This is a genomic window from Stenotrophomonas ginsengisoli, assembly GCF_001431485.1.
Classification (GTDB): Bacteria; Pseudomonadota; Gammaproteobacteria; order Xanthomonadales; family Xanthomonadaceae; genus Stenotrophomonas; species Stenotrophomonas ginsengisoli.
This window is the reverse complement of record NZ_LDJM01000006.1, coordinates 57,349-108,543: the sequence shown is the minus strand read 5'-3', so window position 1 is coordinate 108,543 and position 51,195 is coordinate 57,349. Positions and strand designations below refer to the sequence as shown.

Annotated in this window: 57 protein-coding genes and 1 tRNA gene (1 of these 58 only partly in view); 28 read left to right on the top strand and 30 right to left on the bottom strand. The window is 66.1% G+C overall.

Features of this window, described 5'->3' with window-relative positions; translation table 11 throughout:
• Positions 1-609: 609 nt before the first annotated feature.
• Entirely contained in the window at positions 610-927 is a 318-nt protein-coding gene (locus ABB30_RS02040; RefSeq protein ID WP_057636646.1) for a ComEA family DNA-binding protein, read from the bottom strand.
• A 199-nt stretch (positions 928-1,126) separates the two neighbouring features.
• Here ABB30_RS02040 and ABB30_RS02035 point away from each other — a divergent pair, with 199 nt between their 5' ends.
• The 3 genes from ABB30_RS02035 to murU all read left to right on the top strand — a co-directional run bounded on the left by ABB30_RS02035 (position 1,127) and on the right by murU (position 4,460).
• Positions 1,127-2,620, top strand: coding sequence for a M20 family metallopeptidase (locus ABB30_RS02035; RefSeq protein WP_057636634.1), 1,494 nt, complete (start codon positions 1,127-1,129; stop codon positions 2,618-2,620).
• A gap of 131 nt (positions 2,621-2,751) precedes the next feature.
• Positions 2,752-3,762: an aminoglycoside phosphotransferase family protein gene (locus ABB30_RS02030; RefSeq protein ID WP_057636633.1), complete on the top strand. Its 1,011-nt coding sequence runs from the start codon at positions 2,752-2,754 to the stop codon at positions 3,760-3,762.
• Positions 3,759-4,460 (top strand): N-acetylmuramate alpha-1-phosphate uridylyltransferase MurU, encoded by a 702-nt coding sequence (gene murU / locus ABB30_RS02025; protein ID WP_057636632.1) that lies wholly within the window; start codon positions 3,759-3,761, stop codon positions 4,458-4,460. Before ABB30_RS02030 ends, murU begins: the two co-directional genes overlap by 4 nt.
• Before the next feature lie 51 nt (positions 4,461-4,511).
• Here murU and hda read toward each other — a convergent pair whose 3' ends face one another.
• The 3 genes from hda to ABB30_RS02010 are packed head-to-tail and all read right to left on the bottom strand — an operon-like array spanning position 4,512 to position 7,503.
• On the bottom strand, positions 4,512-5,216 hold the full coding sequence (gene hda, locus ABB30_RS02020; RefSeq protein WP_057636631.1) for a DnaA regulatory inactivator Hda: 705 nt from the start codon (positions 5,214-5,216) through the stop codon (positions 4,512-4,514).
• On the bottom strand, positions 5,213-6,388 hold the full coding sequence (locus tag ABB30_RS02015; protein WP_057636630.1) for an AI-2E family transporter: 1,176 nt from the start codon (positions 6,386-6,388) through the stop codon (positions 5,213-5,215). Before ABB30_RS02015 ends, hda begins: the two co-directional genes overlap by 4 nt.
• Positions 6,385-7,503, bottom strand: coding sequence for a DUF2066 domain-containing protein (locus ABB30_RS02010; protein WP_057636645.1), 1,119 nt, complete (start codon positions 7,501-7,503; stop codon positions 6,385-6,387). Before ABB30_RS02010 ends, ABB30_RS02015 begins: the two co-directional genes overlap by 4 nt.
• A 145-nt stretch (positions 7,504-7,648) precedes the next feature.
• Between ABB30_RS02010 and purM the strand changes: the two genes are divergently transcribed.
• Genes purM through ABB30_RS01985 form a run of 5 tightly spaced genes read left to right on the top strand, consistent with a single transcriptional unit; the run spans position 7,649 to position 11,268 of the window.
• Positions 7,649-8,677 (top strand): phosphoribosylformylglycinamidine cyclo-ligase, encoded by a 1,029-nt coding sequence (gene purM, locus ABB30_RS02005; RefSeq protein WP_245626398.1) that lies wholly within the window; start codon positions 7,649-7,651, stop codon positions 8,675-8,677.
• On the top strand, positions 8,646-9,101 hold the full coding sequence (locus tag ABB30_RS02000) for a hypothetical protein (RefSeq protein WP_211263432.1): 456 nt from the start codon (positions 8,646-8,648) through the stop codon (positions 9,099-9,101). The genes purM and ABB30_RS02000 overlap by 32 nt, the downstream gene beginning before the upstream one ends.
• A 4-nt stretch (positions 9,102-9,105) precedes the next feature.
• Complete coding sequence (purN, locus tag ABB30_RS01995) at positions 9,106-9,759, top strand: phosphoribosylglycinamide formyltransferase (RefSeq protein WP_057636629.1); 654 nt, start codon at positions 9,106-9,108, stop codon at positions 9,757-9,759.
• 34 nt (positions 9,760-9,793) lie between these two features.
• Positions 9,794-10,588: a DUF3108 domain-containing protein gene (locus ABB30_RS01990; protein ID WP_057636628.1), complete on the top strand. Its 795-nt coding sequence runs from the start codon at positions 9,794-9,796 to the stop codon at positions 10,586-10,588.
• Positions 10,585-11,268 carry a DUF3108 domain-containing protein gene (locus ABB30_RS01985; RefSeq protein ID WP_057636627.1) on the top strand — a complete coding sequence of 228 codons (684 nt, stop codon included), beginning with the start codon at positions 10,585-10,587 and terminating at the stop codon, positions 11,266-11,268. Before ABB30_RS01990 ends, ABB30_RS01985 begins: the two co-directional genes overlap by 4 nt.
• An 86-nt stretch (positions 11,269-11,354) precedes the next feature.
• Here ABB30_RS01985 and ABB30_RS01980 read toward each other — a convergent pair whose 3' ends face one another.
• The 3 genes from ABB30_RS01980 to ABB30_RS01970 are packed head-to-tail and all read right to left on the bottom strand — an operon-like array spanning position 11,355 to position 13,196.
• The gene (locus tag ABB30_RS01980) at positions 11,355-11,657 is read right to left on the bottom strand and encodes a hypothetical protein (protein ID WP_057636626.1); all 303 of its coding nucleotides are present in this window, start codon (positions 11,655-11,657) and stop codon (positions 11,355-11,357) included.
• The gene (murA, locus tag ABB30_RS01975) at positions 11,657-12,931 is read right to left on the bottom strand and encodes a UDP-N-acetylglucosamine 1-carboxyvinyltransferase (RefSeq protein WP_057636625.1); all 1,275 of its coding nucleotides are present in this window, start codon (positions 12,929-12,931) and stop codon (positions 11,657-11,659) included. Before murA ends, ABB30_RS01980 begins: the two co-directional genes overlap by 1 nt.
• 34 nt (positions 12,932-12,965) lie before the next feature.
• Positions 12,966-13,196 carry a BolA family protein gene (locus ABB30_RS01970; protein ID WP_057636624.1) on the bottom strand — a complete coding sequence of 77 codons (231 nt, stop codon included), beginning with the start codon at positions 13,194-13,196 and terminating at the stop codon, positions 12,966-12,968.
• 52 nt (positions 13,197-13,248) lie between these two features.
• Here ABB30_RS01970 and ABB30_RS01965 point away from each other — a divergent pair, with 52 nt between their 5' ends.
• From ABB30_RS01965 to ABB30_RS01900, 14 genes are all read left to right on the top strand, one after another.
• Positions 13,249-14,250, top strand: coding sequence for a KpsF/GutQ family sugar-phosphate isomerase (locus ABB30_RS01965; protein WP_057636623.1), 1,002 nt, complete (start codon positions 13,249-13,251; stop codon positions 14,248-14,250).
• 38 nt (positions 14,251-14,288) lie between these two features.
• Positions 14,289-14,837 carry a KdsC family phosphatase gene (locus ABB30_RS01960; protein ID WP_057636622.1) on the top strand — a complete coding sequence of 183 codons (549 nt, stop codon included), beginning with the start codon at positions 14,289-14,291 and terminating at the stop codon, positions 14,835-14,837.
• Positions 14,834-15,409: an LPS export ABC transporter periplasmic protein LptC gene (lptC, locus tag ABB30_RS01955; protein ID WP_057636621.1), complete on the top strand. Its 576-nt coding sequence runs from the start codon at positions 14,834-14,836 to the stop codon at positions 15,407-15,409. Before ABB30_RS01960 ends, lptC begins: the two co-directional genes overlap by 4 nt.
• The gene (gene lptA, locus ABB30_RS01950) at positions 15,387-15,896 is read left to right on the top strand and encodes a lipopolysaccharide transport periplasmic protein LptA (RefSeq protein WP_057636620.1); all 510 of its coding nucleotides are present in this window, start codon (positions 15,387-15,389) and stop codon (positions 15,894-15,896) included. The genes lptC and lptA overlap by 23 nt, the downstream gene beginning before the upstream one ends.
• Positions 15,896-16,615, top strand: a complete 720-nt coding sequence (lptB, locus tag ABB30_RS01945; protein ID WP_057636619.1) for an LPS export ABC transporter ATP-binding protein — start codon at positions 15,896-15,898, stop codon at positions 16,613-16,615. Before lptA ends, lptB begins: the two co-directional genes overlap by 1 nt.
• A 36-nt stretch (positions 16,616-16,651) precedes the next feature.
• On the top strand, positions 16,652-18,100 hold the full coding sequence (locus tag ABB30_RS01940) for an RNA polymerase factor sigma-54 (protein ID WP_057636617.1): 1,449 nt from the start codon (positions 16,652-16,654) through the stop codon (positions 18,098-18,100).
• A 58-nt stretch (positions 18,101-18,158) separates the two neighbouring features.
• Positions 18,159-18,476, top strand: coding sequence for a ribosome hibernation-promoting factor, HPF/YfiA family (hpf, locus tag ABB30_RS01935; RefSeq protein WP_057636615.1), 318 nt, complete (start codon positions 18,159-18,161; stop codon positions 18,474-18,476).
• Between the two features lie 94 nt (positions 18,477-18,570).
• Entirely contained in the window at positions 18,571-19,521 is a 951-nt protein-coding gene (hprK, locus tag ABB30_RS01930) for an HPr(Ser) kinase/phosphatase (RefSeq protein ID WP_057636613.1), read from the top strand.
• Positions 19,518-20,390 carry an RNase adapter RapZ gene (gene rapZ / locus ABB30_RS01925; protein ID WP_057636610.1) on the top strand — a complete coding sequence of 291 codons (873 nt, stop codon included), beginning with the start codon at positions 19,518-19,520 and terminating at the stop codon, positions 20,388-20,390. Before hprK ends, rapZ begins: the two co-directional genes overlap by 4 nt.
• Before the next feature lie 77 nt (positions 20,391-20,467).
• On the top strand, positions 20,468-20,866 hold the full coding sequence (locus ABB30_RS01920) for a PTS sugar transporter subunit IIA (RefSeq protein ID WP_057636608.1): 399 nt from the start codon (positions 20,468-20,470) through the stop codon (positions 20,864-20,866).
• Positions 20,859-21,128: an HPr family phosphocarrier protein gene (locus ABB30_RS01915; protein WP_057636606.1), complete on the top strand. Its 270-nt coding sequence runs from the start codon at positions 20,859-20,861 to the stop codon at positions 21,126-21,128. Before ABB30_RS01920 ends, ABB30_RS01915 begins: the two co-directional genes overlap by 8 nt.
• A 52-nt stretch (positions 21,129-21,180) precedes the next feature.
• Positions 21,181-22,908: a phosphoenolpyruvate--protein phosphotransferase gene (gene ptsP, locus ABB30_RS01910; protein ID WP_057636604.1), complete on the top strand. Its 1,728-nt coding sequence runs from the start codon at positions 21,181-21,183 to the stop codon at positions 22,906-22,908.
• Positions 22,909-23,020: 112 nt separating this feature from the next.
• A complete protein-coding gene (mgtE, locus tag ABB30_RS01905; protein ID WP_057636602.1) occupies positions 23,021-24,382 on the top strand; it encodes a magnesium transporter in 1,362 nt (453 codons plus the stop codon).
• Between the two features lie 4 nt (positions 24,383-24,386).
• A complete protein-coding gene (locus ABB30_RS01900; RefSeq protein ID WP_057636600.1) occupies positions 24,387-24,653 on the top strand; it encodes a hypothetical protein in 267 nt (88 codons plus the stop codon).
• Between the two features lie 52 nt (positions 24,654-24,705).
• Here the strand turns inward: ABB30_RS01900 and ABB30_RS01895 are convergent, their stop codons facing one another.
• Genes ABB30_RS01895 through ABB30_RS01885 form a run of 3 tightly spaced genes read right to left on the bottom strand, consistent with a single transcriptional unit; the run spans position 24,706 to position 26,704 of the window.
• Entirely contained in the window at positions 24,706-25,656 is a 951-nt protein-coding gene (locus tag ABB30_RS01895) for an aspartate carbamoyltransferase catalytic subunit (protein ID WP_057636598.1), read from the bottom strand.
• A gap of 17 nt (positions 25,657-25,673) precedes the next feature.
• On the bottom strand, positions 25,674-26,132 hold the full coding sequence (gene ruvX, locus ABB30_RS01890; protein WP_057636596.1) for a Holliday junction resolvase RuvX: 459 nt from the start codon (positions 26,130-26,132) through the stop codon (positions 25,674-25,676).
• A 5-nt stretch (positions 26,133-26,137) separates the two neighbouring features.
• Entirely contained in the window at positions 26,138-26,704 is a 567-nt protein-coding gene (locus ABB30_RS01885) for a YqgE/AlgH family protein (RefSeq protein WP_057636595.1), read from the bottom strand.
• Between the two features lie 56 nt (positions 26,705-26,760).
• Between ABB30_RS01885 and ABB30_RS01880 the strand changes: the two genes are divergently transcribed.
• Positions 26,761-27,333 carry a DNA-3-methyladenine glycosylase I gene (locus tag ABB30_RS01880; RefSeq protein WP_057636642.1) on the top strand — a complete coding sequence of 191 codons (573 nt, stop codon included), beginning with the start codon at positions 26,761-26,763 and terminating at the stop codon, positions 27,331-27,333.
• Here the strand turns inward: ABB30_RS01880 and ABB30_RS01875 are convergent.
• From ABB30_RS01875 to ABB30_RS01865, 3 genes are all read right to left on the bottom strand, one after another.
• Entirely contained in the window at positions 27,296-27,967 is a 672-nt protein-coding gene (locus ABB30_RS01875) for a YitT family protein (protein ID WP_057636593.1), read from the bottom strand. The genes ABB30_RS01880 and ABB30_RS01875 overlap by 38 nt on opposite strands.
• A 124-nt stretch (positions 27,968-28,091) precedes the next feature.
• Positions 28,092-29,222 (bottom strand): PilT/PilU family type 4a pilus ATPase, encoded by a 1,131-nt coding sequence (locus ABB30_RS01870; protein WP_057636591.1) that lies wholly within the window; start codon positions 29,220-29,222, stop codon positions 28,092-28,094.
• Positions 29,223-29,296: 74 nt separating this feature from the next.
• The gene (locus tag ABB30_RS01865; RefSeq protein ID WP_057636589.1) at positions 29,297-30,334 is read right to left on the bottom strand and encodes a type IV pilus twitching motility protein PilT; all 1,038 of its coding nucleotides are present in this window, start codon (positions 30,332-30,334) and stop codon (positions 29,297-29,299) included.
• Positions 30,335-30,422: 88 nt separating this feature from the next.
• On the opposite strand from ABB30_RS01865, the gene ABB30_RS01860 reads away from it, so the two are divergent.
• From ABB30_RS01860 to ABB30_RS01845, 4 genes are all read left to right on the top strand, one after another.
• Complete coding sequence (locus ABB30_RS01860; RefSeq protein WP_057636587.1) at positions 30,423-31,118, top strand: YggS family pyridoxal phosphate-dependent enzyme; 696 nt, start codon at positions 30,423-30,425, stop codon at positions 31,116-31,118.
• Between the two features lie 23 nt (positions 31,119-31,141).
• Positions 31,142-31,960 carry a pyrroline-5-carboxylate reductase gene (gene proC, locus ABB30_RS01855; RefSeq protein WP_057636585.1) on the top strand — a complete coding sequence of 273 codons (819 nt, stop codon included), beginning with the start codon at positions 31,142-31,144 and terminating at the stop codon, positions 31,958-31,960.
• Between the two features lie 268 nt (positions 31,961-32,228).
• Positions 32,229-33,641 (top strand): phosphatase domain-containing putative toxin, encoded by a 1,413-nt coding sequence (locus ABB30_RS01850; RefSeq protein WP_057636583.1) that lies wholly within the window; start codon positions 32,229-32,231, stop codon positions 33,639-33,641.
• Positions 33,642-33,670: 29 nt separating this feature from the next.
• Entirely contained in the window at positions 33,671-34,078 is a 408-nt protein-coding gene (locus ABB30_RS01845) for a hypothetical protein (RefSeq protein ID WP_057636581.1), read from the top strand.
• Positions 34,079-34,144: 66 nt separating this feature from the next.
• Here the strand turns inward: ABB30_RS01845 and ABB30_RS01840 are convergent, their stop codons facing one another.
• The 14 genes from ABB30_RS01840 to ABB30_RS01775 form a co-directional block, all read right to left on the bottom strand.
• Entirely contained in the window at positions 34,145-36,148 is a 2,004-nt protein-coding gene (locus tag ABB30_RS01840) for an esterase/lipase family protein (protein ID WP_057636580.1), read from the bottom strand.
• On the bottom strand, positions 36,141-37,121 hold the full coding sequence (locus tag ABB30_RS01835) for an Lnb N-terminal periplasmic domain-containing protein (RefSeq protein ID WP_057636578.1): 981 nt from the start codon (positions 37,119-37,121) through the stop codon (positions 36,141-36,143). Before ABB30_RS01835 ends, ABB30_RS01840 begins: the two co-directional genes overlap by 8 nt.
• 223 nt (positions 37,122-37,344) lie before the next feature.
• Positions 37,345-37,419, bottom strand: a tRNA-Val gene (locus ABB30_RS01830).
• 65 nt (positions 37,420-37,484) lie between these two features.
• A complete protein-coding gene (locus ABB30_RS01825) occupies positions 37,485-37,838 on the bottom strand; it encodes a PilZ domain-containing protein (RefSeq protein ID WP_057636576.1) in 354 nt (117 codons plus the stop codon).
• Positions 37,835-38,794 carry a DNA polymerase III subunit delta' gene (locus ABB30_RS01820; protein ID WP_211263435.1) on the bottom strand — a complete coding sequence of 320 codons (960 nt, stop codon included), beginning with the start codon at positions 38,792-38,794 and terminating at the stop codon, positions 37,835-37,837. Before ABB30_RS01820 ends, ABB30_RS01825 begins: the two co-directional genes overlap by 4 nt.
• The gene (gene tmk, locus ABB30_RS01815) at positions 38,791-39,453 is read right to left on the bottom strand and encodes a dTMP kinase (RefSeq protein ID WP_057636572.1); all 663 of its coding nucleotides are present in this window, start codon (positions 39,451-39,453) and stop codon (positions 38,791-38,793) included. Before tmk ends, ABB30_RS01820 begins: the two co-directional genes overlap by 4 nt.
• Entirely contained in the window at positions 39,450-40,511 is a 1,062-nt protein-coding gene (mltG, locus tag ABB30_RS01810) for an endolytic transglycosylase MltG (protein WP_057636570.1), read from the bottom strand. The genes tmk and mltG overlap by 4 nt, the downstream gene beginning before the upstream one ends.
• 116 nt (positions 40,512-40,627) lie before the next feature.
• Positions 40,628-41,860 carry a beta-ketoacyl-ACP synthase II gene (fabF, locus tag ABB30_RS01805; RefSeq protein WP_057636569.1) on the bottom strand — a complete coding sequence of 411 codons (1,233 nt, stop codon included), beginning with the start codon at positions 41,858-41,860 and terminating at the stop codon, positions 40,628-40,630.
• 127 nt (positions 41,861-41,987) lie between these two features.
• Positions 41,988-42,227, bottom strand: coding sequence for an acyl carrier protein (acpP, locus tag ABB30_RS01800; RefSeq protein ID WP_057636567.1), 240 nt, complete (start codon positions 42,225-42,227; stop codon positions 41,988-41,990).
• Positions 42,228-42,374: 147 nt separating this feature from the next.
• Entirely contained in the window at positions 42,375-43,118 is a 744-nt protein-coding gene (fabG, locus tag ABB30_RS01795; protein ID WP_057636565.1) for a 3-oxoacyl-ACP reductase FabG, read from the bottom strand.
• A gap of 57 nt (positions 43,119-43,175) precedes the next feature.
• Positions 43,176-44,123 (bottom strand): ACP S-malonyltransferase, encoded by a 948-nt coding sequence (gene fabD, locus ABB30_RS01790; RefSeq protein ID WP_057636563.1) that lies wholly within the window; start codon positions 44,121-44,123, stop codon positions 43,176-43,178.
• Between the two features lie 148 nt (positions 44,124-44,271).
• Positions 44,272-45,249 carry a beta-ketoacyl-ACP synthase III gene (locus tag ABB30_RS01785; RefSeq protein ID WP_057636561.1) on the bottom strand — a complete coding sequence of 326 codons (978 nt, stop codon included), beginning with the start codon at positions 45,247-45,249 and terminating at the stop codon, positions 44,272-44,274.
• Positions 45,250-45,344: 95 nt separating this feature from the next.
• Positions 45,345-45,539 carry a 50S ribosomal protein L32 gene (rpmF, locus tag ABB30_RS01780; protein WP_057636560.1) on the bottom strand — a complete coding sequence of 65 codons (195 nt, stop codon included), beginning with the start codon at positions 45,537-45,539 and terminating at the stop codon, positions 45,345-45,347.
• Between the two features lie 106 nt (positions 45,540-45,645).
• Positions 45,646-46,155 (bottom strand): YceD family protein, encoded by a 510-nt coding sequence (locus ABB30_RS01775; protein WP_057636558.1) that lies wholly within the window; start codon positions 46,153-46,155, stop codon positions 45,646-45,648.
• Between the two features lie 124 nt (positions 46,156-46,279).
• On the opposite strand from ABB30_RS01775, the gene ABB30_RS01770 reads away from it, so the two are divergent.
• Complete coding sequence (locus ABB30_RS01770) at positions 46,280-46,852, top strand: Maf family protein (protein ID WP_057636555.1); 573 nt, start codon at positions 46,280-46,282, stop codon at positions 46,850-46,852.
• Here ABB30_RS01770 and ABB30_RS01765 read toward each other — a convergent pair.
• The 3 genes in view from ABB30_RS01765 to ABB30_RS01755 are tightly spaced (at most 51 nt apart) and all read right to left on the bottom strand, a layout consistent with a single transcriptional unit that may run on beyond the window.
• Positions 46,814-48,685 carry a hypothetical protein gene (locus ABB30_RS01765; protein ID WP_083489621.1) on the bottom strand — a complete coding sequence of 624 codons (1,872 nt, stop codon included), beginning with the start codon at positions 48,683-48,685 and terminating at the stop codon, positions 46,814-46,816. The two genes, ABB30_RS01770 and ABB30_RS01765, sit on opposite strands and share 39 nt — an antisense overlap.
• Positions 48,682-49,653, bottom strand: a complete 972-nt coding sequence (locus tag ABB30_RS01760; RefSeq protein ID WP_057636552.1) for a glycosyltransferase family 2 protein — start codon at positions 49,651-49,653, stop codon at positions 48,682-48,684. Before ABB30_RS01760 ends, ABB30_RS01765 begins: the two co-directional genes overlap by 4 nt.
• A gap of 51 nt (positions 49,654-49,704) precedes the next feature.
• A protein-coding gene (locus tag ABB30_RS01755) for an ArnT family glycosyltransferase (protein WP_057636550.1) crosses the window boundary here: on the bottom strand, positions 49,705-51,195 show its 3' portion. 363 nt of this gene lie beyond the right edge of the window; 1,491 of the gene's 1,854 nt are visible here — the last part of the coding sequence; the start codon falls outside the window, past its right edge; the stop codon is at positions 49,705-49,707.

Below are 51,195 nucleotides of genomic sequence, written 5' to 3'. Positions count from 1 at the left end.
TGAGAGGATTTGGGCTTGTTGGCTTGGGCTTGTTGGCTTGGGCTTGTTGGCTTGGGCTTGTTGGCTTGGGCTTGTTGGCTTGGGCTTGTTGGCTTGGGCTTGTTGGCTTGGGCTTGTTGGCCTGGGCTTGTTGGCTTGGGCTTGGGCTTCGCACTGGCCCAGTGGCCACGTTTGCCAAAACTTACTGTCAGGCCCGTGCAGCCGGCTTGTTGCCGGGCGTGGCACAGGGCCACATGGCCACAGGCGACCGGGTGCGATCAACGTGAGGCTGCAGCATGCTGGCCGGCAAGGGCTGCCGGCCTGGCGCGTCATTGCGACGCAACGCGGTGCGGGATGATGCAATGCAACGGGCGTATCGGTGTCGGCCCCACCTTCACCGATACGCCCGTCACTGCTGCCATCAGCTGGACAGGTGCCATCCCCATGCCACCTGCCCAGCCGCTTGCCTGGCAGCAAGACCGCTGAAAAAAATCGCCCGGCCGCACGTCACTGTGCGCCACCGGGCGATATCACATCCCTGTCGGCATCCGTGCCCGATCCATTTGGAATCCTTCCCCAACCGGCATCACCGGCCGCATCCTGCGGCAGACAACACCTGCTTTGTCGTGCTCAGCGTCGCGGCACCTGCCCGGCCGTCCTGGCCGGTGGCTGGTCTGCGGCCCCCACCGTGATCAGCTCACGATTGATTTCCACAGTCCGCAAACCGATTCCCCGTACCTGCGCCAGTTCCTCTGGGCTGCGGAACGGACCATTGGCTTGCCGGTAGTCCACGATCGCTTGTGCCTTGGCGGCACCGACGTTGACCAACACGCGATCCAGCGTGGCGGCGTCGGCGCTGTTGATGTCGACCTTTTCCGTGGCCGACGCCCAACCTGCCAGAACCATGCTCAACACCAGCGACTTCCAGGTCACGGCGATCCATTTCATGGTTGTACTCCTTGTGTCTTTGCGTTGATGGACCGGCTCCTTGCCGGTGAGTCCACCTTCCCGCGACACCGGTGGCCATCCTATCGTCAGCCGCGCGTTCATAAAGCCAGCCGAACGCCCGACATCACGTAGGAAAACTCTGACAGGGTGCAGGCGTACAATGGTCACATCCGCAATCAACATACCCGGAGCAGCACCCATGGACAGCGCCAAGCTCAGCCAGTTCATCAGCGACAAGTGGGACAACGAGATCGTCCCGCAGCTGATTGAATACATCGCCATTCCCAACAAGTCGCCGATGTTCGATGCCAACTGGGTCGAAAACGGCTACATGGCCAAGGCGGTGACGCTGATGGAGACCTGGGCCCGCGCCCAGGACATCCCGGGCCTGCAGGTGGAAGTGGTGCAGCTGGAAGGCCGCACCCCGCTGCTGCTGCTGGAAATCCCCGCCTCCGGCCCGGAAACCGGCGAAGACACCGTGCTGCTGTACGGCCACTTGGACAAGCAGCCTGAAATGACCGGCTGGGATGAAGACCTGGGCCCGTGGAAGCCGGTGCTGCGTGGTGACAAGCTGTACGGCCGCGGTGGTGCCGATGACGGCTATGCCATGTACGGCTCGCTGACCGCCGTGCTGGCCCTGCACGAGCAGGGCCTGCCGCACGCCCGCTGCGTGGTGCTGATCGAGGCCTGCGAGGAATCCGGTTCCTACGACCTGCCGGCCTATGTCGACCACCTGGCCGACCGCATCGGCCAGCCCTCGCTGGTGGTGTGCCTGGATTCGGGCTGCGCCAACTACGAACAGCTGTGGTGCACCACCTCGCTGCGCGGCCTGACCGGTGGCAACTTCACCGTCAAGGTGCTGGAGGAAGGCGTGCATTCCGGCGATGCCTCCGGTGTGATCCCGTCCTCCTTCCGCCTGCTGCGCCAGCTGCTCTCGCGCATCGAGGACCAGGACACCGGCCGCATCCTGATCGACGGCCTGCACGTGGAAATCCCGGCCGAGCGTCTGGCCCAGGCCCAGCGCGCTGCCGAAGTGGTCGATACCGCGATCTTCAAGAAGTTCCCGATGGTCGACGGCCTGACCCCGATGAGCGAGGTCCTGACCGAGCTGGTGCTCAACCGCACCTGGCGCCCGGCCCTTTCGGTGACCGGCATCGGCGGCATGCCGCCGCTGGAATCGGCCGGCAACGTGCTGCGCCCGGAAACCTCGGTCAAGTTGTCGCTGCGCCTGCCGCCGACCGCCAATGGCAAGGCCTGCGGCGAGCTGCTCAAGGCCGAACTGCTGCGCGACCCGCCCAACGGCGCCCACGTGTCGCTGGATCTGGAGAAGGCGTCCACCGGCTGGAACGCACCGGCCATGTCGCCGTGGCTGACCGAGGCCATCAATGCCGCCTCGCAGGCCTTCTTCGACAAGCCGGCCATGTACATGGGTGAAGGTGGCTCGATTCCGTTCATGGGCATGCTGGGCGAGAAGTTCCCCGGCGCGCAGTTCATGATCACCGGCGTGCTCGGCCCGCACTCCAACGCGCATGGCCCGAACGAGTTCCTGCACATCCCGATGGGCAAGCGCGTCACTGCCTGCGTCTCCCACGTGCTGCTGCAGCACTATGCCGCCAGCGTGCGCGGCGAGACCCGCGGTTGCGGCGTGCATGCCGACTCGGGCACCCGCCACGGCAACTTCGGCTGCTGCTGACCGTAGCCTGCGCGGCAACTGACAAGGGCGGCCTGCGGGCCGCCCTTGTTGCATGAGCACGCCCCCTCGCCTTCACCGGCGCGGCCATTTACCCTGTCCCATCGGCAGCCGGTTGCTGCCCCAGGTACGACATGAACAACCCTCCCGACACCCGCACCACGCTGCGCCTGGACTGGCTGCGCGAAGTGCTCGGCAACCCGCTCGTCGGGCTGGAACGCGCCTCCACCGACGCCGGCATGCGCAGCTACTGGCGCACTACCGGCCTGGTGCCCAGCCGCATCGTGATGGACGCGCCCCCGGGGCTGGAGGATGTCGGCCGCTGGCTGGCCATTGGTGACCGTCTGGCTGCTGCCGGGGTACGTGTGCCGCAGGTACTGGCACGCAACCTCGGCGACGGCTTCCTGCTGCTGGAGGACCTCGGCGGCCCCACCCTGGCCCAGAGCCTGGACATTGACAGTGTCGATGCCGGCATGGACGCCGCGTTGAGCCAGTTGCTGATCCTGCAGCAGATGCCCGACACCGACGGCCTGGCCCGTTTTGACCAGGCCCTGCTGCTGCGCGATTCCGGCCTGTTCGAGGACTGGTTCATCCAGCGCCATCTGGGCCTGGACCTGGGCTGTGGCGATGTCGAGCGCCTGCAGCTGGGCCTGCGCCGGCTGATGGACAACGCCCTGGGCCAGGCCCAGGTGCCGGTGCACCGCGACTTCATGCTGCGCAACCTGATGCCGGTGGCCGATGGCCCGGCCGTGCTCGATTTCCAGGACCTGGTGATCGGCCCGGTGGCCTATGACGTGGCCAGCCTGATGCGTGATGCCTTCATCAGCTGGCCCGAGGAAAAAGTGTCCCAGTGGGTGGCGATCTACCATGCCCGCGCCCTGGCCAGCGGCATCGAGGTGCCGGCCGATCTGGCCAGCTTCGCCCGCGATGTGGATTTCATCGGCGTGCAGCGCCACCTGAAGATCCTGGGCATCTTCTGCCGCCTGCACTACCGCGACGGCAAGTCGCGCTACATCGCCGACCTGCCGCGCTTCATCGCCTACCTGGACAACGTGCTGCCACGGCATGCCGCCCTGGCACCGCTGGCCGAGCTGTTCGAGCACACCCTCAAGCCGGCCCTGGCCGCCCGTGGGGAGGTCGCATGAAGGCCTTGATCTTCGCCGCCGGCCTGGGCGAGCGCATGCGCCCGCTGACCGAGCACACCCCCAAGCCCCTGCTGGAAGCCGCCGGCAAGCCCTTGATCGTCTGGCATCTGCAACGGCTGGCCGCGCTGGGCGTGAGCGATGTGGTGATCAACACCTCGTGGCTGGCGCAGTGCTTTGAACCGGCACTGGGCGATGGCAGCAACTGGGGCCTGCGCCTGCATTACCTCTACGAGGGTACCACCCCGCTGGAAACCGGCGGCGGCATGCTCAACGCCCTGCCCCTGCTTGGCGATGCGCCATTTCTGGCCATCAACGGCGACATCTGGTGCGATTTTGACCTGGCCAGCCTGCCCCGCGAACCGCAGGGCCAGGCCCACCTGGTACTGGTGGACAACCCCGCCCACCATCCGGGCGGGGATTTCCGTCTCGATGAGCAGGGCCGGATGCACGACAGCCCCGCCCTGACCTTCTCCGGCATCGGTGTCTACCGGCCGCAGCTCCTGCAGGGCTGGCAGGCGGTGGTCGGTGATGCTGCCGGGGTGGAATGCACCCCGCCGCGCTTCAAGCTTGCCCCTTTGCTGCGTGCGGCCATGCGCGCCGGCCAGGTCAGCGGCGTGCACCACACCGGCCAGTGGACCGATGTCGGCACCCCGCAACGTCTGGCCGAACTGGACGCACAACTGCGTCAACCGGCCTGAAGCAAAGAGCCGGCACAAGCCGGCTCTGTCATCCCGGGCAAGCGGCGTCACTCAGGGGCTGTCGCCCTCGCCGAGCACACTGCGCAGGAAGGGCACGGTCAGCCTGCGCTTGGCCGCCAGTGATTCGCGATCCAGGCGGTCAAGTACGCTCACCAGCGAACCCATGTCACGCCCGCAGCGGGCCAGCAACCATTCCAGGGCCGGGCCGTCGAGCACCATCCCGCGCCGCTCCGCACGGGCCTTGAGCACGGCCACCCGGTCAATTTCGTCCAGGGTATACAGGCTGATGCGCCCACACTGGCCCAGCCGCGAGCGCAGGTCCGGCAACACCAGGCCAAGCATCTCCGGCATCGCCTTGGCGGTATAGAGCAGGGTTGCCCCGGCCGCACGCGCACGGTTGTGGAAGTCGAACAGGGCGATTTCGTCATCACGGTTGCCGGCGATCGCATCCACCCCGTCCAGAGCGATCACATCATGCTGCTCCAGCCCTTCCAGGGCGTCGCGCACGCGGCCCCGCGCCGCAGCCAGCGGCAGGTACATCGCGCGCCGCCCGGCCTGCTCGGCCGCTGCGCACACAGCCAGGGTCAGATGGGTCTTGCCGGTGCCGGCCGCGCCGGCCACGTACAGCCAGTCCGCATGCGCGCCAACGGCCAGCGCACGCAATTGCGCCAGCGCAGCCGGCGGCGCGGCAAGGAAGGTTTCCAGACGCTGGTCCGGCGGATAACGCAGGCTCAGCGTCAATTGCTGGCTGGTCACGGGCGCTTGCTTTTCTCGTCGGCCATCGGCGTGAGGCGATGGATCTGGTCGGTTACCCCGGCCGGCATGATCACCGCTGCGTTGCCGGCATACAGCTCACTGCTGCGGTAACGCTCCTGGGCATAACGCAGCAGCACATTGGCCACCGCCGCCACCGGCAGGGCCAGCAGCATGCCCAGAAAACCGAACAGCTGGCCACCGGCCATCACCGCAAAGATCACCGCCACCGGGTGCAGGCCGATCTTGTCTCCGACGATGCGCGGGGTCAGCACGTAGCTTTCCAGCAGCTGGCCCACGGTGAACACCACCGCCACGCCAGCCAGCAATTTGACATCCACGCCCTGGGCCTGGACCAGGGCTGCCAGTACGGCCAGGATCACCCCGGTGGTTGCGCCCAGATAGGGAATGAAGCTGATCAGGCCGGCCACCATGCCGATCAGCAGGCCCAGCTTGAGCCCGACCAGGGCCATACCGGTGGCGTAGATCGCGCCCAGGGCCACCATCACCACGAACTGGCCGCGCACGAATGCGCCGAGCACCTCGTTGGATTCGGAGGCCAGCTTGGCTGCCGTGGCGATATGGTCACGCGGAATCAGCGAGGCCACCCGCTCGACCATCCGGTCCCAGTCGCGCAGGAAGTAATAAGCCACGATCGGGGTCAGGAACAGGTTCACCACCATCGTCACCAGGGCAAAGCTGGATCGGCTCAGGTAACCAAACACCGTTGCCGCCGCGCCACCAGCGGCCTGCCAGTGGCTGCGCGCCCAGTCGATCAGGCGCTGCGGGTCCATCCATTCGGCCGCGCGGAAGCCGAAACGTGCCTCCAGCGCCGGCACGGCCTTTTCCAGCAGCCAGGTCTGCATGCCGGGCAGGGCTGCAACCAGGGTCTGCACCTGGCTCTGCAGCATCGGCACCAGGATGAGCAGGGCCAGGGCGATGAGCATGATCATCAGCACGAAGACCAGCAGCACCGCGGTATTGCGCGAGCGCCCCGCCGCTTCCAGGCGGTCCACCAGTGGATCACCCAGCCAGGCCAGCATGATCGCGGCCACGAACGGGGTCAGGATCGGTGCCAGCAGCCAGATCACCCAGATCAGGGCCAGGGTGGCCGCGGCGTACTTGATGTGGCGCAGGAAACGGGCAATCTCATCCAACGCGGGCAAGGGGGTCATTTGACGCGGTACTCCGCTGGGCCACTAAGCACCTGCGCGGGAGCATCGCCCTGGGCCGGTGCAGGCAGTGCCGCCACCGGTGCCAGTGCCGCATCGCTGCCGAGCAGGCGGTTGAAGCCCGCCAGGCCGGTGGACAGATCCAGATCCAGCTCGATGCGGTCACCGCTGGCGCGCACCGGGCGCAGCGACTTGAGCATCGGATGGGCCTGCAGGCTGGCCGACACACGCAGCCAGTCATCGGCCGAATTGACCCCGTGCACGATCACCCGGTGCACGCCCGGCGTGCCGCTGGGCAGGGCCTTGGCATAGCGGCGGACCAGCGCATCGGCGGCACCGTCGGCACCGGAAACCATGGCCCGGCGGGCATCGGTCTCGTTGGCGCTCCAGCGATTGAGCACGCGGCCGTTGTCCACGAAAGCCCAGTCTGCCACCCAGCCGCCACCGGTGCCCCGGTGGAGCTTGCCGATCAGCTGCATCGGCGGGGCATAACGGGCCGAAGCCCGCGCCACCGCGGCAGTATCCATGCGCCAGATCGCCCCGACCAGGGCCTGCTCGGCGGCACCGCCGGCCGGCAGTCCGAGGCGGTAGCCACGCTCGATGGCCTTGTCCAGCACCGGACGGGCGGCATTGGTCTGCTGCAGGCCGACCAGGCGCGGGCCACTGCCATCATCGATGGCCAGCCACAGCACCGGCTTGGGACGCGGCTGCGCCCACACCGGCAGGCCCAGCGCCGAGGCCAGGCCTTCGACCTTGTCACCGTCGAAGCGGGCCACCAGCATCATCCGGTAACTGGGCGCGCCGCTGACCGAGGTGCCACGGTCCTGGCGGTAGTCATAGGACCGCACGTACTGGTCGGCCTCGCGCAGCATCTGGCCCACGCCGGGGCGCGAGGTCACCTGACGGTCGCCGGACATCTTGGCCAGCACCTGGCCCAGCGCGCGCGCCAGGGCCCCGGCACGATCACTGTCGGCCTGGCTGTTGACCGGCACTTCGGCCTCGTAAACCCCTTGCGCACCGGCGACATCACCTTCGGTACGCATGCCCGACTGCGCCAGCAGCGGCGCACTGCCAAGGGCCAGGATTGCTGTGAACACGAACGCCAGGATAGGACGCATCATCAATTCCGCTTCATTCTTGGGTCGGTAGGAGTGAATTGTGGCCTGAAGGCGGCCAGCTCGCCAATGGAAGCCTGCTAAAATTGACGGATTGTTCTCTGACCGTGTGGCCGCCGTGACCAGTCCGACTTCGAGCAACTCTCCCCTGACCTACCGTGACGCCGGTGTCGACATCGACGCAGGCAATGAACTGGTGGAGCGTATCAAACCGCTGGTCAAGCGCAGCTTCCGGCCGGAAGTGATGGGAGGGCTGGGCGGCTTCGGCGCCCTGTTCAACCTGTCCGGCAAGTACCGTGAGCCGGTGCTGGTCTCCGGCACCGACGGTGTCGGCACCAAGCTCAAGCTGGCCCAGCAGCTGGGCCGCCACGACACCATCGGTATCGACCTGGTGGCCATGTGCGTCAACGACGTGCTGGTGCAGGGTGCCGAACCGCTGTTCTTCCTGGACTATTTCGCCACCGGCAAGCTGGACATCGACACGGCCGCGGCTGTGGTCGGCGGCATTGCCGAGGGCTGCGTGCAGTCCGGTTGTGCGCTGATCGGTGGCGAGACGGCCGAGATGCCGGACATGTATGCCCCGGGCGAATACGACCTGGCCGGTTTCACCGTTGCGGCGGTGGAAAAGGACGAGCTGCTGGACGGCTCCGGCGTGGCCGAAGGTGACGTGCTGATCGGCATTGCCTCCTCCGGCCCGCACTCCAACGGTTATTCGCTGATCCGCAAGATCTACGAGCGCGCCGGTTCACCGACCGACGTGGTGCTGGAAGACGGCACCGCCCTGGTCGACGCGCTGATGGCCCCCACCCGCCTGTACGTCAAGCCGGTGCTGTCGCTGCTGGCCTCCAACCGCGCCGACATCCACGGCATGGCCCACATCACCGGTGGCGGCCTGACCGAAAACATCATCCGCGTGGTGCCCGACGGTCTGGGCCTGTCCATTGATGCGGCCAGCATCGTGCTGCCGCCGGTATTTGCCTGGCTGCAGCGGACCGGCAACGTGGCCGATGCGGAAATGTGGCGCACCTTCAACTGCGGCATCGGCTTTGTGCTGATCGTCCCGGCGCCGCGTGCCGGCGCGGTGGAATCGGCCATCGACGCCCTGGGCCTGGCCCACCGCCAGATCGGCCGCGTGGTGGCCGCCAATGGCAGCAGCGAGCGCGTGCACATTGGCTGAGCCGCTGGCCCCGCAGCTGCCGCCCGCCGCGGCCACCGATCCACAGCAGGACAACGCCTTGCGCCTGCTGTCGATCGGCCACTACGTGCTGGCCGGCATCACCGCCCTGTTCGCGCTGTTCCCGGTGATCCACCTGCTGATCGGCGTGGGCATGCTGGCCGGCCTGCTCGATGGCGGGCAGGCGGCTGACCGCCTGTTCGGGCTGCTGTTCATTGTCATTGCCCTGGTGATGATCACCCTGGGGCTGGCGCTGGCCGCCGCCCTGGCCTGGAGCGGGCGCAACCTGGCCCGCCGGCAACGCCACACGGCCTGTGTGGTGGTGGCCGCCCTGGCCTGCATGATGATGCCGCTGGGCACGGTGCTGGGCATTTTCTCGATTGTGGTGCTGATGCGCCCGGGCGTGAAGGACGCCTTCGTTTCCTGATCCCATGAGCGCACGCATTGCCGTACTGGCCTCCGGACGAGGCTCCAACCTGCAGGCCGTGCTCGATGCCATCGCTGCCGGCCGGCTCGATGCCCAGGTGGTCGGGGTGTTCTCCGACAAACCCGATGCCGCCGCCCTGCAGCGGGTAGCGGCACCGTTGCGCTGGTCGGCCCGTCCACGTGACTTTGCCAGCCGCAGCGATTACGAGCAGGCGCTGGGCGATGCCATCGCCGCCACCGCCCCGGACTGGATTCTGTGCGCCGGTTACATGCGCATCCTCGGTGCGGGCATCGTGCAGCGCTTTGCCGGGCGCATGATCAACATCCACCCGTCCCTGCTGCCGCGGCACAAGGGCCTGCATACCCACCAGCAGGCCATCGATGCCGGCGACGCCGAGCATGGTGCCAGCGTGCACCTGGTCACCGCCGAGCTGGACGCCGGCGCGGTGATCGCGCAGAGCCGGGTTCCGGTCCTGCCCGGCGATGACGCGGCGGTCCTGGCCGAACGCGTGCTGGCCATCGAACACCCCTTGCTGGTGGCCTGCCTGCAGTTGCTGTGCAGCGGGCGCCTGGCTGAACAGGACGGCAAGCTGCAACTGGATGGTCACACCCTGTTTAGTCCCCTCACCCTAGATTCCGCAGGTCGGCACGGCATCTGACGCCCCGCCGGCACTCATCCTTCATTGCTGGCCCATGACCCTGTCCCGATTGCTGCTCACCGCCTGCCTGCTCCTCCCGCTGTGGCCTGCCTTGGCTGCCGCGCCTGTCGCCACGCCGGCAACGGCGGCCAGCACCGCGTTGGAGCCGGTACCGGACTGGCAGCCGATCACCCGCCTGGCACCCTTCCAGGGCACTTATCAGGCTTTCTACAAAGGACGCCAGGCCGGCGATGCCACCTTGGCCCTGCAACGGGTCGGCAACAACCGCTGGCAGGTCAGCCTTGAAGTGCGCGGCAAGCGGGGCTTTGCCGGCGTGCTCGGCCTGAACCTGCTGCAGACCACGGTGTTCGAGGAACACCAAGGTCAGTTCCGCCCGCTGTCCCAGCTCACCGAGCGCCGCGGCCTGTTCCTGGGCAAGAAGGTGCGTGGCAGCTATGACTGGGCCGCCGGCACGGCCCAGTGGCAAGGCGACATCGACAAGAAACGGCGCAGCCCGGTGGCCCTGCAACCCGGTGATCTGAGCGCCTTGCTGATCAACCTGGCGATCATGCGCGATGCCAGCCCGGGAGCCCACATGCAGTACCGCTTTGCCGATGTCGGCCGGGTACGCCTGCATCAGTACCAGGCCGATGCCGCCACCGCCATCACCGAAGTCAGTGAACTCAGTTACGACGCCCTGCGCGTGCAGCGCAGCAACAGCAGCCCCGGCGATGCCATGGTGTTGTGGCTGGCCAGCGGGGTGCCCACTCCCATCCGCATTTCCCAGCGCGAGGACGGTGAGGACACCATCGACCTGCAGCTGATCGAATATCAAGGAGAGCAACAATGACGACCTTTGGCCGTTTCACCCGTCCCCTGGTGGCCCTGCTGCTGGCAGCCGCCAGCCTGCCGGCGCTGGCGGTTGCCCCGTTCAAGGCCGATTACCGCGCCAGCTACATGGGCCTGCAGGCCGATGGCGTGATGCAGCTGGAGCGCCAGCAAGGCAACCGCTGGCGTTACAGCCTGCAGGTGCGCAACCAGATGGCTGACCTGCGCCAGAGCACGGTGTTTGACGAGCACAACGGCCACCTGCGCCCGCTCAGCAGCGAGGACACCGCCAACCTGCTGATCAAGCGCCGCAACATCCAAGCCGACTACGACTGGGCCGACCGCCAGGCCACCTGGCGCGGTGACCTGCGCGCGGACCGACGCGGCCCGGTGGCCCTGCGCGACGGCGACATGGATGCCCTGCTGATCAACCTGGCCATTGCCCGTGACCTGGCGGCCGGCCGCCCGCTCAACTACCGCATGGTCGACGAAGGCCGGATCAAGCAGATGCGCTACACCGTCGGCGGCAAGGAAACCCTGCAGCTGGATGGCCGCAGCATTGAAGTCACCCGTGTATCACGGGTGGACGGGGACAAGGAGATGATCGCCTGGATCTCCTCGGAGTATCCGGTGCCGCTGCGCCTGCTGCAGCGCAAGGGCGGCCGCGACGAGCTGGACCTGACCATCAAGGCCGTGCACTGACCGCCAGCCTGCCCAGGCAGGCAACAAAAAAGCCCCCTCCATGAGGGGGCTTTTGCTTTCCACGCGACGGGCAGCGGACGGGTGGATTACGGTGCGGCCTGCAGTACAGTGCTGCAATCGACCCGGATCACCTCGTCATCGGCGGTCCAGCTGAACTGCTGGCAATGACGGTTGCCGTCCTCGGTCTTGACCACACGTACGGCATGCACCGCCTGCCACAGCTCGGCCTGGGTAGTGACGCCGTCACCATCCCAGTCCATCTGGGCACGGTCCAGGCCGGCGGTGATGGCCATCCCGGCCCACCACGACCAACCCAGCCAGGCCAGCACCAGCACCACCAGGGCCAGCAAGGCCCGGCGGCGCGGACTGAACGGAGCGCGGCGCAACATCAGGGCACGCGGCGGATGTTGGCACCCAGCCCGCTGAGCTTCTCCTCGATGTTCTCGTAGCCACGGTCCAGATGGTAGATACGGTCAATCGTGGTATCGCCCTGGGCCACCAGGCCGGCCAGGATCAGACAGGCCGAAGCGCGCAGGTCGGTGGCCATCACCGGCGCACCGGTCAGTACCTCCACCCCGCGCACGATCGCGGTATGCCCTTCGACCTGGATGTCGGCACCCAGACGCTGCAACTCATGCACGTGCATGAAGCGGTTTTCGAAGATGGTTTCCTTGATCACGCCAACGCCGTCGGCCATGCAGTTCATGGCCATGAACTGGGCCTGCATGTCGGTCGGGAAAGCCGGATGCGGGGCGGTGGTCAGGTTGACCGCGCGCGGACGCTGGCCGGCCATGTCCAGGGTGATACGGTCGCCTTCGACCTCGATCTGGGCACCGGCCTCGCGCAGCTTGGCCAGTACCACGTCCAGGGTATCCGGACGGGTATTGCGCACGGTCACCTTGCCACCGGTCATCGCCGCGGCCACCAGGAAGGTGCCGGTCTCGATGCGGTCCGGCAGCACGGCATGGCGACCACCACCCAGACGCTCCACGCCATGGATGGTGATGCGCGCGGTGCCGGCACCTTCAATCTTCGCGCCCAGCGCATTGAGGCAGTCGGCCAGATCGGTGACTTCCGGCTCCATCGCCGCGTTTTCCAGCACCGTGGTGCCTTCGGCCAGTACCGCGGCGGCCATCACGTTCTCGGTACCGGTCACGCTGACCATGTCAAAGGTGTAGCGCCCGCCCTTCAGGCGGCCATCCACATGGGCCTTGATGAAGCCGTTCTCCACGGTGATTTCCGCACCCAGCGCCTGCAGGCCCTTGATGTGCTGGTCCACCGGGCGCGAGCCGATGGCGCAACCGCCCGGCAGCGAGACCTCGGCCGAACCGAACTTGGCCAGCAGCGGGCCCAGCACCAGGATCGAGGCGCGCATGGTCTTGACCAGCTCATAGGGTGCCACCACCTGGTTGACGCTGCGCGGGTCCACCACGATGGCGCTGCCGCGCGACAGGGTGCCCTGGTCGATCTCGACCTTGGCCCCGAGCTCACCGAGCAGCTTGAGCGTGGTCACCACGTCGTGCAGGTGCGGCACGTTGGTGATTTCCACCGGCGCATCGGCCAGCAGGGTGGCGCACAGGATCGGCAGGACGGCGTTCTTGGCGCCGGAAATGGTGACCTCGCCGTTGAGCGTGGTACCACCGTTGACAATGATTTTGGGCATGCGCGTAGGCGTCGAAGGTAAGGGGACGGCGGCCTCAGCCGGCCTGGTCCGGGGTCAGGGTGGTCAGGGCCAGCGCGTGGATCTCACGGCCCATCAGTTCGCCGAGGGTCGCATAGACCATGCGGTGACGGGCCAGCGGCAGTTTGCCGGCAAACGCGGCGCTGACCACGGTGGCCTCGAAATGCACGCCATCATCACCCTGGACCTGGACGAGGGCATCGGGCAGGCCGGTCTGAATCAGATTGGTGATGGTTTGGGCGTCCACGCGGCTTTCCTAATAAAATGGCTGTCCATTCTACTCTCCGGCCGCTGTCAGCATGACCGTCCCGTCCCTGAATCACACCACTTTGGCAGCCCAGTCGCTGGTGGATAGCGGACAACGCGTATTTGCCATCGAGCAAGGCGCGTTGGCCGCCGTGGCTGCCCGCCTGGGCGAGCCCTTCGCGGCCGCCTGCCGGCACATCCTGGCCTCCTCCGGCCGCGTGGTCACCATCGGCATGGGCAAGAGCGGCCACGTGGCGCGCAAGATCGCCGCCACCCTCGCCTCCACCGGCACCCCGGCCTTCTTCGTCCATCCCGGCGAAGCCGGGCATGGCGACCTGGGCATGATCACCGAGGGCGACGTGGTCCTGGCGCTGTCCTATTCGGGCGAATCCGACGAAATCCTGATGCTGCTGCCGGTGCTCAAGCGCCAGGGCAACATCCTGATCGCCATGACCGGGCGCGAACAGTCCAGCCTGGCCAAGGCCGCCGAGGTCCATCTGGATGTCAGCGTGCCCGAGGAAGCCTGCCCGCTGCATCTGGCCCCGACCTCCAGCACCACCGCCTCCATCGCCATGGGTGATGCCCTGGCCGTGGCCCTGCTGGAGGCACGTGGTTTCACCGCCGATGATTTCGCCCGCTCGCATCCGGCCGGCAGCCTCGGACGGCGTCTGCTGCTGCACATCACCGATGTCATGCACAGCGGCGAGGAGCTGCCCTGCGTGGATGCCGACGCGTCGCTGAGCCAGGCACTGATGGAAATGAGCCGCAAGCGCCTGGGCATGACCTGTGTGGTGGATGCCGCCGGCCGCCTGGCCGGCCTGTTCACCGATGGCGACCTGCGCCGTGCGCTGGATACCGACATCGACGTGCGCAGCGCGCGCATTGCCGAGGTCATGACCCCCAACCCGCGTACGATCAGTGCTGACCGCCTGGCCGTGGAAGCGGCCCGGCTGATGGAAACCCACAAGATCAACGGCCTGATCGTGGTCGACGCCGAGCATCGCCCGGTGGGTGCCCTGAACATTCATGACCTGTTGCGCGCACGCGTGGTTTAACCGGAACCATGCCCCATTCATCCCAACCCGAGCCGCTGATGCCCTACAACCCGCTGGACACCCTGCCAGCCGAAGTCCGCACCCGCGCCAGCCGGATCCGTCTGGCCTGCTTCGATGTGGATGGCACCCTGACCGATGGACAGCTGTATTACGACCATCTCGGCAACGAGAGCAAGGCGTACTTCGTCCAGGACGGGCTGGGCCTGAAGCTGATCCAGCGCCACGGCATCGTGCCGGTGATCATCACCGCGCGCGACAGTGCCTCCGCAGCCCGGCGTGGTGCTGACCTGAAGATCCAAACCCATGTCGGCGTGCGCGACAAGCTGGCCCTGCTCAACCAGCTGTGCCAGCGCGAAGGCATCGCCCTGGACCAGGTGGCCTTCATCGGCGATGACCTGCCCGACATCACCTGCCTGCGCGTGGTTGGCCTGGCCGTGGCGCCGGCCGACGCGCACCCGTGGGTGGCGCAGAGCGTGCACTGGCAGACCCCTGCCGGTGGCGGACGCGGCGCGGCCCGCCAGCTGTGCGATGTGCTGCTGGCCGCCGGCGGTCACCTGGAAGACGTACTGGCCGGAGTGCAGCCATGAGCCTGACCGTGAGCAAGCGCCACTTCATCATCCCGGTCCTGGTGCTGGCCACCCTGTGGCTGGGCTGGCAGGCGTGGGACAACCGCCAACAGGCCACCACCAGCGAGACCGAAGCGGGCAACGATTATGTGCTGCATGATTTCCAGATCGTGGCTCTGGATGCCGAAGGCAAGGAATCGGTGACCCTGCGTGCACCACTGCTGACCCGCAACAGCAGTGACCAGACCCTGGACATCACCCGTCCACTGTTCCTGCTGCCTGACAGCGCCGGCAAGCACTGGCAACTGGCCTCGGCCACCGGCTGGGTCAGCGCCGATGGGGAGCAGATGATCCTGCGTGGCGGGGTCAAGGGCGACAGTCCCCAGGATGCGGCCATCACCCCGACCACCTTCCGTAGCGATACCCTCACCGTCTACCCGCAACGCAGCCTGGCCGAAACCGCCGATGCGGTGGAGATGACCCAGCCCGGGCTGACCCAGCGCGGTATCGGCATGCGCATGGATGCGACCACCAATACCTTAAGCCTCCTTTCCCAGGTCAAGACACGCTATGAACCTTCCGCTGCCCGCTAAGTTTGCGTTGATCGCCCTGCTGCTGCCCGGCCTGGCCCTGGCCCGCTCGTCGGACCGCAACCAGCCGATGAGCCTGGACGCCGACAGCTCGGACTGCAACCTGGCCGACGAAAACGGCAAGTGCCGCTTCAGCGGCAATGTGGTGATCGAGCAGGGCACCCTGCACATCACGGCCAGCAGTGCCGAGATCTACCGCAGCAACGGCGAGCCCAGCCGTGTCGTCCTCACCGGCCGCCAGGCCACCCTGCGCCAGCAGATGGATGACGGCACGCCGATGACCGCCACCGCCAACACCATGGACTACACCATCAGCAACGAGACCATCGTGCTGACCGGCAATTACAAGGTGGAGAGCCCGCGCGGCACCAATGCCGGCCAACGCATGACCTACAACATGGCCACCGGCAACATGAACAGCGGCGGCGACGGCAGCCGTGTGCGTACCGTGCTGCAGCCCAAGGCGCGTGCCGCCACGGAGACCAAGTAATGCTCGTTGCCCAGGGCCTGGCCAAGCGCTACAAGCAGCGCGAAGTGGTGCGTTCGTTCGGCCTGCAGCTCGATGCCGGCGAGGTGGTCGGCCTGCTCGGCCCCAACGGTGCCGGCAAGACCACCTGTTTCTACATGATCGTCGGCCTGGTCGCCGCCGATTCGGGGCGCATCGAACTGGATGGCCGCGACATCACCAACGAGCCCATGTACGAGCGCGCCAAGCTCGGTGTCGGCTACCTGCCGCAGGAACCTTCGGTGTTCCGCAAGCTCAGCGTGGCCGACAACATCGCCCTGGTGCTGGAGCTGCGCCAGGACCTGGACGAGGCCGGACGCGCGCGCGAACTGGCCTCCTTGATGGAAGAGCTGCAGATCAGCCATGTGGCCGATCAAGCCGGCGCCAGCCTCTCCGGTGGTGAACGCCGCCGGGTGGAAATTGCCCGCGCGTTGGCTGCCAAACCGCGCCTGATCCTGCTCGATGAGCCCTTTGCCGGCGTCGACCCGATCTCGGTGGGCGACATCCAGCGCATCGTCACCCACCTGAAAAACCGTGGCATCGGCGTGTTGATCACCGACCACAACGTGCGCGAGACCTTGGGAATCTGCGACCGCGCCTATATCCTTGCCGAAGGCGGGGTGTTGGCACAGGGGAGCCCCGAACAGATCCTGGACAACCCGGACGTACGTCGCGTCTATCTGGGCGATACCTTCAAGCTGTAAACCGGCGGCCGGCTTGGCGCGGTGCATGGGGAGGCAATGAAAACCCGGCTCAACACCACCCTCAGCCAGCAACAGACGCTGACCCCTCAACTGCAACAGGCCTTGCGCCTGCTGCAGCTGTCCGCGACCGAGCTGGAACTGGAGCTGGCCCAGGCCGTGGCCTCCAATCCATTGCTGGAATGGGCCGAAGAAGCCCATCAGGGCAATGAGCAACCCGGTGTCGATGCAGCCCCTGCACAAAGCAGCGAACCGGCGGCCAACGGCAATGACACCGCGCCCGACAACGAGCACAGCGATGGCCAGGACTGGGTCCCGGACCAGGGCCCGTGGGCGACTGGCAGCCGTCATGACGGCGACAGCGATTACGAACCGCCGGCACTGAAGCTGGGTGGCAGCGACCAGGACCTGGGCGACCACCTGCGGGCGCAGTTCCAGCTGCTCAAGCTGAGCCAGCGCGACCGCAACATCGGCCTGGCCCTGATTGATGCCATCGACAGCGATGGCTACCTGCGCGAACCGCTGCCCGCCATTGCCCAGGCCCTGCAGCCGGAACTGCTGGCCAGCGAGGATGAAATCCTCGCCGTGCTGCGCCACGTGCAAGGGCTTGAGCCAACCGGGGTGGGCGCCCGCGACCTGGGCGAATGCCTGACCCTGCAACTGCGGCTGCTGCCGCCTTCCCTGCCCGGGCATGAGCTGGCCCTGCAGGTGGCGCATACCTCCCTGCCCCGCCTGCCGCGTGCCGGCATCGACGGGCTGGCCCGGGAAATGCGCCAGCCCGTGGCCGCCATGCAGGCCGCGGTGGACCTGCTGCGCCAACTCGAGCCGCGCCCTGGCCGCCTGGTCGGCCAGGCCGACACCAGCAGCTGGGTGATCCCGGATGTGGTGATCTGGCGCCAGCGTGGCCGCTGGCAGGCCGCACTGGCCGGCCACAGCGGGCCGCCGGTGGTCATCCACCATGGCTACGCCCAGCTGTTGGGCCACTGCAGCGACAGCGACAGCAGTTACCTGCGCAGCCACCTGCAACAGGCACGCTGGTTGATCCGTGGCCTGCAGCAACGTGGCCAGACCCTGCTGCGGATCAGCCGCGCCCTGCTCGTACACCAGGCTGCCTATCTGGAATACGGCCGTCAGGCACTGCGCCCGTTGACCCTGCGCGAGATGGCCAGCGAACTGGAACTGCACGAATCCACCATCTCCCGCGCCATCGCCGGCAAGTATGTGCGCACTCCGCGCGGCACCGTGGCCCTGCGCGAGTTCTTCAGCAGCGGCATGGACACCGGCAACGGCGAAGAGACGGCCAGCAGCGCCATCCAGGCCACGCTGGCCCGGCTGATCGAAGCAGAAAACCCGCGTAAACCTTTATCCGACGCCAAATTGACAGAGCTTCTAAAACAATCCGGGATGACGGTGGCGCGGCGCACGGTTGCCAAGTATCGTGAAGCCATGAACATCCCGCCGTCGCACGAGCGTGTACGCATCGGCTGACGTCCCGGGCAACGGTGGCAGGTTCATGCGTCCATCCGATCCAATCAGGAGGCAAGCGATGCAAATCGAAACCTATGGCCAGCAGCTGGAAATCACCCCGGCATTGCGTGAATACGTGGAAACCAAGTTCCAGCGCCTGGCCCGCCACTTCAGCCACCACTGCGAAGTGCGCACGCAACTTTCGATCAACAAGCCGGACCACCAGGCCATTGCCACGGTCAACCTGCCGGGCCGGACCCTGCACGCCGATGCCTCCGCGCCGACCATGTACGCGGCCATCGACATCCTTGCCGACAAGCTGGACCGCCTGCTGCTCAAGCACAAGGAAAAGAGCCAGAGCCATGACGGCACCAGCCTGCGCGACAGCGCCGACTGACACCGCCACCTGCCGGTGCCTGCGGGCACCGGCAACCGCGCCTTGCGACCGCCTGCCCTGAGCAGGCGGTCATCGCCCCAACCCTACGGTCCCCATGAATACCCGCATCACCGCACAGGAGCTGTTCGAGCAGCAGAAGGAAAAACTCGCCCTGCGCTGGCTGGCAGGCCAGACCGGTGGACAGCGTGACCTGGAGGCCGGCAATACCGTCTCCCGCCGCCCGTCGCTGGCCGGCTACCTCAACGCGATCTACCCCAACAAGGTGCAGATCCTGGGCAGCGAGGAGCTGGACTGGCTGGACTCGCTGGACCCGCGCCTGCGCTGGGAAACCATCGAAAAGATCATGCAGGCCCGGCCGCTGGCGCTGGTGATCACCAAGAACCACACCTGCCCGGAAGACCTGCGTGCGGCGGCCGATGAATCAGCCACCCCGTTGTGGGTCTCGCCGCGCCGCGGCCACGAGCTGCTCAACCACATTTCCTATCATCTGGCCCGCACCCTTGCCCCGCGCATCACCCTGCACGGGGTGTTCATGGAGATCTATTCCATTGGCGTGCTGATCACCGGCGAAGCCGGTTCGGGCAAGAGCGAGCTGGCCCTGGAGCTGCTCAGCCGTGGCCATCGCCTGGTTGCCGATGACGCGCCGGAATTCACCCAGATTGCCCCGGACGTGCTCGACGGCACCTGCCCGGAACTGCTGCAGGACCTGCTGGAGGTGCGCGGCCTGGGCGTGCTCAACATCCGCGACATGTTCGGTGACACCGCTGTAAAGAAGAACAAGTACCTTCGGCTGATCGTCCACCTGACCAAGCCGATGACCGAACCCAACATCCATGGTTACGAGCGCCTGACCGGTGATTCGGGCAAGCGCCATGTGCTGGACCTGGACGTACCGTTGATCACCCTGCCGGTGATGCCCGGACGCAACCTGGCCGTGCTTACCGAAGCGGCCACGCGCCTGCATATCCTGCGCACCAAGGGCATCGACCCGGCAGCCATGTTCATTGCCCGCCACTCCAACCTGCTGGAGCAGCGCAGCACATGAGCGCCAAGGTCTCCCTGATCATCGTCAGTGGCCTGTCCGGCTCGGGCAAGAGCATTGCCCTGAAGACCTTCGAGGACCTGGATTACTACTGCAGCGACAACCTGCCCATCGGCCTGCTGCCGGACTTCGTGCGCAGCGTGCTGGCCAGGCAACCTGAAGACACCGACGCGCGCATTGCCATCGGCATCGATGCCCGTGCCCGCACCTCGCCCGAACAGCTGCTGGCGTGGCGCCAGCAGGCCATCGACAACGGACTGGATGCCCAGTTGCTGTATTTCGAGGCTGATCGCGACACCCTGCTGGCCCGCTATGCCGATACCCGCCGCCGCCATCCGCTGAGCCAGCTCGGCCTGTCCCTGCCTGAAGCGATCGAGCACGAACGCCAGATCAGCGCTCCGCTGCGCGCCCAGGCCGATGCGGTGATCGACACCACCGGCATGAACGTGCACCAGCTGCGGCGCAAGGTGATCACCGAATTCGCCCTGGCCACCCACGGCAAGGTCTCGTTGCTGTTTGAGTCGTTTGCCTACAAGCGCGGCGTGCCCACCGAAGCGGATTTTGTCTTCGACGCCCGGGTCCTGCCCAACCCGCACTGGAACCCGGACCTGCGGGTGATGACCGGCCGTGATGCGCCGGTGCGTGAGTATCTGGAGCAGCAGCCGGACGTGGCCCTGTACAGCGAGCAGATCATCGCCCTGCTGGACACCTGGCTGCCCCGCCTGCGCCATGAAACCCGCAGCTACGTGACCATTGCCTTCGGCTGCACCGGCGGCAAGCACCGCTCGGTCTACATGGCCGAACGCATGGCCCGGCATGCCCGCGAGCAGGGCTGGAGTGACGTGGCCACCTTCCATCGTGAACAGCAGTAGGCCGGCTGTGAAAAAACCGTCATCCGATCATGGTTTTATCCCCCCGTTGATCCCGTTGACCTGATATGGTCGCAAGCATGCGTTGTGGAATCCTGCTGGTGACCCATCCCGGCCTTGGCAATGCACTGCTGGAGGTTGTCGGCCACCTGCTTGGCCCTTCGCCACTGCCCCTGCAATGCCAATGTCTGGAAGTGGGTTACGACGCCGATCCGGCCCGGTTGCTGCCAACCGCCCTGCACACCCTGCAGGATCTGGATACCGGAGCCGGCGTGTTGCTGCTGACTGACCTGTACGGGGCATCTCCCAGCAACCTGGCATCGGATTTGCATGCGCTTCACCGGCACTGCCGCAGGGTTTCAGGCTTGAACCTGCCGATGCTGGTGCGCGTGATGAATTACCCCGATCTTGCGCTGGATGGACTGACCATGATCGCCGCCAGCGCCCCTGAACATGGAGCCATTGTCGACAATGCTTGAGCGTGAGCTGATCGTATCCAACAAGCTGGGCCTGCATGCCCGCGCTACCGCCAAGCTGGTACAGACCCTCTCCGGCTTCGCCGCCAATGCCACCCTGGTGGCCAAGGGCCGCGAGGTCAATGCCAAGAGCATCATGGGCGTGATGCTGCTGGCTGCCGGCCAGGGCACCCCGGTGACGGTGCGCGTGGAGGGCAGCGACGAAGCCCAGGCCCTGGCCGCGGTGACCGAGCTGTTCGAGCGCAACTTCGACGAAGCGCAATGACGCCGATGCGCACCGAGCCGACCGGCTGCAACGGCCACCGGGCCCCTGACTGATGGCCAGCCGCCTGGCTGGCCTGGGAGCTTCGCGTGGTGCCGCCCTGGGCCGGGCCCGGGTGCGCCAGCCGTTGCTGCCCAGCGTCGGCCGTGAGCGGATTGCCGCCAACCGGGTTGAAGAAGAAGTCAGCCGCCTGCACCAGGCGGTGGACAGCGCACGCCAGGAAATGGCCTCGCTGCGCCAGCGCCTGCAGGGCGCGATGCCGGCCGAGATCGGCGAATTCCTCGACCTGCACACCCTGCTGCTGGACGACCCGGAACTGCTGGCCGCACTGGATGAACTGATCCGCAGCCAGCGTTACAGCGCCAGTTGCGCCCTGGGCGTGCAACGCCAGCGTCTGGCCAGCCTGTTCGAGCAGATGGAGGATGACTACCTGCGCAGCCGCCTGGATGACCTGGACCATGTCATCGGCCGTCTGCTGCAGCTGCTCAACCCCCAGCAACGCCACAGTGCCGGGGTCGCCGGCGAAATCCTGGTGTGTGAATCGATTGCCCCGGCCGAGCTGGTGCAACTGCCGGCCAGCGGCGTGGTCGGCGTGGTCACCACCGGCGGCAGCCTGCTCTCGCACAGTGCAATCCTGGCCCGTTCGCTGCATTTGCCCCTGGTGGTCGGAGCCAGCAACGCGCTGCAGAAACTGCACAGCGGCCAGCTGCTGATCATCGACGGCGAGAGCGGCCAGATCACCCCTGACCCGGATGCCGGGCAACTGCAGCAGTACCGCCTGCGCGTGCGCGAACTGGCCCGCGAACGGCGCGAGCTGCAACGCCTGCGCAGCAAGCCCAGCCGCACCCTGGACGGCACCGACATCCGGCTGCTGCTCAATGCCGAAAGCAGCGAGGACTTTGCCCAGGTCCACCGTCTGGGAGCGGCCGGCCTGGGCCTGTACCGCACCGAATTTCTGTTCCTGCAGGGCCGTCACCTGCCTGACGAACAGACCCAGTTCGAGCATTACCGCGATGCCGTGCTGGCCATGGCCGGACGCCCGGCCACCTTCCGCACCATCGACCTGGGCGCGGACAAGGCCGACCGCGCCGGGCTGGCCCCCAGCCATGAGGACAACCCGGCCCTGGGCCTGCGCGGCATCCGCCTGTCCATGGCCAACCCGGCGGTGTTCGACACCCAGCTGCGGGCGATCCTGCGCGCCTCCGGTTATGGCCCGGTGCGCATCCTGCTGCCCATGGTCAGCGGCCGTGAGGAAGTGCTGGCGGTACGCCGCCGGCTGCGCCTGATCCAACGCCAGCTGCGCGACAGTGGCCATGCGGTTTCCGAGCAGGTCGCCCTGGGCGCGATGATCGAAGTGCCCGCGGCCGCACTGGCCGTGCACGGCTTCATCGACCTGGTCGATTTCCTTTCCGTCGGCACCAATGACCTGGTCCAGTACCTGCTGGCCGCTGATCGCAACAACCCCGCCGTGGCCGGCTACTACAACCCCTTGCATCCGTCCCTGCTGCAGTTGCTGGCCCAGCTGCTGGACAGCGCCAGCGCGGCGCAGGTACCGGTCTGTGTGTGCGGCGAGATTGCCGGCGATGCGCGCCTGGTGCCGCTGCTGCTGGCTTTGGGCCTGCGCGAGCTGAGCCTGCATCCCTCCAGCCTGCTGGAAGTACGCCAGGCCATCCGCAACAGCGACCTGGAACAGCTGTCCGCGGCACGTCCTGCCTTGTTGCGCGCGCGTGACCGCCGTGCCATCGAACGCTGGATTGCCACCCATATCACGCCGGGACGTTGAACCAAGGGCTGGGCAGCCCAGACCCCGCGAGGGATAATGCCCGCCACAACAGTCCTGTTCCGATGCCGCAGCTTCATCCCTGTCGGCCCACGATCCACTCCGGGAACCGCGCATGGCCGAAGCTGTACGCCACGACAAGACCGCACGCCAGCTGCGGCTGCTCTCCGATGCACTGGACAGCGGCCGGCTTGGCCCGGTACGACGGCTGATCAATACCCTGGCGCCGGCCGAGATCGGCAATCTGCTTGAATCCCTGCCACCGGGCAAACGCGAGGTGGTCTGGGGCCTGGTCGATGCCGAGGACGACGGCGAGGTGCTGCTGCACGTCGGCGAGGAAGTGCGCGAAAGCCTGCTGGCCGAGATGGACCCGGACGAAATCATCGCCGCGGTCGAAGACCTGGACATCGATGACCTGGCCGACCTGGTCGAGGACCTGCCCGACACGGTCATCGATGAAGTACTCAAGTCGATGGACCGCGAGAACCGGGAACGGCTGGAGCAGGTGCTGTCCTATGCCGAGGACACCGCCGGCCGCCTGATGAACCCGGACGTGGTCACCGTGCGCGCCGACGTCAATGTCGATGTGGTGCTGCGCTACCTGCGCCTGCGCGGCGAACTGCCCGACCATACCGACCACCTGTTCGTGGTCAGCCGGCGCCACCAATACCTGGGCCGGGTCTCGCTGGCCTCGCTGGTGACCCATGAGGACACCACCGCGATCAACCGCCTGATCGATGACGAGCAGCCGGCCATCGACGTGAATGAAAGTGCCGAGGAAGTGGCCCGCCAGTTCTCCGACCATGACTGGGTCTCCGCGCCGGTGGTGGACGAGAACAACATCCTGCTCGGCCGCATCACCATCGATGACGTGGTGGACATCATCCGCAGCCAGGCCGAGCACCAGGCGCTGGGCGCGGCCGGTCTGGACGAAGAGGAAGACCTGTTCTCGCCGATCAAGCGCGCGGTACGCGGCCGCATCGTCTGGCTGGGCATCAACCTGGCCACCGCCTTCCTCGCCGCCACGGTGATCGGCCAATACGAACTCACCCTGGAAAAGGTGGTGGCCCTGGCCATCCTGATGCCGATCGTGGCCGGCATCGGTGGCAATGCCGCCGTCCAGGTGTTGACCCTGATGGTGCGCGGCCTGGCCCTGGGCCAGGTGGGCCCGAGCAATGCGCGCATCCTGCTGTGGAAGGAAATCCGGGTGGCCCTGATCAACGGCGTGCTGATCGGCGGCATCGTCGGCCTGATCGCCTGGGCCTGGTTCGGCAGTGCCCTGCTGATGCTGGTGATCGCCCTGGCCCTGATCATCAACTTCTGCGCCGCCGCCCTGGCCGGCGTCTTGCTGCCGCTGCTGCTCAAACGCATGAATGTCGACCCGGCCGTGGCCGGCACCGTGGTGGTCACCGCGGTGACCGACGTGATCGGCTTCTTCTCCTTCCTCGGCCTGGCCACCGCGATCCTGCTGCACTGATGCCATGACCCATACCGTCGACAACTATTTCAGCGCCTGGCGCGATGCCCGCCACATCTGCCCGGCCTGCGAGTGGGAAGGCTTCAGCGTGCAGATGGAACTGGAGCCGCACCGCGAGCAGAGCGAATACAGCTGCCCGCACTGCGAATGCCTGGTGCTGGTGGTAGCCCACCCGGACCTGGCCCAGGTGCAGGCCGCCGCCGCCGATGGCCATCCCGAGGCGCTGGAGCAATTGGCCCTGCTGGACGCCTTCAACTCCCGCCAGGGCTGAAACGAAAAAAGGCGCCACAAGGCGCCTTTTTTCTGTCTGACGCCGGCCAGGCTCAGCCCAGCACGGCCTGCAGCGCGGCCATGCGCACGGCCACACCGTTGGCCACCTGACGCAGGATCCACGACTGCGGGCCGTCGGCCACTTCATCGGTGACCTCCACGCCGCGGTTGATCGGGCCCGGATGCATCACGATCGCATCGGGTGCGGCGCGACGCAGGCGTTCGGCATTCAAGCCCCAGCGTGCGTGGTAGGCCTCCAGCGAGGGCACCAGGCCTTCGCTCATGCGCTCGTGCTGCAGGCGCAACATCATCAGCACATCCACGCCCTCGATCATCGCGTCCAGATCATCGCCGACGGTGCAACCGGCCAGTGTGTCATCGTCCGGCAGCAGGTTGGCCGGGCCACAGACGCGGATCTCGCCGGCGCCCAGGGTACGCAGGGCATGCAGGTCGGTACGCGCCACCCGCGAATGCTTGACGTCACCGACGATCATCACCTTCAGCGCAGAAAAATCCGTGCCCTTGGCCTGGCGGATGGTCAGCATGTCCAGCAGGCCCTGGGTCGGGTGGCCGGAGCGGCCGTCACCGGCATTGAGCAGGCAGGTTTCCGGCTTCACCGTGGCGGCCAGGCGGGCCACCGCCCCGTCATCGGGGTGGCGGATGACAAAACCGCGCACGCCCATCGCCTCCAGGTTGCGCAGGGTGTCGGTATCGGTCTCGCCCTTCTTGGCCGAGGAGGTGGAGGCATCAAAGCTCATCACATCGGCGCCCAGACGCTGCGCGGCCAGGGTGAAGGAGGAACGGGTGCGGGTGGACGGCTCGAAGAACAGCGTGCACACCGCTGTCCCGGCCAGGACCTCGCGGCGGTCAGTGGTACGGCCGATGGCGCTGTCATGGCAGGCCTGGGCCTGATCCAGCAAACCTTCAAGGACGGGACGGGGCATCCCCTCCAGAGTGAGAAGGTGACGCAGGCGGCCGGTCGAATCCAATTGCTGGGCAGTCATGTTGTAGAGGGGGGAGTCTAGGAAACCGGAATGGCGTCGCCCGGGGAATCGAGCCAGCGCTCGATGATCACCGCCGCGGCAACGGCGTCGAGGTTGGCCGCATCGCGCTTGCGCTTGTGCCCGCTGGCACGCTGCTGCGCGAAACGGCGCGCCGCCTCGACCGAAGAAGAACGTTCGTCCACCAGCACCACCGGCACCGCATAACGGCTCAGCAGCTGGCGGGCAAAGGCATGGGCACGCTTGCGGTTGGGCTGGTCCTCGCCTTCCAAGGTCAACGGGTCACCGACCACCAGACCCTGCGGGCGCCATTCCTTGATCAGCCGGTCCATCGCCGCCCAGTCAATGCCGCCGGCGGGGATCTCGACCACCGCGATGGCGCGGGCGGCCACGGCAAAGGCCGAACCGATGGCCACACCGATCCGGCGCGAGCCCACGTCAAAACCCAGTACCGTAGCGTCGGCAGGAATGGGACCCATGGGATTCAGGCCCGTCCGCTGTAATCGGTGAGATGGGCCATGTCGAACCCGAGCAGGCCGGCAGCACCCTGCCAGCGCTTGTCCAGCGGCAGCTCGAACAGGATCGCTTCGGCATTGGGTACGGTCAGCCAGCTGTTTTCACCCAGCTCGGTTTCCAGCTGGCCCGGGCCCCAGCCGGCACAGCCCAGCGCCACCAGGGCATTGCGCGGGCCATGCCCCTCGGCCATGGCCTGCAGGATGTCGCGCGAGGTGGTCAGGAACAAGCCATCGGCCACAGTCAGGCTCGAACTCCAGTGGCGGGCATCGTCATGGATCACAAAGCCGCGCTCGGTGTGCACCGGGCCGCCATTGAGCACCGGCACCGATTGCAGGTCGGCATCCTCGCTGTGCAGGCCGATCTGCTCGAACACATCGCCCAGGGTGTACTCGGAAGGCTGGTTGACCAGCACCCCCATCGCACCCTGGTCATCATGCTGGCAGATCAACGCCACGCCACGGGCAAACGGCTCCTGCTGCAAGGAAGGAGCGGCCACCAGCAGGTGGTTGGTCAGGGCGAGCGTAGAACTGGACATTCCGTCATTCTATCGCCTTGTGGCCGTTTCAGGCCGTGCACAAAGGCAAAAACGCCATGTCCAGCTACTGCCGCATTGCCCCCGGCCATCCCCTGCACGGCCCCTACCATGACCTGCACTACGGCTTTCCGGTGCACGATGAGAGCGCGCTGTTCGAGCGCCTGGTACTGGAGATCAACCAGGCCGGGCTGAGCTGGCTGACCATCCTGGCCAAGCAGGACAACTTCCGCCGCGCCTACGACGGATTTGATGTGGACAGCGTGGCCGCCTACGGCCCGGCCCAGGTACAGCGCCTGCTCGATGATCCGGGCATCATCCGCAACCGGCTGAAAATCGCCGCGGCCATCCACAATGCCGGGGTGATCGCCGGCCTGCGCCACAGCCATGGCGGTTTCCATGCCTGGCTGGCGGCCCATCACCCGCGTGACAAGCCGGCCTGGGTCAAGCTGTTCAAGCAGACCTTCCGCTTCACCGGTGGCGAGATCACCGGCGAGTTCCTGATGAGCACCGGCTGGCTGCCGGGCGCCCACGCCGCCGACTGCCCGGTCCACGCACGCACCATCAACGCCGGCGCGGCCTGGGCCCAGGACTTCAGCAGCGGCCCTGGTAACGCCCCGGGCGGTGGTTGAAGCCCAGCACCATGCCGATCAGCAGCGCCGCGATCACCGAATAGGCCACATTGCTGGCCGGCAGCACCAGCAGGGCGACAGCCATCAGCACCAGGTCATAGCACAGCTGGAACAGGCCGGCATTCCAACCACGTGACTGCTGCAGGTAGATGGCCAGGATGCCGATCCCGCCCAGCGAGGCGCGGTGGCGCACGAAGAACAGGATGCCAAGGCCGGTCAGGCAGCCGCCGATCACCGCCGACATCAGTGCACTGTCGCCACTGAAGGTGATGTCGATCCAGCGCGGCAACAGGTCGGTCAGCGCGCCACAGGCGGCCACCGCGGCAAAGGTCTTCAGGGTGAACTCCCAGCCCATGCGGCGTACCGAGAGCCAGTAGAACGGCAGGTTGCCCAGCACGAACACCACCGAGAACGGCCAGTCAAAGGCGTAATGCAGCAGCAGCGACAGGCCGGCCATGCCGCCCACCAGCAGGTTGTCGTGGGCCAGTACGGCCAGGCCCAGCGAGCTGACCAGGGTTGCCAGCAGCAGCCCCTGGATGTCGTCAATCACACCATGGCCGGCCAGCGGCAGACTGGCCTTGGAAGAAGTCGGGGCAACCGCCGTATCGGCGGCCGGGGGGACGGACGCGGGCATGCCAGCACATCATGGGTGGGGAGGTGTATTAGACACAATTGAAACCAATTTTGCTGCACTTGCACAAAACAAAACGCCCGGCGGGCAGCCGGGCGTCAGGTTCACAAGCTGAATTGGAAAAAGATCAGCGAACTTCGGCGATCTCCACACCATCCAGACCCTGGGCCAGGGTCTTGGCATCGCCGCCCTGGGACAGCTTGATGCGCAGGCGGACCTCGTTCTGCGAATCGGCAAAGCGCAGCGCATCGTCGTAGCTGATCTCGCCGGCCTGGTACAGCTCGAACAGGCTCTGGTCGAAGGTCTTCATGCCCAGCTGGACCGAATCCTTCATCACTTCCTTGAGCTTGTGGATCTCGCCGTCGCGGATGTAGTCCTGCACCAGCGGGGTGCCGAGCATGATTTCCATCGCCACCTTGCGGCCCTTGCCGTCCGGGGTCGGCACCAACTGCTGGGCCACCACGCCCTTCAGGTTCAGCGACAGGTCCATCAGCAGCTGGTTGCGGCGGTCTTCGGGGAAGAAGTTGATGATGCGGTCCATCGCCTGGTTGGCGTTGTTGGCATGCAGGGTGCACAGCACCAGGTGGCCGGTTTCGGCGAAGGCAATGGCGTGGTCCATGCCCTCGCGGGTTCGCACCTCGCCGATCATGATCACGTCCGGGGCCTGGCGCAGGGTGTTCTTCAGCGCCGCTTCCCAAGTATCGGTGTCGATGCCGACCTCGCGCTGGGTGATGATGCAGCCGGCGTGCTTGTGCACGAATTCGATCGGGTCCTCGATGGTGATGATGTGGCCCGAGGAATTCTGGTTGCGGTAACCGATCATCGCTGCCAGCGAGGTCGACTTACCGGTACCGGTGGCACCGACGAAGATGATGATGCCGCGCTTGGTCATGGCCAGCGACTTGATCACCGGCGGCAGGGCCAGTTCTTCGACGGTCGGGATCTTGGTCTCGATCCGGCGCAGCACCATGCCGACCTGGTTGCGCTGGTAGAAGCAGCTGACACGGAAGCGGCCCACACCGGCCACGCCGATGGCGAAGTTGCACTCGTGGGTTTTTTCAAACTCCTCGCGCTGCTTGGGCGTCATCACGTTGAGCACCATGTCGCGGCTCTGCTGCGCGGTCAGCGGGGTCTGGGTGATCGGGCTGATCTTGCCGTGCACCTTCATCGCCGGCGGCATGCCTGCGGTGATGAACAGGTCAGACGCCTTCTGGTGCGCCATCAGCTTGAGGAAGGAGGTGAAGTCGAGGCTGCTCATGGGCTACTCCAGCGGTGGACGGCAATGCGGCTGACAGCAAGGCCGGCGCCTGTGCGGCACCGGCCGGGGATGGATCATTCGAACAGGCGCTTGTCCTTGGCGTACTCGCGGGCCTGGTTGCGGGTCACCAGGCTGCGCTTGACCAGATCCTGCAGGTTCTGGTCAAGGGTCTGCATGCCCATGGCCTGGCCGGTCTGGATGGCCGAGTACATCTGCGCCACCTTGTCCTCGCGGATCAGGTTACGGATGGCCGGGGTGGCCACCATGATTTCATGCGACGCCACGCGACCGCCGCCAACCCTCTTCAGCAGGGCCTGGGAAATCACCGCACGCAGTGATTCGGACAGCATCGAGCGCACCATCGGCTTTTCGCCGGCCGGGAACACGTCGATGATACGGTCGATGGTCTTGGCCGCCGAGCTGGTGTGCAGGGTGCCGAACACCAGGTGGCCGGTTTCCGCAGCGGTCAGGGCCAGACGGATGGTTTCCAGGTCACGCAATTCGCCGACCAGGATGATGTCCGGATCCTCACGCAGGGCCGAGCGCAGCGCTTCGTTGAAGCCGTGGGTGTCACGGTGCACTTCGCGCTGGTTGATCAGGCACTTCTGCGGGGTGTGGACGAATTCGATCGGGTCCTCGACGGTGAGGATGTGGCCGTATTCGTTCTTGTTGATGTGGTCGATCATCGCTGCCAGCGTGGTCGACTTGCCCGAGCCGGTCGGCCCGGTGACCAGGATCAGGCCCTGCGGCTGTTCGATCAGCTCACGGAAAATCGGCGGGCAGGCCAGGTCTTCCAGGGTCAGCACTTCGGAGGGAATGGTACGGAACACCGCACCGGCACCACGGTTCTGGTTGAACGCGTTGACACGGAAGCGCGCCAGCGAGGGAATCTCGAAGGAGAAGTCGACCTCGAGGAACTCTTCAAAGTCACGGCGCTGCTTGTCGCTCATGATGTCGTAGACCAGCGCATGGACCTGCTTGTGGTCCAGGGCCGGAATGTTGATGCGACGCACGTCGCCATCAACACGGATCATCGGCGGCAGGCCTGCAGACAGGTGCAAGTCCGATGCTTTGTTCTTAACCGAGAACGCCAGAAGTTCGGCGATATCCATGTGCTTTGTATCCCCTGTATAGCCGTTGGCTGGAAGGATTGTTCCCCAAGCTGCAGTATAGCCTCCTTCGCTCAGCGGGAAATATTGCGTGTCCTCCTCCCCCCTGTCCTTGATCCTGACCCGGCTTGATGCCCTGGCCGGTGCTTGCGGCCAGCATCCGGCGCGTCTGCTGGCGGTGTCCAAGACCCAGCCGGCAGCGGCAGTGGCCGCCCTGGCCGCACAGGGCCAGCGTGCCTTCGGTGAAAACTACGTGCAGGAAGCCGTGGCCAAGATTGGCGAACTGGCCGCGCTGGGGCTGGAGTGGCACCTGATCGGCCATCTGCAGTCCAACAAGGCCGAGCTGGCCGCCACCCACTTTGACTGGGTACAGAGCGTGGACCGGCCCAAGCTGGTGGATGCCCTGGCCCGTTACCGCCCGGCCAACCTGCCGCCGTTGAACGTGCTGATCCAGGTCAACATCGATGACGAGGACAGCAAGCATGGCTGCGCCCCGGAGCAGGTGCTGGCCCTGGCCAGCCGGATCGCCGCACAGCCGCGCCTGCAGCTGCGTGGGCTGATGGCCATTCCGGCCGCCCACGCCGATCCGCAGCATTCCCTGCCCGCCTTCCAGGCGATGGCCGCCCTGCTGCAGCGCCTGCAGGCCGATTTCCCCCAGGCCGACACCCTGTCCATGGGCATGAGCGCGGACTATCCGCAGGCCGTGGCCGCCGGCGCCAACATGGTCCGGGTCGGCAGTGCCCTGTTCGGTGCCCGCCCGGCCAGATCCACCGACGCCCCACATTGAATCCACAACAAAGGAATCCGGCCATGTCTTCTTCGCTTCTGGTGAGCTTCATTGGTGGTGGCAACATGGCGCGCAGCCTGATCGCCGGCCTGATTGCCGCAGGTACGCCGGCCAGCGCCATCGAGGTGATCGAGCCGCTCGATGCCCTGCGCGCAGACCTGGCCCAGCGCTACGGCATCATCACGGCTGCTTCCATTGCCGAAGCCAACCTGGCCGCCGGCAGCTGGGTCCTGGCGGTCAAACCCCAGGTCATGGCCAGCGTCTGCAGCGAACTTGCCGGGCGCATCAACACCTCCCAGCTGGTGATCTCCATTGCCGCCGGCATCACCACCGCCACCCTGCAGCACGCGCTGGGCAGCCGTGCCCGCATCGTGCGCGCCATGCCCAACACCCCGGCACTACTCGGCGCCGGCATGAGCGGCCTGTACGCCGGCAGCGATGTCGATGCCAGCGCGCGCGCGCAGGCCACCCAGATCCTGGCCGCGGCCGGTCAGGTGCGCTGGATCGATGAGGAATCCTTGATGGATGCGGTAACCGCCGTGTCCGGCTCGGGCCCGGCCTACCTGTTCGCGGTGGCCGAAGCCATGGAGGCCGCCGCTGTTGCCCAGGGGCTGGATGCCGACAGCGCCCACCAACTGGTGGTGCAGACCATCATCGGGGCCGGCCGCATGCTGGCCGAAAGCGGGCAGACGCCCGGCCAGCTGCGTCAGGCGGTGACCTCTCCCAATGGCACCACCCAGGCAGCGCTGGAAGTGCTCCAGCACGGTGGCCTGGGCACGCTTTTCGATGCGGCCATTGCCGCTGCCGCCGAACGTGGCCGCCAGCTGGCCAAGTCAGGTTAATTGTCCAAACTGCAAAATGGCACACACTTCGGCTGCGACACATGCAGCCAAAAACGTGGACAGCGGTCACCAGACAATCAACACTGCTCGGACAGATGTTGTGAGTTGAAGTCCTGCTGCACGGTTTGTACAGGGGAAGCTGCCAGGGGGTTGGCAGCAAGCAGAGCGACCAGTTTCGGGATTTTCAATGACGGTAGAATTTTTGCACTTTGGCAGTGAGCCATGCTCGCGGCCTGGAAAGATTGATTTTGTCGATTGGGGCATCCAGTTGGGTCGGCGCACGATCCTGACCCAGATCAGCCTGTCCATCAGCGGCCCGGGCGTGACCGTGCTGATGGGCCCGGCCGGCACCGGCAAATCCACCCTGCTCAAGACCCTGGCCGGCCTGCACAGCGCCCACGGCAGCAGCAGTGGGCAGATCCTGCTCGATGGCCAGCCCCTGCAGTTGGCCGCCGGCGTCCCGCCCGCACTGGCCCAGCAGCACCCGCGTGAACTGGACTTCAGTGTCCTGGACACCCTGATTGCCGCCCAACGCGGCAATGGCATGACCCCGGCGCAGATGCGCCAGCGCGCCCTGGATACCCTGCAGCAGCTGCAGCAGTCCGCGCTGATCGAACACCAGCAGCAGCGCCTGTTCGACCTTCCCCGTGAGTTGATGCGTTGCGCGTTGATCATCCGCGCCGTGCTCACCGGCAGCCCGATCCTGCTCATCGACGAACCCACCAGCGATCTGGACGAGAGCCAGAGCCAGCGTGTCCTGCAGCTGATCACCTCCCTGGCCACCACCCACACCTGCATCGTGGTGCTGCATCACCAGCAACAGGCCCGCCAGATCGCCGATCGCGTGGTGCTGCTGGCCGGCGGCCGGGTCCAGGTCGCTGCCGACAGCAACACCTTCTTCGACAATCCCCAGGCACACCCGGTGCTGGCCCAGTTCCTGCGCACCGGCAGTTGCCATGTGCCGGCACCGGATGCCCGCCCCGAAGAGCTGGAGGCCGGTGTCCTGCTCGACTCGACGCCAGCCAGCATCGTGGCGGCAGCGCCGGCCACGCCCGTGGCCGCTGCGGTCATCGCCGTGCCGTCGCCAACAGCTGCAAACGACGCGCCAGCAGCGCCGATGAGCGCTGCCGACGGCAACCAGGCCAGCATCACCGTCGGTCTGGGCCTGCCTTACGAACTGCCGCCCGGCGTGATGCCGGCCAGCCGTGGCCCCAATGGCTTCCATTGGCTGGTGCCCGGCAAGCTGGCCGGCTGTCCGATGCCCGGGGCGATGCTGCCGATCGAGCATGACCTGGTCCTGCTGCGCAATGTCGGGGTCACGGTGCTGATCAACCTGACCGAAAGACCGATGAGCGATACCGCCATCCCGGCCGCCGGCCTGCGCACCCTGCACATGGGCGTGGAGGACCGCAATGCACCGCCACTGATGTGGATGAAGATGCTGCTGGTCAAGATCGACCGCCTGATCGCCCAGGGCGAAGTGGTCGCCGTGCACTGCCTGGCCGGCCTTGGCCGCACCGGCACCGTGCTTGGCAGCTGGCTGATCCGCCAGGGCCTGACCGCCGAAGAATCACTGCGACGACTGCGCGCCATCGAACCTGGTTTCGTGCAGTCGGCCGTGCAGGAACAACTGCTGCATGAGCTGGAAACCAACCTGCTCATCCGCGCCCCTGATCTGTAACCCCCCCACGCCATCGCCAGGAACCTTGAATGTCACTTGACGCCACCATCCAAAAGTCCGTCGCCTCCATCCCCGAATGTCTGGCCGCCGGCTATGTCGATATCTCCTCGGGCATGCTGCTGTCAGTACGCACCGTCGACTCGCACCCGCGTGAAGTGCTGGACCTGGTCGCCGCCGCCACTGCCGACCTGTACGAAGGCCCGAACGTGCGCGCCATCGAACAGATGTTCCGTCGCTCGCGCGGCCTGCCCGAAGGTGAAGGCGCCCACTACTTCCAGGAAATCATCGTCAACAGCGAAAACCTGATCCACGTGTTCATGCGCGGCAAGCGCTACCCGAGCTACGTGATGGTGTTTGTCTGCCGTCGCACTGCCAACCTGGGCATGGCGCTGACCAAGGCCCGCCTGGCGATGCCGGAAATCGAAGCGGCCGTCTGACCGGCATCGGCAATACCCAAACCGCGGCCTGAAGCCGCGGTTTTTTGTTGCCTGCCAGTTGCCCGCTTACGGCGTGGCCGGCTGCAGCCCCTGCGGCAGGTCACCGTCCTCGGCCAGTTCCTCGTGCAGGATGCGCCGCACCTCCAGCACTGCTTCGGGCGTTTCCTGCACGCTGTGCCAGGCAGTGATCACCTTTTCCGACTGCGCGCCGCTCAGGTGGGCACTCCAGTACGGCACCAGACCATCGTCGGACTGCTCCAGTGCCACGGCCGGATCACGCCGGGCGATGATGGAGTGGTAAGGCAGGCCACTGCGCAGTGGCAGGCCGGCGGCGGCACGGATGAAAGGATCGGTCGCCTTGAGGTTGTCGATGCTGTTGGGCACGCGCGGCTTTTGTTTGTCATCGCCCTCACCTTCGCTGGCCGCCGTGGGATCGGCCAGCAGCTGCACCACATCGGCAAAACCGCCGAGGATGGTCAGCGGCAGGCGCACCAGCTTGCCGATGAAGTTGCCCAGGCCACGGTTGGCGATGTCGGTGCCCTGGTGCGGGCTGGCGATGAAGATGGCCCGGCTGACATTGGCCTGCGGCTGGTAGCGCAGGATCGGCCCGAGGCGACGCTGGACCCGCTCACGACGCTGGTCATCCAGGGCAAAGCCCGCCAGCACCGACTCCATCAAGGAGTCACCGGGGGTGCTGAGCATCAGCCGGGCCAGGATGCCGCCCATCGAATGGCCGACAAACACCATGTCCTGGCTGGCCGGTGCGGTGCCCTGCGGGTCGAAATGGGCCAGGGTCCGGTTCAGTGCCCGCGAGATGGTGTAGCGGTTCAGGCCAACCGGGGCATTGGTGGGGTAATACACAGACCACACCTGGTACTTGTCACGCAGGACCTTGTCACCGGTCACCTCGTTGACCAGGTTGACCCAGGCTTCCGGACTGCTGGCCAGGCCATGCAGCAGGAAGATGATCCGCTTGTCCGGGTCATAGGGCTGCATCAGGTAGATGTGCGGCTGGGTGATCCCCTCGCTGCGCCCGAACAGAGTGCGCAGCGATTCGGTGGCAAAGCCCGCATCAGCCAGCCACAGCCCATAGGCGGCAGTGAAATTGGCCGCCAGCGGCACCGTATTGCCTTCCATGCTGATGGTCTGCGTGCGCTCCGGCGCGTACACCTCCAGGCTGAGCTCGCGCGAGGCCAGGATCTGCTCCAGGCTGTTGCCGGCAAAACGCAGCACCGCGGTGGCATTGACCGCCGGCATCTCGCTGAACAACGGTACGTTGCTGGCGGGGCTGCGCCGCTCTTCCGGCTCGGTGTCGGCCAGCGGCACGGTCAGCCGCTGTGGCTCCATCACCACCACCAGCTCGGCACCGAAGCCATCGCGCCGGTAGGTGCTGCGCAGGCCGGCAAAACTGATGCTGGAGGCGGCCATCATCGAACGCGGCACGCTCTGCAGGCCCAGCGCGTCATAACGGGCGGTGATCTTCCAGCCCTGCTCGGCAACATGGATGCCGGTGCCGCTGCCACCGGCAGCCGCCTGCTCACGGGCACGCTCGAACAATCCCGAGGTCACCTGCTCCACGGCATGGTTGTAGTAATCACGCACCTGCAGCTGGCGATCCTCCAATGCCCGCTGCGACGGTGTACGCCCGGAGAAAAACAGGTAGGCGTAGGCGTAACGCGCGGTTTCCAGCCAGGCATCACCGGCAATCTGCGAGGCAGCGCCACCGGCCTTGCGGTCCACCTCGGCCTGGGCCAGGGCGCTCAGGGTCCACAGTTCGGCCAGGGCGGCCAGGCGCACCTCGTTGCTCACACCGGGGCGCTGGCCCATCTGGCTGATGCAGTCGGCGGTCTGCTTTACGCAGGTGGCCGGATCGATCCCGATCACCTGCAATGCCTCCTGGGTGGCGTGACCCAGCTTGCCACTGCTGAGCACGTCAGAGCGCTTGGCCGCGGTGAAATCCGGCGTGGCCACCGTGCGCATCTTGACCATGGCGCAGCCACTGCCCATGCCCAGCAGCACCGTCACCAGCAACAAACGCATCAGCCGATGCGCCCCAAGATGCTTACTCATCCACCGCTCCCTGATCAATTCCCGGCACACCCTGACGGATACGCTGCGAAAAATGCGTGCTGGCCCCGTCGGCGCGTGCGCGCCCGGTGATCCGCCCGTGCTGTTTCAATGCTGCCGGCGCCACGCCCTGCGGCAAGGCTCCCTGCTGTTGCAGATAATCGTCAAAGTAGCCCGATGCGAGCAAGCGCCAGTCCAGCGGCAGATCCGGGCTGACCTTGCGCGCCAGCTGCCAGACGATCGTGGTGCAGTTGCTGGTCAAGGTGTTGTAAAAAGCCGGCGCCCGGTCCAGCGCACGGGCCTGCTCCAGATAGGCCACGAACAGCTCGCGCAAGGCCTGCCCCTGCAGGGCGCTGACCCGGTACAGATAGACGTCCTCGCCACGGGCATTGGTACGCGTAGCCACGATGTCACGCTCGTCGGCAGCGACCAGGGTCATTTCATAGCGGCGGAAGAAGCCGGCCAGGGCATCGAAGGATTCATCGTGCTCCTTGCGGATCTCCAGCGAGAACACCAGCTGGCGGCCATCGGCAAAACCGAAGGAGACCAAGGTGTGGGCAATGGTCGGGCCCATCCAGTAGGAAAGCAGCACATCGGCACTTTGCAGCTGCTGCAGGTCGTAACGGCGCGGCTCCCAGACGATGTCGTAATCGGTTTCGCTGCGCCAGGTGAAGTTGCGCACGTTGTCCAGCACCACATGCCGGCCATCGAAGCTGCGCACGTGCAGGCGCCGGGCCACATCATCGGCCCACTGCCGGTCCTGTGACGGATGCAGGCTGTTCCAGAACACACTCAGGCCCAGCAAGGCGAGCAGGAAGGCCAACCCGGTCCAGGCCAGGCCACGGCCGGGATCACGCCAGAACCACCACAGCAGGGCCAGCGACAAGCCCCCCCACAACAGCATACCCAGGCCATGCACGGCACCACTGGCATGGAAATGGATGACCCCCGCACCCCAGATTGCCACCACCAGCAACAGCAGCGTAGCCAGCAGCTTGCCAATCCGTCTTATCCATACCGCCATACCGATGCCACCTGCACAAGAGATGTCGCATCGTGCCAGTTGCGCGGCATGGATGGCGAGAAACGCCTGCCGCAGCACGCCATGAACAGCGATGCAGGGTGCTGATGGCCGGCCATGCCGCGGTGACAGGCAACAAAAAAGCCACTGCAAGCAGTGGCTTTTTTCGTTTCGCGAGTGGTGGGCGATACAGGGTTCGAACCTGTGACCCTTGCCGTGTGAAGGCAATGCTCTACCGCTGAGCTAACCGCCCGTGTCGCGATGAGGGAAATTATAGAGATTACTTGAAGAAGGTCAACACTTTTGTGAAAAATTTTTTCACATAGTCTGTGTGGGCTTGTCAGCGCCGAGCGCGCCGGCCAGCAGGGTTTCGATCTTGTTGCGGATCGCCTCCCCTTCCGGGCCATCAGCCAGCTGCACGCCGATGCCGGCCGAGCGGTTGCCCTGCGCCCCCATCGGGGTGGTCCAGACCACCTTGCCGGCCACCGGCAGGCGTTCGGCCGAATCGGGCAGGCTCAGCAGCACGAACACTTCATCGCCCAGGAAATAGCGCTTGGGCGTGGGCACGAAGACCCCGCCGTTCTTGATGAACGGCATGTACGCGCTGTACAGCGTCGGCTTGTCCTTGATCACCAGCGACAGGATGCCCTGGCGCGCGTTGACTGCACTCATTGTCTTGTCCCCTTGGGCAGCCCGGCCACGGCGGCCGGCCACCCCATCAGCAATTCAACCAAGGCCAGGTCCGCACGCACGGTGGTGCGCAACAGGTTCGCGGTGGCATTGGCGGCATCAAACCAGGCCGCCAGCTTGGGCAATCGTGCCGGCGCGGTCAACCCACAATCGCGCGCCTGCTCCAGTGCCAGTTCGGCGGCATGACGCAGGCGCAAGGCCAGCTGCTCATCGCCACTCCAGCGCGTGGCCAGTGCGGCAGCGCCCAGCTTGCCTGCCGCCAGCCGTGCCAGATCCGCGGCCACCTCCCCGCGCAGGGCCCAGCCACTGCCGGAAAGCCACTCATCGGCCAGTCCGGGGTGCCCGCGTGCCGCATCCAGCGCCGCGGCCGCGGTATCAGCGCCATGCCCACGCTGCTGCAGCCAGGCCAAGGCCTGATCATGCGGCGGCAGGCGGAACTCCAGGCGCTGGCAGCGGCTGCGGATGGTGGCCGGCAGACGGGCCGGCTCGTTGCACAGCAACCACACATAACGGCCCGGGGCCGGCTCTTCCAGGGTCTTGAGCAGGGCATTGGCCGCAGCGGTGTTGATTGCCTCGGCCGGTTCGATGATCACCACCTGGGCCTGGCCATACTGCGGGGTCAGCGCCAGCTTCTGGCTGACCTGGCGGATCTGCTCGATCACGATCTCGGTGCGCAGCTTGTCCCCGCTCTTGTTGGGGATGAAGGACACCAGCTGCAGGTCCGGATGGGTGCCGGCATCGATCAGGTGTGCGCTGCGCGCTGCAGCGGCCGGCTCGCCCTGGCACAGCAGATGACGGGCCAGCTGCAGGGCAACCGCACGCTTGCCGATCCCGGCCGGCCCGGCAAACAGCAGGCCATGACCCAGACGCCCGGCCTGCAGGCTGGCGATGACCTGGTCATGGATGCCCTGCTGCCACGGGGTCAGGCTGCCCATCAGGCCACCTGTTGCAGATAGGAGGTGACGGCGCGCTGTACCTGCTCCACCATCTGCGCCAACGGCAGACTGGCATCGATGCGGGCAAAGCGTTGCGGATCGGCCGCCATGCGCGCGGCAAAGCCGCCATGCACGCGCTCGAAGAAATCATCCTGCTCGCGCTCGATCGCATCGGGCACCCCGCCACGGCGCTGGACCCGCGCACGGCCAAGGGCCACCGGCACATCCAGCCACAGCGTCAGCCCAGGCAGAAAACCGACCACGCGCCGCTCCAGGTCGGCCAGCCAGGCCATATCCAGGCCCCGGCCGGCGCCTTGGTAGGCAAAGCTGGAATCGGTGAAACGGTCACACAGCACCCAATCACCACGCGCAAGCGCCGGCTCGATCACCTCGGCCACATGCTGGGCGCGGGCGGCAAACACCATCAGCAGCTCGGCTGACGGATGCAGGCGCTCGTCGGCATCGTCCTGGCGGCTGGCATGCAGCACCATCGCCCGCAGCTGTTCGGCCAGCGGGGTGCCGCCAGGTTCACGGCTGACCACCAGATTGGCACCGTCCGCCTGCAGGCAGTCGCGCACCGTGGCCAGGGCCGTACTCTTGCCCGCGCCCTCGCCCCCTTCCAGGGTGATCAGGCGCGCGCGGCGGGGAAGCACATCATTCATTGCGAAGCATTGTCCTGGCGCGCCTGACGCAGGCGCTGGAGATAATCGGCCACGGCCTTCTGGTGCCCGACATAGGTGGCCGAGAACACATGGCCGCCACTGCCATCACCGATGGCCACGAAATACAGCGCATCGCCATCGGCCGGGTGCGCGGTGGCCTGCAGTGCCGCACGCCCGGGCATGGCGATCGGCGTCGGGGGCAGGCCAGCGCGGGTATAGGTGTTGTAGGGGGTGTCGGTAGTCAGATGGCTCTTGCGGATGTTGCCGTCATAGGCCGAGCCGATGCCGTAGATCACGGTCGGATCGGTCTGCAGGCGCATGCCCATCTTCAAACGGCGCGCGAACACCCCGGCGATCTGCGGGCGCTCGGCCGCCAGGCCGGTTTCCTTTTCGATGATCGAGGCCAAGGTCAGCAGTTCATAGGGGCTGTTCAGAGGCAGGCCTTCGGCGCGGCCCTGCCAGGCCTGTTGCAAGGCCTGCTCCATTGCCGCATGGGCACGCTTGAGCACATCCAGGTCGCTGTCGCCACGCTGGTAAACATAGGTTTCGGGCAGGAAGCGGCCTTCCGGATGCTCACCGGCAAAGCCCAGCGCGGCCATCAGGGCCGCATCATCCAGTTCGGCGGCGTCCTGCTCCAGCGGCGTGGCCCGGGCCAGGGCCGAGCGCAGCTGGCGGAAGTTCCAGCCTTCCACGATGGTCAGGCGGTGCTGAACCACCTTGCCATCGCGCATGCGCAACAGCAGCTCGGACACGGTCAACGGGCCGGTCAGGTCGTACTCGCCGACCTTCAGCTTGCCGGCCGCATCCAGCTTGCGGGCCAGCAGCTGCCATTGCTGGTCATGGCCGTTGTCGATTCCGGCGGCACGCAATTTGGCCAGGACCCGAGTGAAGCTGTCACCGCGCTCGACCATGACCCGTTCGGCCACCGGATGCAGCGACTGGTCGGCAAAACCACGCTGGGCCTGCCAGGCCCAGCCGATCACACCGGCACACAACAGCCCGCCGAGCAGCACGAGCAGCAGCACTACGCGCAGGCAACCGCGCTTGGTCGGGGCCATCGGGCTCTCCGCAGTCATCAATCAGGTGGTACAGGATACCGTGCCACCGCGGCACTGCCGCAACGCATGCAACCGGCCTTGCGGACCGGTTGCATGCAGGTCACGCCAGGCAAGGCTTACAGGCGCTTGAACACCAGCGAGCCGTTGGTGCCACCGAAGCCGAAGCCGTTGGACAGGGCCACATCCACCTGCTGCTGGCGCGCGGTGTGCGGCACGTAATCCAGATCGCAACCCTCACCCGGATTGTCCAGGTTGATGGTCGGCGGAATGATGCCGTGCTGCAGGGCCAGCACCGAGAAGATCGCCTCCACGCCGCCGGCAGCGCCGAGCAGGTGGCCGGTCATCGACTTGGTCGAGCTGACCATCAGCTTGTAGGCGTGGTCACCAAAGGCGGCCTTGACCGCATCGCTCTCGCCCAGGTCACCCAGCGGGGTTGAGGTGCCGTGGGCATTGATGTAGCCCACCTGCTCGGCATTGACCTTGGCATCGCGCAGGGCCAGCTGCATGCAGCGCTTGGCGCCTTCGCCGCTCGGGGCGGTCATGTGGTACGCATCGGAGGTGGCACCGAAGCCGGCCAGCTCGCAGTAGATGCGCGCGCCACGGGCCTTGGCGTGTTCGTACTCCTCCAGCACCAGGATGCCGGCGCCATCGCTGAGCACGAAGCCGTCGCGGTCACGGTCCCACGGGCGCGAGGCGGCCTGCGGGGCGTCGTTGCGGGTGGACATGGCCTTCATCGCACAGAAACCGGCCATCGCCGTCGGTGCGGAGCCACGCTCGGCACCACCGGCCACCATCACGTCGGCATCGCCGTACTGGATCATGCGCATGGCCGTGCCGATGGAATGGTTGGCCGTGGCGCAGGCCGAGACCGGCGAGAAGGTCGGCCCCTTCAGGCCGCGCAGGATGCTCAGCTGCCCGGGCAGCATGTTGATGATGGTGCTGGGGATGTAGAAGGGGGAAATCTTGCGCGGGCCGCCTTCCAGGAACTTGGCGGTCTGCTCCTCGATACCGAGCAGGCCACCGATGCCGGCGCCGATCAGCGCACCCACGCGCTCGGCATTGGCCTCGGTGATTTCCAGGCCCGAGTCATCCAGCGCCATGAAGCTGGCGGCCAGGCCGTAATGGATGAACGGGTCCATCTTCTTGGCATCCTTGGCAGGAATACCGAAGTTGGCCACGTCAAATCCAGTGATCTGGCCGGCGATTTGGGTGCTGAACTGGCTGGCGTCATAGCTGCTGATCGGACCGATGCCCGAACGCCCTGCAACAATGCCTTCCCAGCTGGTGACCAGATCATTGCCCAGCGGGGAAATCATCCCCATGCCAGTCACGACGACGCGACGACTCATGCTCATTTCTCCTGCCCAGCACCCGGCTGGTGGCGACTATCGAGTAAAAAAAAGGGCCGCAGCGCGGCCCTTCTGGTTACGCCTTGATGGCCTTGATCGCTGATCGACCATCAAGCCATGACCGCGATCAGGCCTTGACGTGGGCCTTGACGTAGTCGATGGCAGCCTGGACGGTGCCGATCTTTTCAGCTTCTTCGTCCGGGATTTCGCACTCGAACTCTTCTTCCAGTGCCATCACCAGCTCAACGGTGTCCAGCGAGTCGGCACCCAGGTCATCGACGAACGATGCAGTGGTGGTGACTTCTTCTTCCTTGACGCCAAGCTGTTCAATGACGATTTTCTTGACGCGCTCTTCGATGGTGCTCATTGGGTATCGCTCCAGATGGAGTTGTGGTTCAAAAGATACCACCGGATAAGGTGGCCGTTGGATAGTGTAGTGGAAACTTCCGGGACAAGTGTCCCTGAAAAAAACCACCTAAATCAAACAATTAAAACAAGTGACAGGACCTTGCGGTCAGGCCATGTGCATCCCGCCATTCACATGCAGGGTTTCACCGGTGATGTAGTTGGCTGCCGGGCCGGCCAGGAAGGCCACTGCATCGGCGATGTCCTGCGCCTGGCCCAGACGGCCCAGGGCGATGGTGGTGGCCATCGCGGCCTTGGCATCCTCGGGCAGGTCACGGGTCATGTCGGTTTCAATGAAACCCGGGGCAACCACGTTGACGGTGATGCCACGCGAACCGATTTCCTTGGCCAGCGACTTGGAGAAGGCAATGATGCCGGCCTTGGCGGCGGCGTAGTTGGCCTGGCCCGCATTGCCGGTGACGCCGATGACCGAAGCGATGTTGATGATGCGGCCCTTGCGCGCCTTCATCATGCCGCGCATCACCGCCTTGGAGGAGCGGTAGACGCTGGTCAGGTTGGTATCCAGGATCGCCTGCCAGTCTTCGTCCTTCATCCGCATCAACAGGTTGTCGCGGGTGATGCCGGCATTGTTGACCAGGATGGAGATGGCGCCGAATTCCTTGGCGATGGCCTCGATCAATTCCTCGATCGCGCCGGCCTGGTTGACGTTGAGCACGCGGCCATGGCCGCCATTGGCTGCCAGACGCGCACCGATGGCAGCGGCGCCGCCTTCACTGGTGGCGGTGCCGATCACAATGGCGCCCTGAGCGGCCAGGGTGTCGGCAATGGCCGCACCGATACCGCGGCTGGCGCCGGTGACCAGGGCAATTTCACCTTGCAGGGGCTTGCTCATTTACTTGCATCCTCAAACTTGTGTGCGTCCGGCGCGCGGTTGCGCGCCCGGCATCCATTATCCACGCGGCCACTGGGCCAGGGCGGCGTCAAAGTCCGCCAGCGAACCCAGTGCACGGCCGTCGATGGACTTGTCGATCCGCTTGACCAGGCCGGTCAGCACCTTGCCCGGGCCGCACTCGGCCACGGCGGTCACGCCACGCGCTGCCAGCGCCTGCACGCAACCGGTCCACTGCACCGGCTGGTACAGCTGCTTGACCAGGGCGTCGGCAATGGCGGCGGTGCCGACATGTACCGCCGCATCCACGTTCTGCACCACCGGCAAGGCCGGCTCGCTGAAGCTCACTGCGGCAATCGCGCTGGCCAGCTGCTCGGCGGCATCGCGCATCAGCGGGGTGTGCGAAGGCACGCTCACCGCCAGCTTGACCGCCTTGCGCACGCCACGCTCGGCGAGCAGCGCAATGGCCCGGTCCACCGCCTCGGCGTTGCCGCCGATGACGATCTGGCCGGGCGAATTGAAGTTGGCCGGCACCAGCACCTGGCCCTGCGCCGCATCGGCACAGACCCCGGCCACCAGCGCATCCTCGGCACCCAGCACCGCCGCCATGCCACCGACACCGGCCGGACAGGCCGCCTGCATCAGCTGGCCGCGCAGGCGCACCAGACGCGCGCCGTCGTGCAGGCTCAGCGCCCCGGCAGCAACCAGCGCCGAATATTCGCCCAGGCTGTGCCCGGCCAGCTGCGCCGGCTGTGCACCGCCCTGGACCTGCCACAGACGCCACAGGGCGATCGAGGCGGCCAGCAGCGCCGGCTGGGTGAACTCGGTCTGCCCCAGCTGTGCTTCCGGCCCCTGCTGCGCCAGCGTCCACAGATCCACACCCGCGCCTTCGGAAGCCTCGGCGAAGGTGTCGATGATCGACGGATGGACTGCAGCCAGGTCGGCGAGCATGCCCAGCGACTGGGAACCCTGGCCGGGGAAGACAAATGCAAAGGTGGAATCGGTCACAGGCAATCAACTGATCTACAACGGTCGGGCCGCATAATAAGCGTGAACTGCGCAATCCGTCTGTACCGGCGCGTATGCACGGGCGCAACGGCCACAAACGACAACGCCCGCCGGCTACACCGACGGGCGCTGCAACAAACCGGGGCGATCAATAGCGCAGCAGCGCCGAACCCCAGGTAAAGCCGCCGCCAAAGGCCTCCAGCAGCAACAGTTGGCCGCGCTGGATGCGGCCCGAACGCACGGCGGCATCCAATGCCAGCGGCACCGAAGCGGCCGAGGTATTGCCATGCATGTCCACCGTCACCACCACCTGGTCCATGGACATGTCCAGACGCCTGGCGGTGGCTTCGATGATGCGCAGGTTGGCCTGGTGCGGCACCAGCCAGTCCAGGTCGGCCTTGCTCAGGCCGTTGGCTTCCAGGGCTTCGTCCACCACCGAATCCAGGGCCTTGACCGCGTACTTGAACACGTCATTGCCCTTCATCTTGATGGTGCCACTGGAACCAACACCATCACCGAAGCCGGCCGAGACACCGGCCGGGGTCCACAGCAGCTCCTTCTTGCTGCCGTCGGCATGCAGATGGGTGCTCAGGATGCCGGTATCGCTATCGGCCACCAGCACTGCCGCGCCGGCACCGTCACCGAACAGCACGCAGGTGGTGCGGTCGGTCCAGTCGATGATGCGGGTCAGGGTTTCAGCGCCGATCACCAGCACCTTCTTCGCATCACCGCAGCGGATGAACTTGTCGGCCACCGACAAGGCATACAGAAAACCGGAGCAGGCCGCATTGACATCCAGCGCAGCCGAGCCGGCTGCACCCAGACGGGCCTGCACCAGGCAAGCGGTGGACGGGAAGATCAAATCCGGCGTGGTGGTGCCGACGATGATCATGTCCAGCTCGTCGGCGGCGATGCCGGCAGCTTCCAGCGCGCGCAGCGCGGCCTCGTGGGCCAGGTCGCTGGTGGTCTGCCCGTCAGCGGCAATGTGGCGCTGGGTAATGCCAGTGCGCTCACGGATCCACTCGTCGCTGGTCTCAACGGTCTTGGCCAGATCCTCGTTGGTCAGCGCCTTCTCAGGCAGGTAGCTGCCAGTACCGGCAATTCGCGCGTAAATCCGCTCGCTCATCTGGTTACCTCAAAAACAGGAAAGGGGCGCCGAAGCGCCCCTGAAGCATAAGGCGCAAGGCCACCGGCAAGACAGCAGGCGGCCTTGTGGGCCGATCAGTCTTCGCTGACGACCGAAGCCTTGGTCGCAATCACCTTCTTGCCACGGTAGAAACCGTCGGCAGTGACGTGGTGACGGATATGCACTTCACCGGTGGTCGGATCGGTGGACAGCTGCTTGGCGCTCAGGGCGTCATGTGCACGGCGCATGCCGCGACGGGAAGGGGTGACACGGGATTTCTGCACAGCCATGGGATAGCTCCAAACTTGGTTCGATATGTTTCGTCGTTTCGTCGCACTCAGACGTCAGCGTCCGGTACCACTCGCTTTCGCCGCAGCCGCCGACGACGACCGGCTGCTATTGTTTCTTGAGAGAGGCCAATGCTGCAAATGGGTTGACCTTGGCGACCTCTTCGGCCGTGGCTTCCCAATCGCGATCAATGGCTTCACTGCCCGGCGACACCGGCACCAGCGGAACCGCCAGCACCAGCTCATCCTCGACCAGATCCAAGGGCTTGAGCTCGCCATCCTCGGCGATCAGCAAGGCCTCGTATCCTTCCGGCAACGCGGCTTCATCAGCCTCGTCACGGATCAACCCGAGACGCTGGACCGAGGAAATCTGATGCAGGTAGCGCTGCATCGTGCGCTGGCAAAGCAGCGGCAGTGCGGTTTCCAGGGTCAGTTCGACATATGACACGCGCAGGATCTCGTCACGACCGAACTCCAGCGCATAGGTGCACTGGCCTTCAGCATCAACAAGCAAGCCTTGCAGGCGGGTCAATTGCGCCAAAGACACCTGGCCGTCAAAGCGCTTGCGCGCATTGACCATCCGCCAGGCATCCAGCGATTCGGGTACGTTCGCGGACATAAGCCGCAGAATGGTAGGTTCCCGGAGCCGTGCTGTCAAACCGGTTGTTGCCATGCAGTTAAGCGCTTGCCCGCATCCGGCGCGCTGCCCAGACTACCGGCCTCCCCCTGCAGCACGCCTGACCATGCCCGCCCTGATCCTCGCCTCCACCTCCCCCTACCGTCGCGAACTGCTGCAACGGTTGGGCCTGGCCTTTGACTGCGCCCGCCCCGAGGTCCAGGAGGCCACCCTGCCCGGCGAGCCTCCGGCCGCCATGGCCCGGCGTCTGGCCCGCGAGAAAGCCCTGGCCGTGGCCAGCCGGCATCCCGGGCACTGGGTGATCGGCTCGGACCAGGCCGCCGACCTGGATGGCCAGCCCCTTGGCAAGCCCGGCAGCGTCGCTGCGGCCTGCGCCCAGCTGGCGGCGATGAGCGGCCGCCAGGTGCAGTTCCACACCGCCGTGTGCCTGGCCCGCGACGGTGAGCTGCTGCAGGCCTGCGACCTGACCAGCGTGCATTTCCGCCCCCTTGATGCCGGCAGCATTGCCCGCTATGTCCAGCGCGAACAGCCACTGGACTGCGCCGGCAGTTTCAAGTGCGAGGGCCTGGGCATCAGCCTGTTCCAGGCCATCGACAACCAGGACCCGACCGCGCTGATCGGCCTGCCCCTGATCGCCGTGTCACGGCTGCTGCGCGAGGCCGGCTTCAGCATTCCCTGAGCCAGCGCCAGCGGCAGGCATTGCGATTACCCGGCACCACTGCCATGGGTACTCACCCTGTCCGATCCACGAAGAAAGCTGCACGCAGGATTGCTCATCCAGCGCCAGCCCATAACGGGCGAGACCGTCGCCGGCAATGCGCCGCTCATGCAACCGCGCCGCGTCCTGCGTGGTGGCATCACGCGGCACCAACTGGCAGCGGTCACCACCTTGGTCATGTGCCACCACTGCCCGCAGTCCGCGCACACGACGGGCAAGCCACTCCAGCCGCTGGCAGCCGCCGTCCCGATTCAAGCCCAGCGCAGCGGCCCAGCCATTGATCCGGCCAAGGCGCGCGGTCTGCTTGTCCTGCGGCGCTGGCAACATTGCATAGTGGTGCTTTCGCGACTGCACGATAGTGGCTACCGCCTGCCGGTAGCCCTCGGACTCGGGGAACGTGCCCGCCACACCAACATAGCGGGCAGCGGCAGGCAGGAACGGGACACGCCAGGCCTGCGGCTCACCGCCGACCAACAGCACCACGCTCTGCCCGGGCGCGTCCATGGTCGGGGCCTGCACACGGAATCCCTCGCGTGCCCATGCCTCATGCCCCCAGCCATTGGCACCGAGCAAGGAGATCGCGACGCACACCGCCACCACCCTGCCCGCCCAGCGCGCGGCACGGGCTGCGGGCAGCAGCCGCTCCACCAGCAGCCAGAGCAGCAACGGCGCGATCAACTCCAGCACCACCAGGTAGCGATAGATGCTGAACATGCCCTGCCACAGCACATAGCCGGCGCAGAAGAACACCAGCAGTGCGAGCACGGCACGACTGGGCCGGGGACGTTCGCGCCGCACACCGAACAGGCGCGACAGCAACAGGGCAAGCCCCCCCAGGTACAGCAGCGGCCACAGGACCTGCAGCATCTTCACCTCACTGACCCGCCCCGGATCCAGTGAGAACAGCAGTGGCCAGGCCAGATGCTGCAACAGGTTGCTTGGCAGCCAACGCGTATCAGCCACCGCGATGGGCGCGGACAGGGGCGCCTGGAAATAGGCATTGAACTGCGGGAACAAAGGATTGCCGAACTGGACCCAGACCTGCCAGTACCACCAGCCTGCCAGCAGCGCGGCAGCCAGCAACGCGGAGGCAGTCAGCAGCGCAAGTCCCGCTACGCGGTGGCGCCAGACACCCCCGCCGGCAACGGTGGCCAGGCCCAGAGCGATGGCATAGACCGCATTGGTCAGTTTGAAGGCCACGGCAGTGCCAAGCAGCAGTCCGGCCAATACCCAGCAACCCAGCCCGATGTGGTTGCCCGCGCGCTGGCGCGACTGGGCCTGAAGCACAAGGTACACAGCGCCGATCACGAACACCGCACTGGTGTTGTCGGCCATGCTGCCGCCCAGTTCTGACAGGAAGGCGCTGGTGCACAGGCCTGCCAGCGCCAGCAAAGGCGCCAGACGGGCACGCTGCTCACGTTCGCCCAGCGCATGCAGCGCGATACCGGCCAGCGGCAGGAACACCAGGCCATGGAAGGCGCCGAGCAGGAAGCCGCCCAGTGGCGCCGGCAGCCGCACCATCAGCAGGTAGTGCAGCATGTCCAGCAGCGGGCTGAAGTAGCTCTGCATGTGCGCCGGCGCCAGGTCCTGCGCCCAACGTCCCTGCAATGCCGCATAACCGTTGTAGAGGTGGTAGTTGCGCAGGTCCCAGTTCGCATCCTGGCCCAGCAGCAACGCGACCAGACCGCCGAGAAGCATGACCGCAAACGATGCTCTGGCGATGTGGGCAGGCGAATGGAATGCGAAGCAGCGGTCCAGCACGCCCAGCATCCGCTGTGCAGTGGCACGCATCATGCCGCAGCCCCCACCTCAGCAGCCCGTACTTCAGCAGCCTGCACCGCGGCCGGCGCCGGCACAGCCAGATACGCCATGTGCTTGGTCTCGATGCGACCGCGTGTAACCGTGTCCAGGATCAGCCCGCAAGCGAGCAGCAGCTGACTCAGCAGCATCAACGCCGAGCACAGGATGGCGGTGGGGAAGCGCGGCACCAGCCCGGTTTCCAGGTAAGTCAGCAGCAATGGCACGGCCAGCACCACCGACAGCACCATGCAGGCGACACCGCCCACCGAGAAGAACAGCAGCGGCCGCTCACTCTTGAACAACTTGGCGATGGTGCACAGGATGCGCCAGCCATCACGCCAGGTATTGAGCTTGCTCTGCGAGCCCTCCGGCCGCACGCCATAGGCGGTATCCACCTCGGCCACCGGCATGCGCAGCTGCAGTGCGTGCACCGCCAGCTCGGTCTCGGTTTCAAAACCACGGGCATGGGCGGCAAAGGACTTGGCGTAGCGACGCGAAAACACCCGGTAGCCGGAGAGCATGTCATCGAAGCTGCGGCCGAACAGCAGGCCCACGCAGCGGGTCAGCAGCACGTTGCCGAAACGATGGCCGGGCCGGTAGGCCGCCTTCTCCTTGTCCCGCCGTGCGCCAACCACCATGTCCAGGCCATCGTCCAGCAGGCGCTGCACCAGGCGTGGCGCGGCCGCAGCCTCGTAGGTGTCATCACCATCGACCATGACGTAGATATCGGCCTCCACATCGGCGAAGCCGCGGCGCACCACGTTGCCCTTGCCCTGCAGCCCGACCGACAGCACGTGTGCACCTGCCTGGCGGGCCTGCCCTGCCGTGTCGTCGCTGGAATTGTTGTCCAGCACCACCACCTGCGCCCGGGGAAGATGCAGACGAAAGTCGGCGACGACCTTGGCGATGGTGGCCGCCTCGTTGTAGCAAGGCACCAGGACAGCAATACGCAGGTTTTTCATATGGATTTCCAGGCCGTATGGCCAGAAGGGTTGATATAGAGGGCGGTAAATTCAGCGGCTGATATGCAAGCGCTGTTCCGACCAGTCCTCGACGCTGCCGTCGTTGCCGTGCAGACGCAGGCCAAGCCAGTGCGTACCCGGCGGCAGCGCGGAGAGGTCCAGGCGGGCGTCAAAGCCCACCTGTGGATGCTGCGGGTCGCTACTGCCTGCCCACACCCCGCGCACCTCGCTGGTACGACCGTAGTCAGCCAGCATCACCGGCTTGCCATCCAGCAGCAGCTCCACACTGCGCAGGCCGACTCCATCCTTGAAGGCCCAGCCACGGACCTGGGCCTGGTCGCCCACCGTGGCACGCGGCAACGGGCTGTCGATCCAGGCCAGCGCCGGGGTCACACAGGCCTCGTCCGGGACCACGCCGGCCGGGCGCGGCGGCAGCCGCATCAACAGGAAACGCTGTCGCCCATGGTCGATGGAGACCGTGCGTGGACCCGGCAGTGGACCGACCCACTGGCACAACTGCTGGTAGCGGGCCAGCAGGTCACGGAAACGCTGGTCGGCAGGATTGATCACCAGCAACTGCGGCACGTCACTGCGGCCATCGCCGATCAGCTTCCACAGGGCCAGCTGGGCCGTGCGCCCATGCCGGTCATTCAAGGCATGCGGCAATACTGCGATCGAATCATCACCAAGCTGGAACCCCAGTTCGGAACCAACCTTGAAACTGCCGGCCAATATCCGGGTCCCGGCCGGCATCTGCGCCAGTTCATCGCGCACCGCCTCGGCCAATGGCTCCCAGCCAATGAAATTGCGCGGGTAGAACTTGTTGTCAGCCAGCACCTGGCGCCATTGCGGGCTGCTGGCCATGGCGTAATAGCCCAAGGCCACCACCCACCCCAGCAACAGGCTCAGCCACAACAGGCGACGCCAGCGCCTGGACCATCCCAGCAACAAGGCCGGCGCAGCAACCAGCAGGGCCAGATAGCCGGGCAACGGCCAATGGAAGCTGATGCGCTCCACATCGGTGAAAAAGCCCAGCGCGAAAATCATCGCGGTGGATATCCCGCCAGTGAGGGCGAAATAGCGCTGCTGCAGGTTCCAGTCCGTGCGCTTGCTGCCACGCCAGGCCACCAGCCACAGCAAGCCACACAGCAGCGGGGTCACGATCAACGGCTGGATCAGCAGGAAAAACACGCCCTCGTGGTGGAAGCTCCACGGGTGGCGATCAAGCAACTGGAAACGCAGCCCGGCATCGTGGTTGTCGGCATTCCAGGCCAGCAACGGCAACCAGGCCACGAAGCCCACACTCAACGCCATCCAGACCCGGCTGTCGCGCAGCAGGCGCCGTCCCTGCGGCAACAGCAACAGGGCGATCAGCCCCATGCCGATCACCCCGAGGAAGCGGTAATGACTCAGCGCACCAATGGCCAGGCCCAGGGCCAGCTCCACCGCGTTGGACGCATTGACCTGGCGCAGCAGGCGCGCCACCGCATGCAGGCAGAGCACCGCGGCCAGTGCCATCGGCACATCCGGCACTGCCAGCAG

Excerpts from the sequence above, each read along its gene's own strand:
- ABB30_RS02040 (WP_057636646.1), bottom strand. The coding sequence starts at position 927 with ATGAAATGGATCGCCGTGACCTGGAAGTCGCTGGTGTTGAGCATGGTT.
- ABB30_RS02035 (WP_057636634.1), top strand. The coding sequence starts at position 1,127 with ATGGACAGCGCCAAGCTCAGCCAGTTCATCAGCGACAAGTGGGACAAC.
- ABB30_RS02030 (WP_057636633.1), top strand. The coding sequence starts at position 2,752 with ATGAACAACCCTCCCGACACCCGCACCACGCTGCGCCTGGACTGGCTG.
- murU (WP_057636632.1), top strand. The coding sequence starts at position 3,759 with ATGAAGGCCTTGATCTTCGCCGCCGGCCTGGGCGAGCGCATGCGCCCG.
- ABB30_RS02015 (WP_057636630.1), bottom strand. The coding sequence starts at position 6,388 with ATGACCCCCTTGCCCGCGTTGGATGAGATTGCCCGTTTCCTGCGCCAC.
- ABB30_RS02010 (WP_057636645.1), bottom strand. The coding sequence starts at position 7,503 with ATGCGTCCTATCCTGGCGTTCGTGTTCACAGCAATCCTGGCCCTTGGC.
- ABB30_RS02000 (WP_211263432.1), top strand. The coding sequence starts at position 8,646 with ATGGCAGCAGCGAGCGCGTGCACATTGGCTGAGCCGCTGGCCCCGCAG.
- purN (WP_057636629.1), top strand. The coding sequence starts at position 9,106 with ATGAGCGCACGCATTGCCGTACTGGCCTCCGGACGAGGCTCCAACCTG.
- ABB30_RS01990 (WP_057636628.1), top strand. The coding sequence starts at position 9,794 with ATGACCCTGTCCCGATTGCTGCTCACCGCCTGCCTGCTCCTCCCGCTG.
- ABB30_RS01985 (WP_057636627.1), top strand. The coding sequence starts at position 10,585 with ATGACGACCTTTGGCCGTTTCACCCGTCCCCTGGTGGCCCTGCTGCTG.
- ABB30_RS01980 (WP_057636626.1), bottom strand. The coding sequence starts at position 11,657 with ATGTTGCGCCGCGCTCCGTTCAGTCCGCGCCGCCGGGCCTTGCTGGCC.
- murA (WP_057636625.1), bottom strand. The coding sequence starts at position 12,931 with ATGCCCAAAATCATTGTCAACGGTGGTACCACGCTCAACGGCGAGGTC.
- ABB30_RS01965 (WP_057636623.1), top strand. The coding sequence starts at position 13,249 with ATGACCGTCCCGTCCCTGAATCACACCACTTTGGCAGCCCAGTCGCTG.
- ABB30_RS01960 (WP_057636622.1), top strand. The coding sequence starts at position 14,289 with ATGCCCTACAACCCGCTGGACACCCTGCCAGCCGAAGTCCGCACCCGC.
- lptC (WP_057636621.1), top strand. The coding sequence starts at position 14,834 with ATGAGCCTGACCGTGAGCAAGCGCCACTTCATCATCCCGGTCCTGGTG.
- lptA (WP_057636620.1), top strand. The coding sequence starts at position 15,387 with ATGAACCTTCCGCTGCCCGCTAAGTTTGCGTTGATCGCCCTGCTGCTG.
- lptB (WP_057636619.1), top strand. The coding sequence starts at position 15,896 with ATGCTCGTTGCCCAGGGCCTGGCCAAGCGCTACAAGCAGCGCGAAGTG.
- ABB30_RS01940 (WP_057636617.1), top strand. The coding sequence starts at position 16,652 with ATGAAAACCCGGCTCAACACCACCCTCAGCCAGCAACAGACGCTGACC.
- hpf (WP_057636615.1), top strand. The coding sequence starts at position 18,159 with ATGCAAATCGAAACCTATGGCCAGCAGCTGGAAATCACCCCGGCATTG.
- hprK (WP_057636613.1), top strand. The coding sequence starts at position 18,571 with ATGAATACCCGCATCACCGCACAGGAGCTGTTCGAGCAGCAGAAGGAA.
- rapZ (WP_057636610.1), top strand. The coding sequence starts at position 19,518 with ATGAGCGCCAAGGTCTCCCTGATCATCGTCAGTGGCCTGTCCGGCTCG.
- ABB30_RS01920 (WP_057636608.1), top strand. The coding sequence starts at position 20,468 with ATGCGTTGTGGAATCCTGCTGGTGACCCATCCCGGCCTTGGCAATGCA.
- ABB30_RS01915 (WP_057636606.1), top strand. The coding sequence starts at position 20,859 with ATGCTTGAGCGTGAGCTGATCGTATCCAACAAGCTGGGCCTGCATGCC.
- ptsP (WP_057636604.1), top strand. The coding sequence starts at position 21,181 with ATGGCCAGCCGCCTGGCTGGCCTGGGAGCTTCGCGTGGTGCCGCCCTG.
- mgtE (WP_057636602.1), top strand. The coding sequence starts at position 23,021 with ATGGCCGAAGCTGTACGCCACGACAAGACCGCACGCCAGCTGCGGCTG.
- ABB30_RS01900 (WP_057636600.1), top strand. The coding sequence starts at position 24,387 with ATGACCCATACCGTCGACAACTATTTCAGCGCCTGGCGCGATGCCCGC.
- ABB30_RS01895 (WP_057636598.1), bottom strand. The coding sequence starts at position 25,656 with ATGACTGCCCAGCAATTGGATTCGACCGGCCGCCTGCGTCACCTTCTC.
- ruvX (WP_057636596.1), bottom strand. The coding sequence starts at position 26,132 with ATGGGTCCCATTCCTGCCGACGCTACGGTACTGGGTTTTGACGTGGGC.
- ABB30_RS01885 (WP_057636595.1), bottom strand. The coding sequence starts at position 26,704 with ATGTCCAGTTCTACGCTCGCCCTGACCAACCACCTGCTGGTGGCCGCT.
- ABB30_RS01880 (WP_057636642.1), top strand. The coding sequence starts at position 26,761 with ATGTCCAGCTACTGCCGCATTGCCCCCGGCCATCCCCTGCACGGCCCC.
- ABB30_RS01875 (WP_057636593.1), bottom strand. The coding sequence starts at position 27,967 with ATGCCCGCGTCCGTCCCCCCGGCCGCCGATACGGCGGTTGCCCCGACT.
- ABB30_RS01870 (WP_057636591.1), bottom strand. The coding sequence starts at position 29,222 with ATGAGCAGCCTCGACTTCACCTCCTTCCTCAAGCTGATGGCGCACCAG.
- ABB30_RS01865 (WP_057636589.1), bottom strand. The coding sequence starts at position 30,334 with ATGGATATCGCCGAACTTCTGGCGTTCTCGGTTAAGAACAAAGCATCG.
- proC (WP_057636585.1), top strand. The coding sequence starts at position 31,142 with ATGTCTTCTTCGCTTCTGGTGAGCTTCATTGGTGGTGGCAACATGGCG.
- ABB30_RS01845 (WP_057636581.1), top strand. The coding sequence starts at position 33,671 with ATGTCACTTGACGCCACCATCCAAAAGTCCGTCGCCTCCATCCCCGAA.
- ABB30_RS01840 (WP_057636580.1), bottom strand. The coding sequence starts at position 36,148 with ATGAGTAAGCATCTTGGGGCGCATCGGCTGATGCGTTTGTTGCTGGTG.
- ABB30_RS01825 (WP_057636576.1), bottom strand. The coding sequence starts at position 37,838 with ATGAGTGCAGTCAACGCGCGCCAGGGCATCCTGTCGCTGGTGATCAAG.
- tmk (WP_057636572.1), bottom strand. The coding sequence starts at position 39,453 with ATGAATGATGTGCTTCCCCGCCGCGCGCGCCTGATCACCCTGGAAGGG.
- mltG (WP_057636570.1), bottom strand. The coding sequence starts at position 40,511 with ATGGCCCCGACCAAGCGCGGTTGCCTGCGCGTAGTGCTGCTGCTCGTG.
- fabF (WP_057636569.1), bottom strand. The coding sequence starts at position 41,860 with ATGAGTCGTCGCGTCGTCGTGACTGGCATGGGGATGATTTCCCCGCTG.
- acpP (WP_057636567.1), bottom strand. The coding sequence starts at position 42,227 with ATGAGCACCATCGAAGAGCGCGTCAAGAAAATCGTCATTGAACAGCTT.
- fabG (WP_057636565.1), bottom strand. The coding sequence starts at position 43,118 with ATGAGCAAGCCCCTGCAAGGTGAAATTGCCCTGGTCACCGGCGCCAGC.
- ABB30_RS01785 (WP_057636561.1), bottom strand. The coding sequence starts at position 45,249 with ATGAGCGAGCGGATTTACGCGCGAATTGCCGGTACTGGCAGCTACCTG.
- rpmF (WP_057636560.1), bottom strand. The coding sequence starts at position 45,539 with ATGGCTGTGCAGAAATCCCGTGTCACCCCTTCCCGTCGCGGCATGCGC.
- ABB30_RS01775 (WP_057636558.1), bottom strand. The coding sequence starts at position 46,155 with ATGTCCGCGAACGTACCCGAATCGCTGGATGCCTGGCGGATGGTCAAT.
- ABB30_RS01770 (WP_057636555.1), top strand. The coding sequence starts at position 46,280 with ATGCCCGCCCTGATCCTCGCCTCCACCTCCCCCTACCGTCGCGAACTG.
- ABB30_RS01765 (WP_083489621.1), bottom strand. The coding sequence starts at position 48,685 with ATGATGCGTGCCACTGCACAGCGGATGCTGGGCGTGCTGGACCGCTGC.
- ABB30_RS01760 (WP_057636552.1), bottom strand. The coding sequence starts at position 49,653 with ATGAAAAACCTGCGTATTGCTGTCCTGGTGCCTTGCTACAACGAGGCG.